This is a genomic window from Butyrivibrio sp. DSM 10294, assembly GCF_028539135.1.
Classification (GTDB): Bacteria; Bacillota; Clostridia; order Lachnospirales; family Lachnospiraceae; genus Butyrivibrio.
Window position 1 is genome coordinate 1 of record NZ_JANSWL010000073.1, and the last position, 57,671, is coordinate 57,671.

The 57,671-nt window shown below is 47.1% G+C and carries 52 protein-coding genes (1 of these 52 running past the window's edge); 36 read left to right on the forward strand and 16 right to left on the reverse strand.

The genetic code is table 11. From position 1 onward, the window contains the following. Positions 1-188: 188 nt before the first annotated feature. Together NXH67_RS08250 and NXH67_RS08255 are read left to right on the forward strand one after the other, a co-directional pair. Positions 189-827, forward strand: coding sequence for a GDSL-type esterase/lipase family protein (locus NXH67_RS08250; protein WP_272797067.1), 639 nt, complete (start codon positions 189-191; stop codon positions 825-827). A gap of 218 nt (positions 828-1,045) precedes the next feature. After that, entirely contained in the window at positions 1,046-1,816 is a 771-nt protein-coding gene (locus NXH67_RS08255; protein ID WP_272797068.1) for a hypothetical protein, read from the forward strand. Positions 1,817-1,863: 47 nt separating this feature from the next. Here the strand turns inward: NXH67_RS08255 and NXH67_RS08260 are convergent, their stop codons facing one another. The 5 genes from NXH67_RS08260 to NXH67_RS08280 all read right to left on the reverse strand — a co-directional run bounded on the left by NXH67_RS08260 (position 1,864) and on the right by NXH67_RS08280 (position 6,235). Further along, a complete protein-coding gene (locus NXH67_RS08260) occupies positions 1,864-2,604 on the reverse strand; it encodes an amino acid ABC transporter ATP-binding protein (protein ID WP_272797069.1) in 741 nt (246 codons plus the stop codon). 4 nt (positions 2,605-2,608) lie between these two features. Beyond that, the gene (locus NXH67_RS08265) at positions 2,609-3,283 is read right to left on the reverse strand and encodes an amino acid ABC transporter permease (RefSeq protein ID WP_272797070.1); all 675 of its coding nucleotides are present in this window, start codon (positions 3,281-3,283) and stop codon (positions 2,609-2,611) included. Next, a complete protein-coding gene (locus NXH67_RS08270) occupies positions 3,264-3,923 on the reverse strand; it encodes an amino acid ABC transporter permease (RefSeq protein ID WP_022777496.1) in 660 nt (219 codons plus the stop codon). The genes NXH67_RS08265 and NXH67_RS08270 overlap by 20 nt, the downstream gene beginning before the upstream one ends. Positions 3,924-3,934: 11 nt before the next feature. After that, the gene (locus NXH67_RS08275; protein ID WP_272797071.1) at positions 3,935-4,822 is read right to left on the reverse strand and encodes a transporter substrate-binding domain-containing protein; all 888 of its coding nucleotides are present in this window, start codon (positions 4,820-4,822) and stop codon (positions 3,935-3,937) included. Between the two features lie 129 nt (positions 4,823-4,951). After that, the gene (locus NXH67_RS08280; RefSeq protein WP_272797072.1) at positions 4,952-6,235 is read right to left on the reverse strand and encodes an O-acetylhomoserine aminocarboxypropyltransferase/cysteine synthase family protein; all 1,284 of its coding nucleotides are present in this window, start codon (positions 6,233-6,235) and stop codon (positions 4,952-4,954) included. Positions 6,236-6,739: 504 nt separating this feature from the next. Between NXH67_RS08280 and NXH67_RS08285 the strand changes: the two genes are divergently transcribed. From NXH67_RS08285 to NXH67_RS08315, 7 genes are all read left to right on the forward strand, one after another. Next, positions 6,740-7,138 (forward strand): RrF2 family transcriptional regulator, encoded by a 399-nt coding sequence (locus NXH67_RS08285; RefSeq protein WP_022777499.1) that lies wholly within the window; start codon positions 6,740-6,742, stop codon positions 7,136-7,138. A gap of 376 nt (positions 7,139-7,514) precedes the next feature. Next, complete coding sequence (locus NXH67_RS08290) at positions 7,515-8,660, forward strand: GGDEF domain-containing protein (protein WP_272797073.1); 1,146 nt, start codon at positions 7,515-7,517, stop codon at positions 8,658-8,660. Positions 8,661-8,678: 18 nt separating this feature from the next. Beyond that, entirely contained in the window at positions 8,679-11,021 is a 2,343-nt protein-coding gene (locus NXH67_RS08295; protein WP_272797074.1) for an EAL domain-containing protein, read from the forward strand. A gap of 84 nt (positions 11,022-11,105) precedes the next feature. Continuing rightward, positions 11,106-12,653, forward strand: coding sequence for a sodium/proline symporter (locus tag NXH67_RS08300; RefSeq protein ID WP_272797075.1), 1,548 nt, complete (start codon positions 11,106-11,108; stop codon positions 12,651-12,653). Positions 12,654-12,749: 96 nt separating this feature from the next. Beyond that, entirely contained in the window at positions 12,750-14,444 is a 1,695-nt protein-coding gene (locus tag NXH67_RS08305) for an NERD domain-containing protein (RefSeq protein ID WP_272797076.1), read from the forward strand. Between the two features lie 3 nt (positions 14,445-14,447). Further along, positions 14,448-16,181, forward strand: coding sequence for an ABC transporter ATP-binding protein (locus NXH67_RS08310; RefSeq protein WP_272797077.1), 1,734 nt, complete (start codon positions 14,448-14,450; stop codon positions 16,179-16,181). A gap of 112 nt (positions 16,182-16,293) precedes the next feature. Continuing rightward, positions 16,294-18,072, forward strand: a complete 1,779-nt coding sequence (locus NXH67_RS08315; protein WP_022777505.1) for an ABC transporter ATP-binding protein — start codon at positions 16,294-16,296, stop codon at positions 18,070-18,072. Between the two features lie 108 nt (positions 18,073-18,180). On the opposite strand, the gene NXH67_RS08320 is transcribed toward NXH67_RS08315, so the two are convergent. The 5 genes from NXH67_RS08320 to NXH67_RS08340 all read right to left on the reverse strand — a co-directional run bounded on the left by NXH67_RS08320 (position 18,181) and on the right by NXH67_RS08340 (position 23,855). Then, the gene (locus NXH67_RS08320; RefSeq protein ID WP_272797078.1) at positions 18,181-19,647 is read right to left on the reverse strand and encodes a DUF4153 domain-containing protein; all 1,467 of its coding nucleotides are present in this window, start codon (positions 19,645-19,647) and stop codon (positions 18,181-18,183) included. Positions 19,648-19,657: 10 nt separating this feature from the next. Then, positions 19,658-19,867, reverse strand: coding sequence for a helix-turn-helix domain-containing protein (locus NXH67_RS08325; protein ID WP_022777507.1), 210 nt, complete (start codon positions 19,865-19,867; stop codon positions 19,658-19,660). A 10-nt stretch (positions 19,868-19,877) separates the two neighbouring features. Beyond that, on the reverse strand, positions 19,878-20,345 hold the full coding sequence (locus NXH67_RS08330) for a DUF2975 domain-containing protein (protein WP_022777508.1): 468 nt from the start codon (positions 20,343-20,345) through the stop codon (positions 19,878-19,880). Between the two features lie 134 nt (positions 20,346-20,479). Beyond that, positions 20,480-22,165: a GGDEF domain-containing protein gene (locus NXH67_RS08335; protein WP_272797079.1), complete on the reverse strand. Its 1,686-nt coding sequence runs from the start codon at positions 22,163-22,165 to the stop codon at positions 20,480-20,482. Next, positions 22,158-23,855, reverse strand: coding sequence for a GGDEF domain-containing protein (locus NXH67_RS08340; RefSeq protein ID WP_272797080.1), 1,698 nt, complete (start codon positions 23,853-23,855; stop codon positions 22,158-22,160). Before NXH67_RS08340 ends, NXH67_RS08335 begins: the two co-directional genes overlap by 8 nt. Positions 23,856-24,049: 194 nt before the next feature. On the opposite strand from NXH67_RS08340, the gene NXH67_RS08345 reads away from it, so the two are divergent. From NXH67_RS08345 to NXH67_RS08375, 7 genes are all read left to right on the forward strand, one after another. Next, positions 24,050-24,430: a DUF2752 domain-containing protein gene (locus NXH67_RS08345; protein WP_022777511.1), complete on the forward strand. Its 381-nt coding sequence runs from the start codon at positions 24,050-24,052 to the stop codon at positions 24,428-24,430. 25 nt (positions 24,431-24,455) lie between these two features. After that, on the forward strand, positions 24,456-26,057 hold the full coding sequence (locus NXH67_RS08350) for a hypothetical protein (protein WP_272797081.1): 1,602 nt from the start codon (positions 24,456-24,458) through the stop codon (positions 26,055-26,057). Positions 26,058-26,293: 236 nt separating this feature from the next. After that, positions 26,294-27,082 (forward strand): transporter substrate-binding domain-containing protein, encoded by a 789-nt coding sequence (locus NXH67_RS08355; RefSeq protein ID WP_022777513.1) that lies wholly within the window; start codon positions 26,294-26,296, stop codon positions 27,080-27,082. A gap of 13 nt (positions 27,083-27,095) precedes the next feature. After that, positions 27,096-27,752, forward strand: a complete 657-nt coding sequence (locus tag NXH67_RS08360; protein ID WP_022777514.1) for an amino acid ABC transporter permease — start codon at positions 27,096-27,098, stop codon at positions 27,750-27,752. Between the two features lie 13 nt (positions 27,753-27,765). Further along, the gene (locus NXH67_RS08365) at positions 27,766-28,521 is read left to right on the forward strand and encodes an amino acid ABC transporter ATP-binding protein (protein WP_022777515.1); all 756 of its coding nucleotides are present in this window, start codon (positions 27,766-27,768) and stop codon (positions 28,519-28,521) included. A gap of 143 nt (positions 28,522-28,664) precedes the next feature. After that, positions 28,665-32,924 carry a hypothetical protein gene (locus tag NXH67_RS08370; RefSeq protein ID WP_272797082.1) on the forward strand — a complete coding sequence of 1,420 codons (4,260 nt, stop codon included), beginning with the start codon at positions 28,665-28,667 and terminating at the stop codon, positions 32,922-32,924. A gap of 153 nt (positions 32,925-33,077) precedes the next feature. Beyond that, positions 33,078-33,776, forward strand: a complete 699-nt coding sequence (locus tag NXH67_RS08375) for an MgtC/SapB family protein (RefSeq protein WP_022777517.1) — start codon at positions 33,078-33,080, stop codon at positions 33,774-33,776. Here the strand turns inward: NXH67_RS08375 and dtd are convergent. Next, entirely contained in the window at positions 33,773-34,207 is a 435-nt protein-coding gene (gene dtd / locus NXH67_RS08380; protein ID WP_272797083.1) for a D-aminoacyl-tRNA deacylase, read from the reverse strand. The two genes, NXH67_RS08375 and dtd, sit on opposite strands and share 4 nt — an antisense overlap. Continuing rightward, positions 34,208-35,176, reverse strand: a complete 969-nt coding sequence (locus tag NXH67_RS08385) for a hypothetical protein (protein ID WP_272797084.1) — start codon at positions 35,174-35,176, stop codon at positions 34,208-34,210. It lies immediately after the preceding gene. Between the two features lie 186 nt (positions 35,177-35,362). Between NXH67_RS08385 and NXH67_RS08390 the strand changes: the two genes are divergently transcribed. The 8 genes from NXH67_RS08390 to NXH67_RS08425 all read left to right on the forward strand — a co-directional run bounded on the left by NXH67_RS08390 (position 35,363) and on the right by NXH67_RS08425 (position 42,286). Continuing rightward, positions 35,363-36,067, forward strand: coding sequence for a hypothetical protein (locus NXH67_RS08390; protein ID WP_272797085.1), 705 nt, complete (start codon positions 35,363-35,365; stop codon positions 36,065-36,067). A gap of 185 nt (positions 36,068-36,252) precedes the next feature. Next, positions 36,253-38,460: a glycoside hydrolase family 3 N-terminal domain-containing protein gene (locus tag NXH67_RS08395; RefSeq protein WP_272797086.1), complete on the forward strand. Its 2,208-nt coding sequence runs from the start codon at positions 36,253-36,255 to the stop codon at positions 38,458-38,460. A gap of 131 nt (positions 38,461-38,591) precedes the next feature. After that, positions 38,592-39,389, forward strand: a complete 798-nt coding sequence (locus tag NXH67_RS08400; RefSeq protein WP_272797087.1) for an AIM24 family protein — start codon at positions 38,592-38,594, stop codon at positions 39,387-39,389. A 150-nt stretch (positions 39,390-39,539) separates the two neighbouring features. Continuing rightward, on the forward strand, positions 39,540-40,079 hold the full coding sequence (locus NXH67_RS08405; RefSeq protein ID WP_272797088.1) for a MotA/TolQ/ExbB proton channel family protein: 540 nt from the start codon (positions 39,540-39,542) through the stop codon (positions 40,077-40,079). 38 nt (positions 40,080-40,117) lie between these two features. Further along, positions 40,118-40,642, forward strand: a complete 525-nt coding sequence (locus NXH67_RS08410) for a hypothetical protein (RefSeq protein ID WP_272797089.1) — start codon at positions 40,118-40,120, stop codon at positions 40,640-40,642. 2 nt (positions 40,643-40,644) lie between these two features. Beyond that, positions 40,645-41,148, forward strand: coding sequence for a hypothetical protein (locus tag NXH67_RS08415; protein WP_272797090.1), 504 nt, complete (start codon positions 40,645-40,647; stop codon positions 41,146-41,148). Next, positions 41,148-41,645, forward strand: a complete 498-nt coding sequence (locus NXH67_RS08420; protein ID WP_272797091.1) for a hypothetical protein — start codon at positions 41,148-41,150, stop codon at positions 41,643-41,645. Before NXH67_RS08415 ends, NXH67_RS08420 begins: the two co-directional genes overlap by 1 nt. 2 nt (positions 41,646-41,647) lie before the next feature. Next, positions 41,648-42,286, forward strand: a complete 639-nt coding sequence (locus tag NXH67_RS08425; protein WP_272797092.1) for a hypothetical protein — start codon at positions 41,648-41,650, stop codon at positions 42,284-42,286. A gap of 86 nt (positions 42,287-42,372) precedes the next feature. On the opposite strand, the gene NXH67_RS08430 is transcribed toward NXH67_RS08425, so the two are convergent. Next, positions 42,373-44,379, reverse strand: a complete 2,007-nt coding sequence (locus NXH67_RS08430; protein ID WP_272797093.1) for a right-handed parallel beta-helix repeat-containing protein — start codon at positions 44,377-44,379, stop codon at positions 42,373-42,375. Between the two features lie 223 nt (positions 44,380-44,602). Here NXH67_RS08430 and NXH67_RS08435 point away from each other — a divergent pair, with 223 nt between their 5' ends. The 6 genes from NXH67_RS08435 (at position 44,603) to NXH67_RS08460 (ending at position 52,291) form a co-directional block, all read left to right on the forward strand. Further along, entirely contained in the window at positions 44,603-45,670 is a 1,068-nt protein-coding gene (locus NXH67_RS08435; protein WP_272797094.1) for a LacI family DNA-binding transcriptional regulator, read from the forward strand. A 25-nt stretch (positions 45,671-45,695) separates the two neighbouring features. Next, positions 45,696-46,604 (forward strand): ABC transporter permease subunit, encoded by a 909-nt coding sequence (locus NXH67_RS08440; RefSeq protein ID WP_022777530.1) that lies wholly within the window; start codon positions 45,696-45,698, stop codon positions 46,602-46,604. A gap of 48 nt (positions 46,605-46,652) precedes the next feature. Next, positions 46,653-47,579, forward strand: coding sequence for a carbohydrate ABC transporter permease (locus NXH67_RS08445; protein ID WP_272797095.1), 927 nt, complete (start codon positions 46,653-46,655; stop codon positions 47,577-47,579). Positions 47,580-47,733: 154 nt separating this feature from the next. After that, positions 47,734-49,521 (forward strand): sugar ABC transporter substrate-binding protein, encoded by a 1,788-nt coding sequence (locus tag NXH67_RS08450; protein WP_272797096.1) that lies wholly within the window; start codon positions 47,734-47,736, stop codon positions 49,519-49,521. Between the two features lie 252 nt (positions 49,522-49,773). Continuing rightward, positions 49,774-50,073, forward strand: coding sequence for an ATP-dependent Clp protease adaptor ClpS (locus NXH67_RS08455; protein ID WP_022777533.1), 300 nt, complete (start codon positions 49,774-49,776; stop codon positions 50,071-50,073). Position 50,074: 1 nt separating this feature from the next. Further along, a complete protein-coding gene (locus NXH67_RS08460; protein ID WP_022777534.1) occupies positions 50,075-52,291 on the forward strand; it encodes an AAA family ATPase in 2,217 nt (738 codons plus the stop codon). A gap of 38 nt (positions 52,292-52,329) precedes the next feature. Here NXH67_RS08460 and NXH67_RS08465 read toward each other — a convergent pair whose 3' ends face one another. Next, positions 52,330-52,494, reverse strand: a complete 165-nt coding sequence (locus NXH67_RS08465) for a hypothetical protein (protein ID WP_022777535.1) — start codon at positions 52,492-52,494, stop codon at positions 52,330-52,332. 127 nt (positions 52,495-52,621) lie between these two features. On the opposite strand from NXH67_RS08465, the gene NXH67_RS08470 reads away from it, so the two are divergent. The 4 genes from NXH67_RS08470 to NXH67_RS08485 all read left to right on the forward strand — a co-directional run bounded on the left by NXH67_RS08470 (position 52,622) and on the right by NXH67_RS08485 (position 55,511). Further along, positions 52,622-53,659, forward strand: a complete 1,038-nt coding sequence (locus tag NXH67_RS08470; RefSeq protein WP_272797097.1) for a M42 family metallopeptidase — start codon at positions 52,622-52,624, stop codon at positions 53,657-53,659. 137 nt (positions 53,660-53,796) lie between these two features. Then, on the forward strand, positions 53,797-54,012 hold the full coding sequence (locus tag NXH67_RS08475) for a hypothetical protein (protein ID WP_022777537.1): 216 nt from the start codon (positions 53,797-53,799) through the stop codon (positions 54,010-54,012). 130 nt (positions 54,013-54,142) lie between these two features. Continuing rightward, complete coding sequence (locus NXH67_RS08480) at positions 54,143-54,853, forward strand: mechanosensitive ion channel family protein (protein ID WP_196804938.1); 711 nt, start codon at positions 54,143-54,145, stop codon at positions 54,851-54,853. A 43-nt stretch (positions 54,854-54,896) separates the two neighbouring features. Further along, entirely contained in the window at positions 54,897-55,511 is a 615-nt protein-coding gene (locus NXH67_RS08485; protein ID WP_022777539.1) for a thymidine kinase, read from the forward strand. Positions 55,512-55,589: 78 nt separating this feature from the next. Here the strand turns inward: NXH67_RS08485 and NXH67_RS08490 are convergent, their stop codons facing one another. After that, positions 55,590-55,802: a hypothetical protein gene (locus tag NXH67_RS08490; RefSeq protein WP_272797098.1), complete on the reverse strand. Its 213-nt coding sequence runs from the start codon at positions 55,800-55,802 to the stop codon at positions 55,590-55,592. 262 nt (positions 55,803-56,064) lie between these two features. Next, entirely contained in the window at positions 56,065-56,514 is a 450-nt protein-coding gene (locus NXH67_RS08495) for an Hsp20/alpha crystallin family protein (RefSeq protein WP_272797099.1), read from the reverse strand. A gap of 479 nt (positions 56,515-56,993) precedes the next feature. Here NXH67_RS08495 and NXH67_RS08500 point away from each other — a divergent pair, with 479 nt between their 5' ends. Further along, positions 56,994-57,251 carry a hypothetical protein gene (locus NXH67_RS08500; protein WP_022777541.1) on the forward strand — a complete coding sequence of 86 codons (258 nt, stop codon included), beginning with the start codon at positions 56,994-56,996 and terminating at the stop codon, positions 57,249-57,251. 382 nt (positions 57,252-57,633) lie between these two features. Next, positions 57,634-57,671, forward strand: the 5' portion of a protein-coding gene (locus NXH67_RS08505) for a hypothetical protein (protein WP_272797100.1). 1,018 nt of this gene lie beyond the right edge of the window; the window shows 38 of its 1,056 coding nt (coding positions 1-38); its start codon is at positions 57,634-57,636; the stop codon falls past the right edge of the window.

A 57,671-nucleotide genomic window follows, 5' to 3' on the forward strand; every position in this document is an offset into this window, starting at 1 on the left:
CCAAACAAATATGAGGAATTAGCAATTTACGCAGTAAATTAGCGGTTTCCGAATATTTGTAGAATTGCGAGAATGACGATAGTCATGGAGCAATTCGTATATCATATGGTGTCAAAAGATACTTTTGACACCTACATCATAGAAAAAGAAAACTTCGGAAACTCAAGAACTGCGGAAAAGAGGCGCTTATGAGGCAGATTTTAGCTTATGGAGATTCAAATACATGGGGACTTATCCCGGGATCATCCCCCTATGAGAGATATCCCTGGGAAGTAAGGTGGACCAGCCTTCTTCAGGAGAAGCTTGCTGAGGACAGAATCATAGAGGAAGGGCTCTGCGGTCGTACCACAGTGTTCGAGGATGAGCTTAGACCCGGAAGAAAGGGCGTGGGATCCCTTCCGATGATACTGGAGAGCCATTATCCCGTGGACTACGTCATTCTGATGCTTGGCACCAACGACTGCAAGAGCTACTACAATGTGTCCGCCGGAACCATCGGCAAGGGCATTGAGAGATGCCTTGATGTGATCATGGATCATGTAGAACCCGAGAATATACTTCTCATTTCGCCCATAGCCCTCGGAGATGATGTGTGGAGAGACGACAAGGACCCGGAGTTCAGTACCCGGTCTGTGGCTGTAAGTAAGCAGTTAAAAGAGGTCTACAGGGCGATTGCTGATAGGAGAGGGGTGAACTTCCTGGCGGCTTCGGATTATGTGAAGGCCAGCGGTGTGGACTGCGAGCATATGGATGAGAAGGGGCATAGGGTGTTCGCAGATGTGGTGTATAGGAGGATAAGGGCTGTCGAGGAAGGGCAGATAGCATGAAAAGAATGAAATTTATCAAATAATATAGGTTGAGATAATGAAAATCAGCTTAGCTGAATTTCATTCCGCGAAGCGGTATTTCATTTAGCTTAGCTGATTTTCATTATCTTATCATTTACTCCATCCTATTTCTCTCAAACAGCTAAATATTTTCCCTCCATTCTATATTATGCTATATTCATCCCTGACATTTATCAGTTAAATAAAGGAGAAACGCTATGAAAAAAGTAAAACTTTTATCTATAGGACTTTCCCTGTCACTTCTCATGACGGGTTGTGGGTTGAATATCGGCGACAGACAGGAGACATTGCCACCGACATCCGGTGAGAGCAGCGAGAATACAAATATTCAGCTGCCGATTCCGAATCAAAGTAATGAACAGAATCAGGCATCTGCACAAGAGACCAATAAATTCAATGGTCCCGAAATTAAAGCATATAAGAAATTTCTGAAGGAGAGGATGGAGGCCAAAACCCAGGTTTGCTACGTCTCTCTTCTCCATCTTGATGAAGATGATGTCTATGAACTTGCAGTCCTTGAATATGAGGGACTTAATTATAACATTTATCTTTATTCTTACGATAACGGCGAGGTCGTATCCCTTGAAACTTCCGGATTTCCGTTCTATGGCGGCTCAGGAGATTTTTATTACGTCGACAAAGGAAACCGCTTTTACTATGAATATGTAAATGGCGGCGGAGATACGGCTGATATTACAGAATTTGTATTTGCCATGGAAGATGGCAAACCGGTTCTTAAGAATACGCTGACTAAGAGCACTCTGTATGAAACTGAAGAAACTACTTATTTCATTGATAAGGAGAAAGTAACAGAAGAGGAGTATGATACCTTCAACAAACAGTTCCAGCAGGAACAAGGCTATTCAGATTCATTTACCTGCGTTATGGTAGATGCTTGTACTCCGATCATAAATGATGATGATCTTGAGGACGCTATGAAAATAGACTATATAAGCGCCTATGAGTGAGGCGGCTGTGAAGTGAAATAAAATAGGGGCCGGAGGCCCCATAGCTGTTATTCATATGCAAATGTCTTCAGGAATCGCCTGGCCCTTTCTGTTGACGGATTTTCGAAGAAACCTCTGACATCAGAGGTTTCTTCTACTATTTCCCCTTCATCAAAAAACACTATTCTATCGGCCACTGCTTTTGCAAAAGCCATCTCATGAGTCACGATGATCATCGTGGAGCCGCTCCTTGCCAGATCCAGCATGGTCTGCAGAACTTCGTGCACCATTTCAGGATCAAGAGCTGCTGTAACTTCATCAAACAACAGAACTTCAGGATGCATCAAAAGAGCACGAACGATTGCCACACGCTGTTTCTGTCCGCCTGAGAGCTGCCTTGGGTAGTAGTCTTTTTTATCCGCAAGACCGACCTTATCAAGGAGAACCAGAGCTTCTCTTATGGCGTCGTCCTTGTATCTCTTCTGGACCTTAACGGGCGCCAGTATCACGTTCTCAAGAACTGTCTTGTGAGGGAACAGCTCGTAGGACTGAAATACCATTCCAATCTTCTGACGGATCTTGGTGATATCCTTTTTGTCAGGTTCGACGGGAAGACCGTCTACGGTTATGACGCCGCCCTGGATCTCCTCAAGGCCGTTGAGACATCTAAGGAAGGTGCTCTTTCCGCAGCCGGAGGGGCCGATGACCACTACGACTTCGCCTCTTTTCACCGACAGATCGATGCTCTTTAGGACCACATTTCTTCCGTATTCCTTGTGCAGGTGCTTAACTCTTACCAGATCACCCATTTTTTTACGCCCACCTTTTCTCTAATTTATTGGCAAGTCTGCTGACGGGCCAGCAAACGATGAAGTATAGCAGAAATACCACGGCGAAGACGCCAAAAGCCGCATTGGGAGAGGCTTTCCTGTTGGCCTCAATTATCTGCTGGGAGACCTTAAGGACCTCCACGATTCCGATCATCATTACCAGGGACGTGGTCTTGATCATACGCGTCACCAGGTTGATTGACAGCGGCAGGAGCCTTCTTATGGTCTGTGGAAAAATAATGTAAAAATGCACCTGAAACTTGTTCATCCCAAGTGCATAAGCCGAGTCATATTGAATTCTTGGTATGCTTTTGATGGAGCCTCTTACCAGATCGCCCATTTCCGCAGTGCCCCAGAATACAAATACGATTATGGCTGACAGCTCCGCGGAGATGTTGATACCGAAGACTCTTGTGGTGCCGAAGTAAACGATAAACAGAAGTACCATCTGCGGCATTATCCTGACGATTTCCAGGTAAATGCGAAGTATCAGGCGAATGAGCCTTGCTTTTGAGGTCATCAGGACTCCAATGATAAGTCCCAGGATAATGCTGATGGCAACTGAGATAAGGCTTATTTCCACGGAGACCCACAGTCCCTTGAGGAGCCTTAGCATATTTGTTCCTTTGAAAAGAACATCAATCCCCAAACTCTGCATAACGAACTCTCCTCTCAACTACCGATCCCAGCAGTGATACGGGGAGCAGCATTATCAGATAATAAACTACAAGTAGGAAGAGACACTCAATTGTCTTGGCATACATTCCGATCAGGTCCTTGGCTGTAAACATCAGGTCCATAAGACTTATTGTGGAAAAAACCGAGGTCTCTTTTAACATAAAGATCACATTGGCCATGATTCCGGGAACACTTCTTGAGATTCCCTGGGGTAAGATGATACTCCCGAAAACCTGTGACTTTGTCATTCCCAGTGAAAGAGCGCTTTCGCTCTGGATCTTGTCAATGGATTCAAGGCCGCTTCTTAGGGTCTCTATCATGTAGGCTCCGCCGATAAGGCTAAGGCCCAGGGTTCCGCAGGCTTCTGCAGAGATTCTTATTCCGAGCTTTGGGAGAGCGAAGTAGATAAAAAAGAGCTGAACCAGGAGCGGTGTGTTTCTGAACAGTTCTATGTAGACTGTAAGTACTTTTTTGACAACGGGCACTTTGAAATAGAGGGCTGCCGCTCCCGACAGCCCTATGGCAAAAGCTGTCAGGATGCCCAGCAGGCCTATTTTAAAAGTTAATAGGAGTGCATCGTTATATAGTGGGATGTAGGATCTGATTATTTCAATATCCATTGCCGGTCCTTTTACTGAACCTTGCCGCCTTCAACTACAAGAGTGTTCTCGTAGTCAGCGCCGTAGGTATCAAGAAGAGTTGCTTCATAGTCAGCGTGGAAGAAGTTCTCTTCGCCGATGGCTACGATCTCGTCGTTGAGCCAGTTCAGCAGGGATTCGTTGCCTTTGGTTACGGCAGGTGCGATGGTGTCCGCATCTCCCAGGGAAGGAATGCCTACGGTGAAGCCTTCGTTCTCGATTGCGAAAGCGATAACTTCGGTGTTGTCATTGGCCCAGGCGATGGCATTGCCGTTTTCAAAGGCTGTCTTGGCCTCTGCGTAGGCATCGTACTTCTGGAGCTTGATGTCAGGGTAGTTCTTCTCAAGGTAGGTTTCGGCTGTTGTGCCGGAGATAACTATGATCTGGTCCTGTGCCTGAACGTCCTCAAGGCTTGTAAGTACTGCGTCGGAAGGAGATACAACGCCGAGAGCAACGTTCATGTAAGGAAGTGCGAAGTCAACCTCCTGGGCACGCTCATCGGTAACGGTGAAGTTGGCAAGAATTATATCCACCTTACCTGTCTGGAGGTACTCAATTCTGTTGGCTGCTTCTGTGGAAACATAGTTGATCTTAACCCCGAGGTCTGCTCCGATCCTTTCTGCAAAGTATACGTCGTAGCCTGCGTAGTTGCCGTTTTCATCCACATATCCGAAGGGACTCTTGTCGGAGAAAACACCGATATTGATGGTGCCGCTCTCCTTGATCTCGTCAACGGTTCTGTAAACAACTAAGGATCCGGGAGAGGCTGCCTTGGCAACCTCTGCTTCATCGATAGATGCTGTATTTGTACTTCCGCAGCCGGTGAGAGCTGCGGCGCCGAGTACTGTTGATAATGCGATTGTTAATAGATTTTTTTTCATATTCTTTCTCCTCTCATTAAGGGGGCAGTCCCCATCAACAAACTGTGACCAACACAGTCCGTCGATAGTTATTGAGGCTCACAATTTGTTAATTGGGACAGCCCCCTGCTTATCTCGCCTCTACTATTCTTACTTGGCGGCAGCAAAGCCTTTCTCAAGGTCTGCAATGATGTCATCGATGTGCTCTGTGCCGATGGAAAGTCTGATGGTGCTCTGTGTTATGCCCTGATCAGCCAGCTCCTCATCGTTAAGCTGTGAGTGAGTTGTTGTTGCAGGGTGGATAACAAGGCTCTTAACATCAGCTACATTTGCAAGGAGAGAGAAGATCTCCAGGTTATCGATGAACTTCCAGGCTGCTTCTTTGCCACCCTTGATCTCAAAGGTGAAGATGGAAGCGCCGCCATTCGGGAAGTACTTCTCATAAAGTGCGTGATCAGGGTGATCCTTAAGTGAAGGATGATTAACCTTCTCAACCTGAGGGTGACTTGCCAGGAACTCAACTACCTTCCTGGTGTTCTCAGCGTGTCTGTCGAGACGAAGTGAAAGTGTTTCAACACCCTGAAGAAGAAGGAATGCGTTGAAAGGTGAGATTGTAGCGCCTGTGTCACGAAGAAGGATGGCTCTGATGTAGGTTACGAAGGCAGCAGGTCCAACAACGTCGTAGAAGGATACACCGTGGTAGCTGGGGTTGGGAGCAGCGATCTGAGGATAGTTGCCGCTTTCCTTCCAGTTGAACTTACCTGACTCAACGATGATTCCGCCGAGGGTTGTTCCGTGTCCGCCGATGAACTTGGTTGCTGAGTGAACAACGATGTCAGCGCCGTGCTCGATAGGTCTGATAAGATAAGGTGTTCCGAAGGTGTTATCGATTACAAGAGGAAGACCGTGCTTGTGAGCGATCTCTGCGATTGCGTCGATGTCCGGGATGTCACTGTTGGGATTGCCAAGAGTCTCAAGGTAGATGGCTCTTGTATTTTCCTTGATGGCTCCCTCAACTTCTGCGAGGTTATGTGCATCTACAAAAGTAGTTGTTATACCGTACTGAGGAAGTGTGTGGGCCAGAAGGTTGTAGCTGCCGCCGTAGATGGTCTTCTGAGCTACAATGTGGCCACCGTTTGCAGCAAGTGCCTGGATGGTATAGGTGATGGCTGCTGCTCCGGATGCAACTGCAAGAGCTGCGCTGCCGCCTTCAAGAGCTGCGATTCTCTTCTCGAGAACGTCCTGTGTTGAATTGGTAAGTCTTCCGTAGATATTTCCTGCATCTGCCAGGCCGAATCTGTCGGCTGCGTGCTGTGAGTTTCTGAATACATATGAAGTTGTCTGGTAGATCGGAACCGCTCTTGCGTCTGTTGCGGGATCCGGCTGTTCCTGTCCTACGTGTAACTGAAGTGTCTCAAATCTGTAATTGCTCATACCTTTAATCTCCTCTTAACTTTTAATATTTTTGTTTGTGTTGTTATTGTTTGTGATTTCGTTTTTGCTTCAAATGGTAATAATAAAGCCCGGAGGCTTAACGTTCTCCCGGGCAATGGCTTTTGATCAAGGATGCATCACATCAATGCAAACCTATCATTTATATTGGTGTGCACATCGACTAAGCACCACACCAGCCATCTTACATGCCCGGGAGTCCTGCATTCGACAACACATCATGTTTTCTTTTACAAATGATAAGTTAAACATTTTTGTTTCCTCCTTGTTTTTATCTTGGATTGATATTACAATACATTTACCTAGTATGTCAATATGTTATACGATAACCAAATTTTAATTCCTGCGATAAATTTTGGTTAAGGATTCTTAAAGACTTCATATGTTATATTAAGAAGAGATATGTTTAAGATGATGCATTCTAATTAAGAGATGAACTTATAAAGAGATGTACTAAGAAATAGAGATATTAAGGAGGAAGCAACTATGTTTTCCACAAAAGGACGTTACGCCTTAAGAGTAATGATAGATCTGGCGGAGCAAAAGAGCGATGACTTCATTCCTCTTAAAGATATAGCGGAGAGGCAGGAGATATCCAAGAAGTATCTCGAGATCATAGCAAAGGAGATGGTGGCCGGAGGCCTTATCACCGGCGCCAGCGGCAAGCACGGCGGCTACAAGCTCTGCAAGGAGCCTTCGGAGTACAGCGTCGGCGAGATAATAGAGCTCATGGAAGGCACCTTTGCCCCGGTAGCCTGCCTCGAGGCAGGCGCCCCGGAGTGCGCCAAGGCCTCCTACTGCCGTACCCTCCCCATGTGGACCGAGTTCTACGAACTCGAGAAGAACTTCTTCTACGGGAAGAAACTTAGTGAATTAATCGACTAAGGGGCCGACTAAGGGGCCAGTCCCCATCAACAAACTGTGAACAAAATTGGGGTCAGACCCCATTCACAGAATGTTCACAATTGCTTAAGTGAAGATTTAGGTTGCGGGAATATCATAATATCATCAGGAAGCGAACAACACTACCTGATAACCCCACACAACGTTTTCATTTCATTACAAAAACGCTACCGGTCCCACATCCGGTAGCCCTCCCCGCAATCCCGATCCTGATTTAAATGGGAATTTACCATAGATTTACCTCCTTGCTCATATAGCGAGGAGGTATTTTTTTGCCTTATCACAGCGGCAAAACAAAATAAACGAAATAATACATTTCTGTGTTCAATATAATATTCCTATGGTTTATAATTAAACCATGCAACCTAATGAATACGCAGTTTTATATTTGGAAATAAACATTTTTTCTCTGATCCTCATTGGAATAATCCTGCACAAAACAACCGGATTATCCAAGATGGTGGCCCAGAGAAATTTTGCGCTGTCCATAATTAGTGAGATGGTCTTTTTCATTTCCGACACGCTGACGGTCCTTATTGCCAACGGTCTGATTCCGGGAAATGGTGTGGCGATCATTGCTTTCAAGACCATCTACTTTTTTTCCACAGCCACCATGTGCTTCTTCTGGTTTCTGTATTTTGAGTACCTCAGGGAGACTTCCATTGTTAAGAAAAAGAGGCGTATCAGCTTCGTCTCCTCAGTGATATGGCTCATGACCCTACTCCTTATCGGCAACCTCTTCGGCAAATATCTGTTTTACATCGACGAAACGGGAGTATATCACAGAGGCCCGTACTTCATACTGACCTACGTACTTTCTTACCTATATATAATCGTGGCATGCACCAGAATCATCATCGACATTGTCAGGAAGAACAGCAAAATAGACAGAGATTACCTGATACTGCTGGCTCTTTTTCCCATAGCACCGGGACTTGCCGGCATCATTCAGTTTATTTATCCCAAACTACCCGTGGTCTGCGTCGCCATGTCGCTGACCACACTTATGCTGTACCTTAACTGGATCGACCAGCTGATTTCCGTGGATCCTCTTACGGGCCTTAGCAACAGAAAGCAACTGATCCACACCTTTGATCAATGGAAAAGGAATAAAGGCAGCACCGACAGGCTGTTCCTGCTCCTGGTGGATGCCAACAGATTCAAGTATATAAACGACACCTACGGCCACCTGGAGGGAGACAACGCCCTCAAAGTCATCGCCAAAGCCCTGCGACTTAGCTGCAAGAGCCTCTCCCGAAGGGCCATCATCGCCAGATACGGCGGCGACGAGTTCGTTATCCTGGCCACCATGGACAGCCCGCAGGATATAGAGAGGCTGAAGACCCGCACAAACAACATTCTCGCAAGACTTGTCAAGGAGGAAGAGCTTGCCTTTGACCTCACCGTCAGCATCGGAACCGCAGGACTTGCCGAGAACGACACCCTTAAAGACCTGATTTCCAAAGCAGACAGAGCCATGTACGAAGACAAAAAAGCAAACTAAAGAACGGAGCATACTCAAATGGTTGTATATCTTACCAGCAATTTCATAGCCCCCGGCGACAACCGCAGCCTTTTTGCCGATCTGAGAAAAGAATGGAAGGAACCTGCCAAGGTTCTTTATGTGCCCTGCAATCCCAAGGAGAAAAAGGAGAATGAGCAGCAAAAGGACACTGTTCTTGATGTCTTCAAAAATGCAGGACTTGAGGTAAAGGAGCTGACCATGCTGGGTGAGACAGGCTCCGGCCCGGTAAAAGACCTGGTGGAGGATGCCAACGTCATATATCTTGCCGGTGGACATGCGCCCTCTCAGCTTGCTTTTATGAAAAATGTGGGTCTGGACAAGGTGATATCTACCTTTAACGGAGTGGTCATATGCTCCGGAGCAGGCTCCATGAATGCTGCCTACAACGTATATCTCATGCCTGATAAGACGGGAGAAGCCGCAGATCCCAATTTCGTGCGCTTCCTCGACGGCCTCGATCTTACAAATATTCAGATGATCCCCCACAGGGAGGATACGCTGAAAAGGACACTGGACGGCAAGAATATTATAGAGGACGTCGTAATGCCCGACAGCTACGGAAGGCGGTTCTATCTGGTTTCCGACGGCAGCTTTTTTAAGGTAAAAAACGGAAAGACCACCTTCAAGGGTAAAGGTGAGATCATAGAAGACGGAACCATCAGGCCTTTGAAGCAGGGGACCATTGTGCCCTTCATGGGCTACTTTGAGCAGACCGTGGTCAAGACCATGCTTGCTGACGGCTACGATATGGTTTTTTCCGTAAATAAGAAAACCGAAGTCTGTGAGGTTTATTACCTCCATGAGAATCTCAAGGAACTTTTTGAGAGCAGCAAGCTCAAATATCCCGATATCTGCTTCAAACTCTCTCAATTGGTGGTGGAAGAGGAGCAGGAGTCTTTTCTTGACCAGCTAAGAGCATCGGTGATCCTTAAAGAACTCAAGGAAAAAGGAGACTATGTAAGGACCGTTCATGTTGATACGGAGAACGGGCGTCGCGCCAAGAATATCAGAGTTTGGGAGGTCCCGGGATACCCCGACTGGTTCCTTGTGGTTTACATTGATATAACCACATTCCTTGACCACGACTGGATGACGGATGAGTATGCAAGAACGGGATTTCTGGAGAGGGCTGCGCTGTTTATTTCCGAGCTTCCCGAGGATGAGAACTATTCCCTTGTTTATACCAATGTTAAGGGCTTCAAGGCAGTAAACGAGCTCTTTGGCAACTGGAACGGCGATATGGTTATTTTCCAGACCAGGGACGTTCTGCGCAAGTACTTAAAGCCCGTGCTGCTGGGAAGGCTTGAGAGTGATCACTTCGTTCTGATAACCTCGGACGATAATCTGACGGACCGAAATCTCAGGGAGATGTGCAGCCAGGTCTACAGGAATCAGTCAAAGGAGTACAGCTACGAGATCCGCTGCGGTATCTATTCCATTAAAAACAGAAATGCCGACGCAAGGCAGCTCCTGGCGGGAGCCAAGCTGGTGGAGAAGACCATCGGCGATGGCACAGCCAAGGGGAATCGTCTCTATGCCTATTATGACGACACCATGAAGGAGAGCTACGTAAGACAGAGGTTTCTTTTGTCCGACTTTGAGAGAGCTCTTAACGAGAACGAGTTCCTGCCCTACTACCAGCCGATAGTTGATGCCAGAACCGGCGACGTTGTCAGCGCCGAGCTCCTTATCAGATGGCGTCACAAGGACCTTGGAATGGTATCTCCCGGCCAGTTCATTCCGGTGATCGAGTCCGAGGGCATGATCTCACATCTTGACAGTTTCATGCTGGACAAGGTGATTGATTTTCTGGAAAAAAGAGCTGCGATGGGCAAGAGGAGCGTCCCCTGCGCCATCAACCTGTCAAGAGTTGACTTCTACGATCTGTCCTTCATCGAGGGTATCTACGAAAGGGTCAAAAAGAAGGGGATCGATCTGTCCATGATCAGGTTCGAAGTAACAGAGTCTGCCTATGCGGACCTTGAGAGCAGAGCCATGGAATTTCTTAATAAACTCAAAGAAGAAGGCGTCATGATACTTCTGGACGATTTCGGAAGCGGCATGAGCTCACTTTCCATGTTGGAGAGCTTCGATTTTGACATAATCAAACTGGATCTTGGCTTCATCAGAAAAATCGGCATCAACGACAAGGCGGAAGCCATAATTGCTTCCACCATCAGACTTGCGCACCTCATCGGAGCCAAGGTAACCGCCGAGGGCGTGGAGACTGAGGAGCAGCTTAAGTTCCTTAAGTATGCGGACTGCGACTATATACAGGGGTATCTGTTCCATAAGCCTATGCCGGAGGAGGAATTTATCGCAATACTGGACGGAGAGTGAATTTCATTCTTCCCTTTATCCCTTTACTGTGCTACTATGAAAAAGTATTAACGAAAAAAAGTGTTGTTGAAGGGAGAAGAGAGTATGACTACAGCGCAGATCGGTATTGTTATTTCAATTCTTGTGTATCTTGCAATGATGCTCCTTGTGGGTTTTGTTAGCTCCAGGGAGACCAACGATGTTAAGGATTTCTATCTGGGTGGACGAAAGCTGGGACCTTTCGTAACCGCCATGAGTGCAGAGGCTTCGGATATGAGTTCCTACCTTCTTATGGGACTTCCGGGCGTCGCCTATTTTTCCGGTATCGCAGATGCGGGCTGGACAGCGGTAGGTCTTATCGTCGGAACTTATCTTAACTGGCTATTTACGGCAAAAAGGCTTCGTAACTACACGGAGAAGCTCGATGCCATCACAATTCCCGACTATTTCAAAAAGCGTTTTCGCGATACAAACAATGTGATTCTTGCCATCGGAGCGATTTTCATCATTGTTTTCTTTGTTCCTTATACCGCATCGGGATTCTCAGCCTGCGGTAAACTTTTCTCATCTTTATTTGGTGTAAATTATCAGCTGGCTATGATCGTTTCAGCCATCATCATCGTGGGCTATACCACAACCGGCGGATTCCTGGCAGCTTCCAAGACTGACTTTATCCAGTCAATTGTAATGACTGCTGCATTGTTTTTTGTCATCGGATACGGAATCGTGACTGCAGGAGGCCTTGATCAGGTTATCGCCAATGCGGGTCAGCTTGAAGGGTTCCTGAGCCTCAATGCAACTTATGACAATGTTTCACTAAGCGGCGCACCCTACGGCCTTTTTAATAAGATAACAATGTTCGCATGGGGCCTTGGATATTTCGGAATGCCTCATATTCTCCTTAGATTTATGGCTATCAGAAAGCCCGGAGAGCTCAAGCTCTCAAGAAGAATTGCCTCCGTATGGGTTGTCTTCTCCCTTGCGATCGCAGTATTCCTGGGCGTTGTGGGAAGAGCAATGACACAGGGCGATGTTCTTGAGAGTCTTATTGATGATCCCACCAGTTCCTCCAAGGCAGAGACACTTATCGTTGTAATCGCTCAGAAGATAAGTGAGAACGGTTTCTTCTTCGCTCTTTTGGCAGGAATTGTTCTTGCAGGCATTCTGGCTTCCACAATGTCAACCGCGGATTCACAGCTTATCGCTGCTTCTTCATCGGTTTCTGAGAACCTTATTCAGGAGACCTTTGGAATCAAGCTGTCTGAGACTGCTGCAATGCTCACAGCAAGAGCTACTCTTATCGCAGTTGCGGTATTCGGTGTTATCATCGCCTGGAACCCCAACAGCTCGGTATTCGGAATCGTATCCTTTGCCTGGGCCGGATTCGGTGCGGTATTCGGACCTGTTATGATACTGTCTCTGTACTGGAAGAGAGTTAACAGATACGGTGCGATCGCAGGAATGATCTCCGGCGGCGCTACAGTATTTATCTGGAAGTACCTGGTAAGGCCCATGGGCGGCAACTGGAATCTGTATGAGCTGGCGCCTGCCTTCCTTGTGGCAATCGTCTTTATTGTGGTTGTGAGCCTTGCTACTCCCGCTCCCGATAAGGAGATCGAGAACGAATTTGAACAGGTTTCCAAGATGTCTTAAAAGGCGTATAAATGCCATAGGTCCTCTTGCCATACTTCCCCTCGCTGTTGTAAGATAAAGAGACTTGAGAGGGGAAGTATGTTGGAGGATTAGAATATGTTCTGTATTCATTGCGGCACCGATGTCGGTGATACCGCCAAGTTTTGTCGTAAATGCGGCAAGCCCGTTTCCAGACCGGGAGCTGCAGGTAATACTTCAAATGGGGCTTCCGTGCCCGGTTCCGCCGCAGGTGCTTCTGCTGCGATCAATCAGCAAAAATACCAGCAGCTACGAATGATGGCTCAGTCATCAGCTCAGAGACTGGCAGTATGTCCGGGCTACTACTGCTTTAAATGCGGCTGCTATGTTGAGCGCGCAAGAGCTGCTCATTACGGTGACATCAAGTGCCACCAGTGCGGCGCACCCATCATCAATCCCAATATGCTGTCTCATGCCGGCACAACCCTTCTTAAATACGGGTTTATCGGCTCTTTGGTAGTGGCTGCTTCAGAGGCTGCCGATTATACCAATCCCGAGAATTATATCTTAAATTATTACAAATCCATTTATTACGAGCAGAATAAGTATCCCTTTGAGACTGTTGCCACAGACAAGGGCAAAATGGGAGAGTATCTTGTAGATGTTGGCTATCAGCAGTTCAAGCGCATTTACCCGCAGTTCAAGACCTATATCTTCTACAATCTGCTGGTACCTGAGCCGAACGGTTCTTTCCAGGAAATAGACGCCGTCATCGTTTTCGGAGCCTTCGTATTCGTTATCGAGGCCAAGAACAGAGGCGGATATTTTGCCAAATGCAACCTTTCCGATAAATACTGGTCTTTCCGCCCCTTCGGTGGTCAGACGCAGAATATCTACAATCCGTTCCTTCAGAACAACGAGCATATAGCGGCTCTCCAGCATTATCTGGATCAGCAGGAGGGCATGGATTTTTCACCTGTATTTGCCAACTACGTCACGCTGGCAGGTAATGCCAATCTTGACTGGAATCAGGAGGGAGATACCATTGATCAGCTCCTTATAGGGGACTGGAGAATCACCAATGTTGGTGGTCTTGGAGCAGCCCTTACCATGGAGTTTGCAGGCTTTGCAGAGGATATGCGTACCCAGAGTGACGATGAGCCCAATTGCTATGACGATAAATATGCTCAGCAAACAATCAAGGCTCTTATGCCTCTTATCAACATGAGCGAAGACGTCAAGAAAGCCAAGATGAGGGACCGAATGGACTCTGACGGTGATTTTGGTAAGAGAGCCTATCAGTATTTCTATATAGAAGTGGAGGAGTGTATGCCCTACCTGTTCAGGACCAACTGGATCCATGAGCAGGTAATCGGCCCCGGTTCAATCAGATGGAAACCCGGCTACGATCAGGTTGAGATCGTAGATAACAGGACTCTTCGCTGGAGGGAGCATAAGACTCAGAAGGTCAGATGGTACAAAATAGAATCCTACACTGAGCTGCTCGAAGCATATGAATGCGTTAAACAGTGCGAGACCTATGATTATCCCGGCAAATATGACGATAACAGCGGCAGTAACAATCGTGGCAGTCAGGGCGGTAGTAGCCGGCGCGGCAGTGGTAACAGTGGCAGCGGGGGCACCTCCACAGGTGATCCTATCAAGGAAGCTGTGAATATGTTCTTTAGCGGCTGCGATGATATCACATCCCTCAACAGCAGGTACAGGAGCCTTTGCAAGGTATTTCATCCCGACGGAGGAAACGGTGATGAGGAGACCTTCAAGAAAATGCAGGCCGCATACGAGAGTTTGAAAGAAAAAATGAGCGCATAAATTATGAAACTGATTTTTCAATCCATGGGGAAGTACAAGTGGGCCATATTCCTGGCTATCTTCATCAAGCTGATAGGCACCATGACAGAGCTTACTCTTCCCTACATTCTTGAATATATGATTGACCACGTGGTTCCCGCAGGAAACATGAGAGATGTTCTCCTGTGGGGACTTTTGATGTTTGTGGCCGCAATTGCCTGCCGCCAGTTCAACGTTATGGCCAACAGGCGTGCCATCAACAACGCCCACAAGGTCAGCTTCGATGTGAGGCAGGCTCTTTTCAAAAAGACTGCGAATCTGTCCGGAGACAAATTCGACTCCTTCGGCCTTCCCAGCCTTATCAGCCGTATGACCAGCGACAGTTACAACGTACAGGCCGCGGTGGCTCAGCTTCAGAGTCTCTGTGTCAGAGCGCCTATGATGCTCTTTGGCGGTGTGGTAATGACCCTGCTTATGGACTGGGCACTGGCCATGATCCTTATTGTCATGTTGCCTTTTCTCATCTGCGTAGTATTCTTCGTATCTTCCAAGGGTATTCCGCTGTACACAGGCGTTCAGAAGAAACTTGACAGCGTCGTTCGTATCATGCGTGAGAATATCACCGGCATTCGTGTGGTCAAGGCCTTAAGTAAGGGCGAGTTTGAAAAAAGACGTTTCGCCGCCGCCAACGAGGATATGGCGAGAACAGACATGAGAGCCGGAACCATTATGGCTATACCAGGGCCTTTCATGCAGCTGTGCCTTAACATAGGTCTTACAATGGTTGTCATCTTTGGCGCCATCCGCGTAAATAGGGGGCAGATGCAGCCCGGCGTGATCCTTGCTTTTTTGACCTATTTCAACATGATCAACATGGGTGTCATGGGGCTTAACCGTATCTTCATGAGCATGAGTAAGGCCAGCGCCAGTGCCGACCGTATAGATGAGGTGATAAGCACCGATGATGGCTGGGAGATCTACCTTGGAGGTGAGAACGGTGGAGGACATATCAGGTTCAATAATGTCAGCTTCTCCTACGGCAGCGAGAGCAGAACTGACGCGGACTTTGCGGGAGGCAAAAGAGAACTGGCCCTTGAGAATATCAGTTTTTCCCTAAATAAAGGTGAGAGCCTCGGAATCATAGGCCCCACGGGCTGCGGCAAAACCACCATAGTGAATCTTCTGATGCGTTTCTACAACCCTGATTCCGGCTCCATAACCATCGATGACAGGGATATCAGAAGCTATGAAAAGGATGAGCTGAGGCGCAAGTTCGGTGTGGTTTTCCAGAACGACATGGTCTTCAACGATTCCATCAAAAACAACATCGATTTCGGAAGAGGTATCTCTCAGGCGGATCTCGACAGCGCTGCGGAAGATGCCGTAGCTTCAGAATACATCGACAGCCTGGACGGCAAAATGGAGTACATGGCAGCCATCAAGGGCGCCAACCTCTCAGGAGGACAGAAGCAGAGACTTCTGGTGGCGAGAGCTCTTGCGGCAGCCCCTGAGATCCTTATTCTGGATGACAGCTCCTCAGCTCTTGATTACAAGACGGATTCTCAGATGAGGAGCGCCATCAGAAAGAACCATTCTGACAGTACCCTGATCATGATCGCCCAGAGAGTCAGCAGTATCATGGGCATGGATCATATCATGGTGATGGACAACGGAACCTGCATCGGCTACGGAACCCATGAGGAGCTGATGGAGAATTGCCCGGCCTACAGAGAAACTTTTGAAATGCAGACTACATGATGAGTTATGGCGGTTGTTAGTTTGTTGGGACGGGTATAGGTGAATGGCTACGTGAGTTATAGAAATAACGACCCACCAAAAAAACAACCGCACATACACAAGGAGGAACAACATGCCCGGTCCGGGAGATAGAGGAAAAGCCAAAGAAAAACCCAAGCACGCCAAAAAGACCATGCTGCGTCTTCTCAAATATCTGATGGAGTACGCATGGGTAGTACTACTCATGCTCCTGTGCGCCTTCGCCAGCAATATCGGTAACCTTCTCGGCCCGGATTTTGCCGGCAAGGCCATTAATGCAGCAAGTCAGGGCGCTGGAAAAGTTGATATAAACGAAGTTATCCGCTACGGAATCTTCATGCTGATCGCCTATGTCAGCGGCAACATCCTTAGCTTTTTTGTAAATATAGGAATGATGAGGGTTGGCAGAAAAGTTGCAAGGAACATGAGACGCGACGTCTTTAACAAGCTCATGGAGATGCCGGTGGGTTATTTCGACAGGCACCTTGCGGGAGACATCATCAGCCGTGTATCCTACGACATCGACGTTGTATCCACCAGCCTTTCTTCGGATGTGGTGCAGATTCTGACCAGTTTCGTTACGGTTGTGGGAAGCTTTGTGATGATGTGTATCATATCGCCGCCGCTGGTTCTGTGCATGGTGTTCACGATTCCTGTGTCGATTCTTTTCACCAGATACATGAGTAAGCGCACGAGACCACTGTACAGGCTCAGGAGCCTTGCTTACGGCGAGATGAACGGCTTTGCGGAGGAGATGTTCACGGGGCAAAAGACTATTCTTGCCTACGCCCACGAGGATTATGTCTGTGACAGATTCGAGGAGATCAACCGAAACGCAGCAGAGGCCTACAGAGATGCCGACAGCCTTGGAATGACCATGGGACCCACCATCGGAATGATAAGTAACATCGGACTTGCAGCCATCGGTCTTGGCGGCGCTATGCTGTACATGAACGGAGTTGTTGGAATCGGCCAGATATCCAGCTTCATACTCTACAGCAGAAAGTTCTCGGGCCCCATCAATGAGATCTCTAATATCGTCAACGAGATTTTCAGCGCCCTGGCTGCTGCGGAGCGTGTGTTCCAGCTCCTGGATGAAGCTGAGGAAGTCAAGGATATCGAAGGCGCCGGAGAATTGGCAAGAGCCCTTGGCACAGTGGAAGCTAGGGACGTTGACTTTGGATATCTCAAGAACAAGATCGTACTAAGGAACTTCAATATGAAGGCAGAGCCCGGGCAGACCATAGCAATCGTAGGTCACACCGGAGCCGGCAAGACCACTATCATCAACCTTCTCATGCGTTTCTACGATGTCAACGAAGGTGCGATCTTTGTGGATGAAAAAGAGGTCAAGGCCTACACGCTGCAGAGCCTTAGAAAGAATTATTCCATGGTTCTCCAGGATACCTGGGTGTTCAACGGAACTATTTTTGACAATATTGCCTATGGCAAAGAAAACGCCACCATGGAGGAGGTTGTGGAAGCAGCCAAGTCTGCCCACATCCACAACTATATCATGCGCCTTCCAAAGGGCTACAACACCGTTATCAGCGAGGATGGCGGCAACATCAGTAAAGGCCAGAAGCAGCTCATTACCATTGCCAGGGCCATGCTCTATGACACCAGCATGCTGATCCTTGATGAAGCCACCAGCAATGTCGACACCGCCACAGAGCGCAAGGTCCAGAAGGCCATGAGGAGCCTGATGGCTGGCAAGACCAGCTTTATCATTGCTCACAGACTCTCTACAATAAGAAACGCCGACAACATACTTGTTGTCGACGCCGGAAATGTGGTTGAACAGGGTGACCACGATTATTTGATGAACAAGAAGGGCGCGTATTATGCGCTGTATCGTAGCCAGTTTGAGTGATGGGGATGACACGGGGACGGTTGCGAGTCAATGGGGACGGTTCTCGCTGACTCACGGAGCGAGTCAGCAAGAACCGTCCCCATTAACTCACACCGTCCCCTTGACTCCTTAGAACTTCGCCAACATCACCGCAGAGAACGAAATTGCCCCAAGCAGCAGTCCGATCTGTGCTGCCGGAATCTTCTTGTACAGTCTTACAATCATCAGAACGCACCACACAATGATGTTTCCTTCAACCCAGGTTGACAGCACTCTCTTGGCTGTGAAGCCGTAGCTTCCCATATAAACCACGCAGAGGTTGTATAGTCCAAGAAGGGCGAAACCAAGTGCGAATACGAACAGAACAGTAGCGATGATCCTTGTTCCCTTTTTCTCCCAAAGAGCATCTCTTGAGAAAATGCAGGAGCCGAACATGATCGCAAAGTTAAGAAGTATAACTCTGATAAGACTCCAGAAGCTTGCCACAGCTCTTGTTGAAGCTTCGTGGGCGGTTGCTGCGAAGAGCCCCTGATTGTTTATGAAGTCATACAGCGCTGTTCCGAAGAACACCAGGTACAAAAAGCTGATGCTGCCGATGATGATGTATGCTGAATAGTCGGGCAGCTGATGAAGTCCCTTGGTGCAGCTGTTGAAGAATGCCTCAGGAATCTCGGGCTTCTTACTCTTAAGTGCGCCTGCCACAAGGCCGAAGAGGAAGCATCCAAAGGGCAGTGAAATAATCAGGGTGAAAAGGTTGTCGCCAAACCGGTTCCAGAAACCCTCTCCGAATATTTTGGAGAATGTATCGGAGATGCTATCGCTCAATCCCTCAAAGGTTTCGGATACCTCAGCCAGCTGTGTAAAAGCAAATATACATACAATAAGTGCGATAAAGAGGCTGAGAAGAACGGTAATGACGCCTCTTGCGGTAATCTTGAATTTCGGAGCCTTGATCTCTTTTTCTTCGGGATCTTCCTTCATGTCCCCTCTTCTGAAGATGGTCTCAAGTCTTAATGCGAAGTTGCCGAAGGGAACAACAATAAAGCCCTGAAGACAATCAATAGGAAACAAGATACCGCTCCTGCCGGCAGACAGTACGCCGCAGCGGGCAAGTACATAGTAAATGATGGTCGCATGCCACATGAATACCTGGAAAGTACATGCCACCCAGTCCTCACGAAATCCCCAGAGACAGAGGGCAACGCTCTGAACAAGAACGCAGACCATAAAAATGACCGCCTCCATGACTGAACGGTTCTTTTCCCTCAGGTACTCATAGGTGGTGCCTGTAAAGTGGGCAAAGGCTTCGCAGCCGATCACAAAAACTATACCGAAGATCAGATAGGGAAGTCCCTTATTGTTTGTAAATACTGTGGGATCCCAGCCAATGGTACCAAAAACATATTTGAAATAAAAGAAACCGATGATATAGCTGATTACTGCAGCGATTCTGAAAATATTTTTATTCGGAACGTACACCTTGGGTGCTGTCTGAGCGTAGTATGCTGCAAATGCGTTAGTATTCTGCTTGTTTTCATTTCCCGCATCAGCCTCATATGTTGTCTGCTGTGGCTGATTATTCTCGTAATTATCCATACTTTTTTCCTCACTCTTCATCCGGAACGTATTCCAGAATATCTCCCGGCTGGCAGCCCAGTTCCTTGCAGATCGCGTTCAGCGTCGAGAAACGGATTGCCTTAGCCTTATTTGTTTTTAATATAGAAAGATTGGCGGGGGTGATATCCACCTTCTCTGCCAGGTCGCCGGAGCCGATCTTCCTCATTGCCATTACCACGTCTAAGTTAACTCTGATCATTGCCCCCTCCTTATACCGTATAATCCAGTTCGTCCTTCATCTCCACGGCCTTGCCGAAGGCGTTCTTCACAACGCAGATGATAGGGATGATAAAAGAGGCTGTGGCTGTAACGATAAGCAGCATAAGGGTGCAGCAGATGCCGATGATACCTGTGATGACGGTGGCTGCAAATACGATTCTTGCCAGATTGCTGAGGGCCTTGACATTCTCAGGAACAAATACATTCCCCATCTCGATTCTGGAGATCAGCCCATAGAGCAGAAAAAGGAAGGCAAAAAGAATCGCCGCACATATATACCCGCCTATAAGCAGCATCAGGTATCTGGGTGTGCCCGTGATAAACGGAGAAGCCTTGGCCATAATGACCTTCACCAGAAACGGCCCCGTAACACACATGGCTACAGCAATTGCAGCCACCAGAAAAATAGCTAACTTACTCAGTTTAATGCTAAATGCTTCTGAACTACTGTTATTCATTTTTTTCATCTCTTTCTTTAGTTTTCCGGAAAAATTTGATCCGATAGTGGATCATAAGAGAAGTTTAGAACAGTGAATTTCGTTTGTCAACAAAAATATATCGAAAAACGATATTTAATTATTGAATACCAAGATTAAGCATTATGTCTTGCTCTGACTTTCATAGCTGACTTATTGGCATACATTCTTTGGTCAGCCAAAAGATAAACGTCATGATAATCAGCGCCGGCGGCTTCATGTCTGTAGGCATATCCCAGAGCGGCGCTTCTTTTTATTCTTTTATCCGCAGCATTATAAAGCTCAAGTTCTCTGCTGAGCTTGGTTGCCACATCTTCTGCTTTGTTGAGACTGTTACCCGTAAGTATCATTACGAATTCATCGCCGCCGATCCTTGCAATGAAGCTGTCTTCGGGGGCACTTTTTCTAAGGGCCTTGCTAAACTCCAGAAGATACCTGTCTCCTATAAGGTGACCGGATCTGTCGTTGACGGATTTAAGGCCGTTTAAGTCTATGCTGAGAATGCAGTAGTTCTTGTCAGACTTATCCAGATCTGTCAGGTACTGCTCGAACTTGGATCTGTTGGGAAGTCCGGTAAGACCGTCGGCATAGGCAAGATGGGCAAGGGAGGCGTTCTCTTTTTTCCTTGCGTAAGAATCTGAAATATAGATGTAGTAGTTGATGAGGGCCGCAAAGACCATGCAGAGCGCGCCAATGGGAACCGCCACCTTGGACAGCAGAATCTGTTCATATACTCCGACTACTTCAAGGTAGTAGAAGAATACGTTGATAACAAAGGAAATTGTGAGCACGATCATTCCAGCAAGCTGTATGGCCTGGGAATTGGTTATTTTCCCGGTCTTTATATCACGTATCAGCATGGAGATCATGAAGCATGCCAATACCAGCGCATTGAACTGGTAGATTCCCAGGTATTCGTTCATATGATCCAGATTAAGAGCGTGGATGAGGATAGGGGCAAGAGCCACCACTGTACTGGTGGAGGCAAAGACTATGAAGGGCTTGTAATGCAGATAGTCCTGCATGCTGCCGATTACCATGTACATAATGGGAACCGCAAGATATAGGGATATGTACTCCAGCTCGGTCTCGTGGCCGTGGGTGTTTACAAAAAGGCTAAGGAGCCTGAACTGGGTTAGGAACCATATTCCCAGTGTGACAAACAAAAGAGATGAGAAGGTCTGCATCTTGATCTCAGGGAGAGTACTTCTAAATCCCAGGGTTATGGCAAAGAACATAAGGCCGAAGATGATGAGAAATGCCGATGCCATAAATACGAAGAAGTCCCTATAGGCCAGGTATTTGATGACATTTCGATAATCTCCGAGGACCGGAGCTTCATAGTAGCTGTAGGCGCCGTCCTCATTGACCTTCAGTTCTATCTCGAGGCGCACTTTGCCTGTTGAAGAGGGCAGGGTGATGAAATGATTCTCGCATCCGATATAACGATTTTTATCAAGATAGTCATAGTAACGGTTTGATATCTCCTGACCGCCGAACCGAAGCCTCCAGGCACTGAATCTGGTTTCGAAGAAGATTGTTGGAGAGTCCATGCCTTCCAGGGCGTCAAGATCTTTGGCAAGAAGAAGGGTATCTCCTTTGTGGGTTCCATGACCAATAAGCCTTCTGAGGGCAGAAAGCTTGATGTTCTCGTAAACTGTGTCATTGTAGATAACTTCCCAGCCCTCGTTCAGAATCTCTATGGATTCTTCCGCCGAAGGTTTGAAGAAGGCGGTCCAGATCACTATCTGACACAGAAACAATATGAAGGCGAATGCAAGACATAACAGGTTTTTACGCATGGTGCTTCTCCTTCATCTCATACATTCTCGAGTCAGCCAGAATAAAAATGGATTCAAAACCTCCGGTCCTGTCTTCTTCGCTGTAGGCGTAGCCGCAGGAGGCTGACAACTTGAATTCCTGAGAACTTTGGTTATATTCATCTATAAGCTCTTGTAAAAAATTAATGCAATCATCGCAGATATTAGCATCAGGATTTTCAATGGAAACAAGGAACTCATCGCCTCCAACCCTTCCTATTACCGCAGCATTTGGGAAGGCTTTGACAAGAAGCTCAGAGAAGTCCTTTATCATCTTGTCTCCTGCGATGTGTCCGTAGGTGTCGTTAACATATTTGAGCCGGTCAAGGTCAATACTTACTATGGCGTAGGGCACCCGGACCGATGCAAAGTACTGCATACATTTGGCTCTGTTCACAAGGCCCGTCAGGGTGTCTGTAAAGGCGAGGCCCTCCAATTGTTCCTGCACATATTTGGAGTTGGTACTGTCTATTCCGTGCAGGAAATAGTAGATAAACAGGCAGAATACAAAGTACAGCATTCCCAGAGTCAGATAATTGATGCTTGTATAGGCATTGACAGTGGTGCTGACATAACGGTTGTAATGATATCTTCCGATTTCCAGAAGACCAAAGAATATCAGGATTATGAAGCCCAGCATCATATAGCTGTCGGCGTCAACTCCGGTGTAGGTGTCCGAGGCAAGCTTTTTTTTGTGCTCGCTGTTAAGTCCCATAAGAAGCGGCGGGAGCATGATAAGTATCTCCAGTGTCGATACTGCCTGGAAGGGAACCATGAAATGATTGATGGGGGCGACCTTCAGGTGATTGATCAGAAGTATCGCGATTGGAAACAGCGTGTTCAGATTAAGGCACAGAAGCTGGCGTCTTGGCGCAACCGTAGGATGCGTCGAGTAGAACAGCACGCTGATGGCAAGGGGAATCATGTATAGAGCCATGTATTCCATAATATTGTAAAAATAATCCTTGTCTCCCAGAAGATAGAATATGTCGTTGTAAGTAAAGGTGTACAATCCCAGAAGCATCGCTATGGCGGAGCTAAAGAACATGGAGGGAGTTGACCTTTTCGTCAAAATAAGGTATACGGCCAGCGAGAACAGGATCCAGGAGTATATTACAAGGAATCCGCCCACGAACAGAGGGAGCCTGTGGATCTCCATGAATTCTTTCATGATCCCGTGCATGGTGCCATAGTAGGGAATCTCTATCTGGGTAAAAGCATCTTCATCGCATACTGTGAGAACTATCTTAAGCTTGTGATCGCTGGTGGTGTCCTTTAGATGTATGAAATGATAGTTCTTTGGTACGATAAGTCCACTGTCATAGTACTCCCGGCCGGATTCGTAGACTTTTTCCTCGTCTATATAGACCTCGACAACGGCCATTTTGCTGATGACAAGGAGTGTGGGAGATATAAGAGCTTTCTTGGACAGGGTGTTTGTGAGGATTATAGTCTCACCCCTATAGGTGTGGTTAATCCTTAGTTTGGACAGGGTGACATCGTCCGTGGTGTATTCGCCATCAGAAAAAGACCAGCCCTTGTCCAGCCGGTTTAATTGGAATCTGCGGGATTCCGTCATTATTCTGCTTCCGAAAGTAACCATCATAAGGGTAATAATGAATAATACAATCGGGAGCATAAAGAATCTGCGATTTACATTCCTTTTATTCATAGGTCACCACAAACGATATATTGATACATATTATATTATATACCATTTTATGACTATGATACAGATTCTTGTGTTATCTGCTCTGCTCAATTTTTTACCATTTTTTTAATAATTCACATAATGGTCAAATTTTCAGCGGTTTTATATGATAAAATAACGGGGTTGACAGTTTTTTAACGAAGGAGGAATACGCCATGGATAAGCGTAAAAGGCTCACTTTAGTGGCAAGAACCATAGTGCCGCTATTGATACTTTTTATCATTTATGTCGTGGTGTTTACCGGCTTCGGGATAGGACTGCCATGTATCTTCAGAACAATTACCGGTCTTAAATGTCCGGGATGCGGCATGAGTCATGCTTTGGCGGCAATGGTCCATGGGGACTTTGGGGAGGCTGCCGGGGAGAATGTTTTGTCGGTATCTCTTTTGCCGGTGCTTGTTGTCTTTTTTATATTTCGTTTTATCAGATATATAAATAAGGGAAAAGAAGATTTCAGGATATGGGAAATTGTGTTTCTTGTAGCCTGTCTGCTGGTCTGCGTAGCATTTTTTGTTCTGCGTAATGACCTTATCTAAAAAAGTATATTGGAGGAAATGTAAAATGTTTTGTTGTCACTGTGGTAAAGAAATAGAAAATGACAGCAGGTTCTGCCCACATTGCGGCGGCGAACAGCCACCGGTACCGGGAGAAGGACCTAAGTCCGGAGACTTTTTTGATGCGTCCGGAGACGGCACAAAGGCCGAGAATATCATAGAGAATGCGGGAGAGACCATCGGAAACGGCATAGACAGTGCCATCAACGATCTCAAGAATTCCGACGGTGCCAAGGCTCTTAAGAACGGCGTTAACGAGGCCGGCAAGAAGGCTGAGGATATCGTCAAGAACTGGAGAGATTATCTTACTGTGGAGAACATGGAGCTTGCGGCACCTGTACTCCTTCTTATGCCCCTTGTCATGGGAATCGTCAAGACGGTTCTGATCAGGGTGTTCGGAATTTTATTCCTGATTCCATTAATCGGAACATTGCTTAGATTTGTTCTGGGACTTGTTAAATTGGTATTTGTTGTTGCTTCAGGTGCCGGCATCGGTGCTGTGGGATATATTCTGTACAAAAAGCCCGAGAAGAGAAGCCTTTACAGTTTCGTGTCTCTTGGAGCTGCTGTATTTGGATTTTTGTCATGCCTGGGCATGTTCTTTTACTGGAAACATGTTAATCTTCCCTTTGGGCTGCTGGCTCTTGTATGGGGCGCAGAGTCAATCGCGAGAGTATGCATTCAGAAAAAGGGCATGGAGTCTGAGCCTAACGTTCAGGAAGATATTGAAGCTTACAAGAACTTCTGCAATGACCTTAGAACCAAGATGAAACAGGCTGAGGGAAATAAGGCAGCCGGTGCTGCTGCGGCAGCGGGTGTTGCCGGTGCGGCAACTGTAGCTGGTGCGGCAAGTGCGGTTGATGGTGCAATGGGAGCTGATGAGACAATTAAAGGATTTGATCCCGATGCTGCAGGTAGTGCAGCCGGTGGTGTAACAGGTGATTCTGTGAACGGATATGTTCCTGCTCCTGTGGTTCCTACTCAGGGCGGCGAGTCCTACTTTGACGGAAGCGGTATCGAACTCTTCGGAATTCTGCTTCTTACATTTATTCTCAGCGGTATCACCTGCGGTCTTGCAACACCCTGGATGCTCTGCAAGATCTTCAAGTGGAGAAAGACCCACACAGTTATCGATGGCAGAAGACTTGATTTCAACGGAACCGGCGGCAACCTCTTCGGACACTGGATCCTCTGGGAGATCCTCACAGCTGTTACCTGCGGTATCTATGGTTTCTTCATGTATGTGGCTGTAAGAAAGTGGGAGATGAAGCACACCTTCTATCAGGATCAGCCTGAAATGCAGGGAAGCTTCGACGGCAACAGCTTCCAGTATCTGGGCTACGGACTTCTTCAGGGACTTCTTGTTATGCTGACCTGCGGTATTGCAGCACCCTGGACCATCACAATGATCGAGAAGTGGCAGATGAAGCACTCTGTTGTAGCCAATGACAGAATGAGATACGACGGAACAGGTCTTGGACTTCTCGGACAGTACCTGATCTTTGCGATATTAAGTGCTATTACCTGCGGCATTTACCTGCCTTGGGGAATTGTAAGACTTGATAAGTATCTTTTCTCGCATGTACATGTTGATGAGACATTAATGTGATGATATGGGTGTCAAAAGTCAAAAATGCGTACATGCATGCATGTTAAGCATTTTGACTTTATGACCCGAACAAATATAATGGAACCCCGCTCCGCGCGACCAGATCGTTACCGGAGCGGGGTTTTTTGCGAAAAAAATAAAAATAAACACTTTAGTATGCTAATGCGGTATACAATTACCATGATGCTATGTTAAAATATATCAATCATATTAAAATCGCACAGGAGGAAAGTATTATGAAAAAGAAGATTATTGCGGCATTTTCTGCCATGGTGATGGCGTTATCGCTGATGGGCTGCGGCAGTGCAGGAGCAGCTAAGACAGATGTTGAGTATATCAAGGACAAGGGAACACTTCTTGTTGGTATCACTGATTTCGCACCTATGGATTACAAGGATGACTCCGGCAACTGGATCGGTTTTGACGCCGATCTTGCCAAAAAGGTTGGAGAGTCCCTTGGAGTTAAGGTTGAATTCGTAGAGATAGACTGGGACAACAAGGTTCTTGAGCTTAACAACAAATCAATCGACGTTGTATGGAATGGAATGACTCTTACATCCGAAGTTACGAGCGCTATGGAGTGCTCCAAGCCTTATCTTAACAATGCACAGGTAGTAGTTGTTCCTTCATCTGTTGCAGCTACAGTAACAACCGTTGACGAAGCCAAGGCTCTTAGCTTTGCTGTTGAGACAGGTTCTGCAGGCGAGCAGGCTGCCAAGGATAGCGACTTTAACTATATCGGTGTAACATCTCAGGCTGACGCAGTTATGGAGGTTCAGGCAGGAACTTCAGGAGCCTGCATCATCGACCTTCTTATGGCAGGAGCCATGATCGGTGAGGGAACCAGCTATCCCGACCTTACACACACAGTTGAGCTTACCACTGAGGAGTACGGCATCGGCTGCAGAAAAGGCTCTGACCTTGCAGCATATATCAACGATCAGCTCAAGGCTTTTTACGACGACGGAAGTCTCATGCAGATTGCTCAGCAGTATGGCGTCCAGGACGCAGTAATTTCCCAGTAAAAGAGGCTTATTTATGTTTTGGACCGTAACCTTATCACTACTTGAGGGCTTCCTCTCCACAATTAAATTATTTGCGCTGACACTTTTGTTCTCACTTCCTTTGGGGCTTCTTATCTGTTTTGGCTCCATGGGAAGGCTGCGCATTTTAAGAGCAGTTCTTCGTTTTATCATATGGATTATCAGAGGTACGCCGCTGATGTTACAGCTCCTTGTTATCTACTATGGCCCGGGTATCTTTTTTGGCATCAATGTCTGGGGAACCTCTGGGCAGGGAAGATTCATGGCGGCGCTGATCGCTTTTGTCATCAATTATGCTTGTTATTTCAGTGAGATATACAGAGGCGGCGTGCAGTCCATTCCCGTGGGCCAGTACGAAGCTGCACAGGTTCTTGGAATGACCAGATGGCAGACCTTCAAGAAGGTAATCCTTCTCCAGCTCATCAAGCGCATCGTTCCGCCAATTTCCAATGAAGTCATCACTTTGGTCAAGGATACCTCCCTTGCCAGAGTTATCGCAGTATACGAGATCATCTGGAACGGTCAGGCCTTTATCAAAAGTAGCGGAATCATCTGGCCGCTTTTTTACACAGGCGCGTTCTACCTGATCTTCAGCGGACTGCTTACACTGCTATTTAGATATATAGAGGACAAATTGTCATATTTCAGATAAAAAAGGAAGTTTTATGCCAATACTTGAAGTTAACAACCTGAAAAAGAAATTCGAAAATACTGAGATCCTCAAGGGAATATCCTTCAGCATGGAGGAGGGGCAGACCATTTCTGTGATCGGCTCCTCGGGAAGCGGTAAGACCACTATGCTAAGATGCCTTAACCTGCTGGAGTTTGCTGATGAGGGCACCATTACCGTCAATGGAGAGAAGCTGTTTGACGCATCGGAGAAGCTGGGAAACCCTGATGAACTCAGGGAGAAGCGCCTCCATTTTGGAATGGTATTCCAGCAGTTCAATCTTTTCCCGCAGTACACAGCTCTTGAGAACGTAACTCTTGCGCCAAGCCTTAGGGGCGATGGCAGGAGCAGCGAAGAGATCCTTAATATGGGCAAGGAGCTCCTTGACCAGATGGGGCTCTCAGACAGAATGAACAACTATCCCCATCAGCTCTCCGGCGGTCAGCAGCAGCGTGTTGCGATTGCGAGAGCACTGGCTCTTAAGCCTGATATTCTCTGCTTCGACGAGCCCACCTCGGCTCTGGATCCGGAGCTCACCGGCGAAGTTCTTCGCGTTATCAGGGAACTTGCCAACAAGCATATGACCATGATCATTGTAACCCATGAGATGGCCTTCGCCAGGGATGTAGCTGACGAAGTTATTTTTATGGACTCCGGAATTATTCTTGAGAAAGGCCCTGCGGCGGACGTCATCAATAATCCTGCCAAGGAACGCACAAGGCAGTTCCTGTCTTCTTTGAGTTCTCACTAAAGAAATAAAATCATAATTAAAATCATCTAAAACAAAAATAAATTTCAATATGATGATTCATATGATTTTCTCCTTGCTATTATGTCAAAGTCGCCAAAGGATAGGTGACTGATATGAATAAGTTAATAATAGGGAGAGAGAGTATGAAAAACACAATTGACAAGCAGATAATCAAAGCGCTGACTATCGGTATCAGTGCCAGCATGAGCCTTCAGTCTATGACTGTTCAGGCAGCTGACATCGATATCCCTTCAGACCCTTCAGCACAGACACCGGGTGCTGTACAGGAGAATGGCGATGCTAATGCGTCATCTTCTAAGGGGATGAACAGCGCTGTTTCTGATGCTATAGACGAGGCAAAAGAGGCTGTCAGCGGTGCCATGGATGATGCTGCTCCGGCTGCATCTACAGATCCCGCTGAGCCTGAACAGCCCGCAGATCCTGCTGAGCCTGCAGACCCTTCAGAGCCTTCGCAGCCCGCAGATCCCGCTGAGCCTTCGCAGCCTGCAGATCCTACAGAACCTGCCACAGATGCTCCTGCTGAGTCAGTTGAAAAGAGTGAAATAGATAAGAATCTTGAGAGTGCGAAAAAGGCTATCGACAACATCGACAAAGATGTAGATAACCTTGATTGCCTCAACAATGCAGCTGCCGGAGCAGTATCAGATTACAGAGAGACTGTAAGCGACGAAGCTGTTAAGATGGCTGAGAATTATTCTCAGGCAGCAGTAAGAGAAGCAGAAGAAGCTGCTAAGGCAGCAGATAATGCCAAGCTTGATGCTGAGCAGACTGCCGAGAACAGCACAGCTGTCAAGGACGCAGCAGACAAGGTATACAATTCCAAGAAGGCCGCTGAGAAGGCCAAGGAAGATGCCCAGTCTCTTGTGGATGATGCCAATAAGGCAGCAGAGGATGCCAGAAACAGGGCAGAGGCAGCAAACACAGCAGTTCAGAATGCTAAGGCTGATGCCGATGCAGCAGGCAAAGAAGTAGAGGATGCCAAGAAAGCTTATGACAAGGCAGAGGCTGCAGTTACCGCTGCAGAGAGCGCTCTTTTGGAGATCCTCAGAAAGAATGGCATCACAGATCCTGATGGAAACTACAGCGGTGATGTTAAGGAAGCCATCGACAACGCCAAGGCAGCAGTTGACGGCGCTAAGAAGGCACTTGATATTGCTGATACTAACCTTTCTCAGGCTACCAAGAACAAAGAGGATGCTGATAAGGAAGTTTCTGCAAAGGAGACAGCTCTTACAGATGCAACAGATGCAGCACAGAAGGCTGCAGATAATCTTGAGGAGAAGCAGAATAACTCTCAGAAAATTCAGGATAACATCGATAAGTACACTCAGGATATTGAGGATGCTAACTCTGAGATAGAGGAATGCAGTCAGAACCTTGAGACTGCCAAGGCTGAGGACAAGGCAGCCAAGGAAGCGCTTGAGGATGCCAAAGAGACCAAGGAAAGTGCAGAAAAAGCTGTAGAGAGCGCAGAGGCAGCACTTGAGAAGGCTCAGGAAAAATATGATAAAGCTTATGAAGAAAAGAGAAAGCAGGAGGAGAGGAAAGCTAAGAATCGAATAGCGCGTGAAGCAGCAGAGCTTGACAAGACAGCAAAAGAGAAAGATAAAAAAGCTGCTGAGGATGCTTACCAGGAAGCATTGAAAAAAGTAGAGGCTGCGCAGAAGGCTCTTGAAGATGCACAGAAGGCTAAGGATGAGGCTGACGGTAAGCTTGATGCTGCCAATAAGGCCAAGGAGCAGGCTGTAGACGATGAGAAGACTGCAGCAGAAGCAGCTCAGAAGACAGAGCAGGCCAAGGAAGACGCAGAGTCCAAACTTAAGACTGCTAAGAGTGAAAAAGAGGCTGCTGAGAAAGCTCTCGAAGAAGTAATCGGCGAAGTGGCTGATGAGAAAGAGGCTGCTGAAGTAATCAAGAAAGCTCAGGAGACCCTTGAAGATGCACAAGCCAATATTGCAAAGGCTGATCAGGAAAAGGCTGCTGCTGAGGCTGCTAAGAAAGCTGCCGACGATATCGCAGAGACCGAAAAGGGTAATATGGATCAGGCAGACAAGGATATTGCGACTGCTAATAACGAGAAGACTGAGCTTGAAGGACAGAAGACTAAGGCTGAGGAGGATAAGGCTCAGGCAGAGGAAGATATTGAGACTGCAAAGTCAGATATTAAGACGGCTGAGGACAACATAAAAGATATCGAGGATGCCATCGATGTTGTTGATGGTTGGATGAAGAATCTGGAGAAGAATAGTAAGACCAGAGGAAAGCTTGGCGATAATGAGAAAATTGCGAAAGATCTGATTAAGCTTCTTGTATACCAGAAGCATCCCGAATATGATCCCAAAGATATAAGCGTTGATGGATTAGTTGAGGTACCATTTGCTGACTGGGATAGTAACTACATGATAGTAAGATATGAAGGCAAGGAAATTGGAAGATACAATTTTGAATGTCTTAATGATCGTAATGAACATCAGATTGCTCCTCGTTATCTACTAAATAATAACAGAATTACAAAGATCAGAATTATCGATAAGCGTGACACTGAAAATCCGATTATTGAAGCTGATTGTAGAGACTGTGAGAGCAAAATAAAGGATGCAAAATCCGCAGAGAAATCTACCCAGGAAACGGCTAAGCAGACAGCTGAGACAACCAAAGGACAGCTCGAGACAAAGGTAACCGAACTTGGCACCACAATCTCCAATCTCACTACCAAAGTTGGTGAAAAGGAAACTGAGATAACAAATGCCAAGGAAAGAAAAGGAAAGAGCGAAGAGGCATACAATAAGGCTATATCCGATTCTGAAGCTGCAGCCGGCAAAGCTGAAAAAGCTCAGGAGAAGATAGATAGTGAGCAGGAAAGAATCGATGCTGCCAAGCCTATTGTAGATAACGCCAATGCTTCACAGGAGAAGACAGCTGCCTATGAAGGCGCTCAGCAAACTGCAGAGCAGGCAGCAGATGCCGCAAGACAGGCCGCTTCAAACAAGGAAGAGGCAGAAAACAAAGTTAAACAGGCAACTTCAGATGTAACGAAAGCTGAAGGAGTAGTTGCAGATAAGCAGTCTGACCTTGAAGACGCTCAGGAAGCATATGATCAGGCATTTTCCAAAGCAGAGGAGCTTCGTAAGAAGATGGAGGATGCTCAGGCTGCTTATAAAGAAGCAGAGGAGGCATTCAATAAGGCCAAAGAAGTCGAGGATAAGGAAAAAGCTAGCTGGCGTATCGGAGCCAACTTCAATGAAGCTAACAGAAATCTAAAATCCGCTAAAGATGCTAAGGAAAAGGCTGATAAGGCTCTTGAAGAAGCAACCAATGCATATAATGAAGCAAGTGGAACAGCTAATGAGAAGAGTGAAGCTCTGACTAAGGCAGAAGAGGCAGCAAACACAGCCAATCAGAAGCTTGCAGATGCAAAGCAGAATCTTGCTGACGAAGAAGAGAAAGCCAAGACAGCCGCTGATGAGCTGACACAGGCAGATAAGGACAATGTAGATGCGCAGAAGGCCCTTGAGGATGCAAAGAAAGATCTTGCCAGCGCTAAGGACAATCAGAAGACCGCAGAATCAGAGCTGACAAATGCTACTAAAGCCAGAGAGGCAGCTAAGCAGAAACTCGATTCTGTATCAGAGGCAGAGAAGAAAGTTGAGGAGATGGCTGCAAAGCTTAATGAACTCAAAGCTGCAGCAGGCGCCAGCAAGGAAGACATCAAGAAGCTCGAGGCAGAGTACGAGAAGGCTCTCGCAGCATACGAGGATGCCAAGAAGGCAGCTGCCGAAGCTAATACAGAAGCAGATAAAGCTACCGATTATGCTAAGGAAGCAGAGGACGCTTTTTACGATGAGAACAGCTTCAGAGTTAAGAAGCCCACACCTACTGAGGACGAGACTCCAGGCAACGGCGGGGATAACGGCTCTGACAACGGAAATAACGACGATTCCGACAACGGAAACGGCTCAGGTAACACAGGCAAGAAGCCTGAGGAGAAGCTGATCCCTGTATCAGACAGAGATGTTAACCCTTCAGATCTTCCCGAGGTTCTCGGTGCCAAGAGACCTGTCGCTACCAAGAACAATGCGCCTTCCAAGGAAGAGCCTGCAGAGAAAGTAGCAGTAACCACAGCTGAATACAACATGGGTGAAATCGCAGAGACCATCAATGTTCCCGGCGAAAAGAACGCAGAGACCAAGGACGATTCCGCCAAGGTAGTTGTTTCCAACGAGGCAGAGTCAGCAACAATCTCAGCTGACAAGCTCATTCCTCCTGTACCTACAAGGAAGGGCTTCCCATGGCCATGGCTCCTTCTCGGTGCCGGCGTAGCAGGCATCACCACAGAGGAAGTCATTAGAAGAAAGAACAAAAAAGATAAAAAGAATAAATAATCAATTGGTGCCTGTCACTTCACTTTGATGAAGTGACAGGCACTTTCGTTTAGTAAAGTGACAGGCACTTTCGCTGACTAAAGCAATGGCTTTCACAATAGGGTTATGTTCGGTATAATGTAAGTAACATCAATACTTTTTGGGGAGAAATATATGAATGCCAAAATAATTCTGGAATTTCTGGAGAGTTCCAATGATATAGCTGTGGCCATCAGACTCATCATTGCCACCTTATTCGGAAGCCTTATAGGCTGGGAAAGAGTTGTAAAAAGACATAATGCCGGAATCAAGACCTTTGCCCTGGTGAGCCTTGGGTCTGCGGTTGCCACGTCGCTTAATATTTATCTTGCGATGTTACCGGGGCTCAGCGCTGATGTAAGCCGTATTCCTGCGGGAGTTGTGAGCGGCATCGGTTTCCTTGGCGCGGGTACCATTCTGGTAACAGGAAGGCAGCAGATCAAGGGCCTTACCACCGCGGCGTCCCTGTGGGTAACCTCCTGCATGGGAATGGCCATCGGAGGCGGGTATCTGATCATCGGTATTGTCTGCTTCCTTCTTGTAATGATTGCCAACCTTGTTCTTGTGAGACTTAGCAAAAGAGTTGAGAATTCCAGCAAATACATCAGTGTTTACATTGAGGTCAATAAGAGCGGCGGAGTAAAGAAGCTCTCCAAGTGGATTGCAGAGCAGAACTATACCATCGCCAGCATGACCAAGAGCAAAGAAAAAACGCTACAATCCAGCGATGTAGCGCTTATGCTTGATGTGGATTTTGATACCATGAGATCCCACCCGGAATTTCTTCACAACCTGAACCAATTAGAATTTGTTAACTATGTAGAGGAAATTTAAATATCCAGCACAATCGTCACCGGCCCATCGTTCACCGACTCAACCTTCATATCGGCGCCGAATACTCCGGTGCCAACCCGGAAGCCTCTGTCGCGGCACTCTTTTACCACCAGCTCGTACAGAGGCTCTGATATTTCCGGCCTTGCCGCGTCGGTAAAGCCCGGCCTTCTTGAACTGCAGTCCGCATAGAGCGTGAACTGGCTCACGATAAGGAGCTCAGCCCCTGCATCTTTGGGATTTATGTTCATCTTACCGTTTTCATCTTCAAATATTCTGAGACCGCAGATCTTGTCTGCGATTTTTTTTGCCTGTGCTTCGGTGTCGTTTACGTGAACACCAAGGAGCACCAGGAATCCCTTGCCGATTTCGGATACTTTTTTGCCATCTATTGTTACGGATGCGGATAATACGCGGGTTAATACTGCTCTCATTTAGTCCTCCCTGTAATCATCGTCATAATCTGCATATGCATCATCTGATTCATCAAAGTCGTAATCGTAGTCTTCGCTGCGCCTGTCTTCATATTGAACCTTGCGGCGATCTCTGGCGCTTTTATCATTTCGACGTTTCCTCGAAGCTTTTATGCTTTTTTCCTCCTTGGGAAGTTTCACAATCAGCTCAAGGATATGGCTGTGCTTTACAATAAATACCGCCAGCAGCAGGAACAGATGCGTATAGAAGATGCCAACAATATAATAATTTCTCTCCAATAAATATCCGGCCTTGAATCCGAAGAAACATAGCAGCCCCGACAGCGCCATGCCCAGCACCAGAAGCGGCAGCTTAAAGAACATGTTTTTCAAAGCTCCGATAAAATCCCTGAAGGAAGCATCGAAGTAAACAAAACGTCCCACCATCAGTCCCAGATAATACATCATAACCGGGCTGTACTCGCTCTCATCGCCGATGACGTTCAGAGTCAGCAGAATGATGATGACGTAGAACATAGCCAGCATGCGGACTGTGGCCTTATCCTCACGGGGAATCTTTTTGAGCGGAATAATGAGTTTGTCCAGGATTGTATTAAGAACGCAGGAAGTACAGATCAGGATCAGCAGTACAAAGTCCTTCCAGTTGTCCATAAGATTAATGAAATCCTTGAAATAGTCGTAGCTGTAACCCGAAGTGTGGGCCAGAGTGTACACGTGATTGATGATGACATAGGCACAGGCAAAAGACATAACCGACGTGGCCGAGATTATCATCTCATAGAACAGTTCGATGTAATTGTGAAAAAGAGTATTTTCCCCTATCCTTTGGTTTTTCTTCTCTGAAGCAGCCATTTTTGCCCATAAAAAGATCAGAAGTGTGCACAGGGCAAGACCTCCCAGGGCGGTCAGCAAAAACAGGCCCTTCTTAACCCAGGTAAAATCGGGATTCATATAAGCATCTACAGACATTTTCCCCTCCAAACAGTGATTTTTTCATACTTTTTTTATAAATGCCCTCAAAAAGTATAGCACAATCCTTGATTTGCGATAAATCCGCACCTTGGGAATTTTATAAAATGTTTATGTTTGGGGTACTTTATAGCCTTTATAATTAAATAAGACAGCGCAGTTAAACGTTAAAGGAAGGGGAGACATATGAGAACGAGACTGGGTTTGATATTGAGCACGACAATGATCATTGGTTTGCTGACAGCCTGCGGATCTGCGGTTGAAGGCGATGCTTCGGTTCTGGGCGTAAGCAGAATGCCTCTCGAAGAGCTTGAACCTGCTGCGGAAGCTGTACAGGAGCTTGATGAGTTCGCGGAAGAGGACGATTTTGGATACGGTCCTTCGGATTTCGTTCAGGAGCAGTCGGGTAAGACAGAGTTTGACAGCTTTGACGATGTGATTGCCAATCTTATGCAGGGACAGGGTTATGCCTATGTTCAGCTTCAGGGGGAAGACGATCAGCTTCTGGCTGTGACGGATCTTGTTTTTCTTGCTGATGACAGTGCCAGTGAGGCCTGCATTTACGGCATCAGGGATGGCAAGGCGGTAAATATAGGAAATGTATTCGGCAACGGTTCGGCATTTCCGCTTCGTTACAAGGATGGCATCATCTACGGCGGCGACAATCACAGATATGAGACTTATTTTGTCTCCGAGGACTGGCAGAGCCTTATGATGAAGGATTACATATCCGACGGAGTGGTTGAGGGAAGCGGCCAGTTTGTGGGCTTTACCAGACAGACCAGCAATTATGAGGATACCGTGGACTTTGAAGGAAGCGAGGAAGAGTTTAATGCTCTTATGGCAGATAGAGAGGAAGTTCCGCTTCTTAAGTTCACAATGATAGAGTAAAAAATATGATTATACAGGTGATCCGGTTTGACGACCGGGTCACTTTTTTGTTGCACAAAACTACAAAAAATGATAATTAAAAAATCATTAATATCATAGATTTATCACCTCAAAACCTATAAAATAAAAAGATGCAGTGGAAACGAAAATGATTTTTTAATATAAAAAGGGAGTTCACAACCATTATGAAAGAAACTGATTTGAAGGCATTATTAAATGATATGTCCATGGAGGAGAAGATCATGCAGCTGGTGCAGCTTCCGGGCTGGGTTTTCCAGGACGATGCAGCAATCACCGGACTTGCCGATGCCACAGGCTCCGAGAGAGTCAAGGTGCTGGCAGGCAGCACGCTGGGACTGTGGGGCGCAGACAAGATCAAAGCTCTTCAGGATGCATACATGAAGAACCATCCCCATCACATTCCCATGCTGTTCATGCTGGATGTTATCCACGGACACAAGACTGTTATGCCCGCTCCTATAGCTCAGGGCGCAACCTTTGATCCCGAGACGGTTAAAAAAGGTGCTGAAGTCCAGGCCAGGGAAGCATCTGCAGACGGTGTTCACGTTACTTTTTCGCCCATGGCAGACCTTGTAAGAGACGCCAGATGGGGTCGTGTTCTTGAGTCCACAGGCGAGGACAAGTACCTCAATAGCCGTTTGGTTGCAGCGATGGTTGAAGGCTATCAGGGCGAAGATCCCAAGGATCCCGATCATGTAGCAGCCTGTGTTAAGCACTTTGCAGCTTATGGCGGAGCAGAGGCAGGCCGTGATTATACCAATGTTGAGCTCTCCGAGCACACCTTGAGAGAGCAGTATCTGCCTGCATATAGAGCAGGTATCGATGCAGGTGCCAAGCTCGTCATGACCTCTTTTAACACCCTGAACGGACTTCCTTCCTCAGCCAACAAGTGGCTTATGAGAGATATTTTGAGAGACGATATGAAGTTTGAAGGCGTTCTTATTTCTGACTGGGCAGCCATTGCAGAGATTAAGAACTGGGGCCTTACAGAGGATCTCAAGGAGGCTTCAAGACTTGCAATGGAGGCAGGCGTTGACATCGACATGTGCACCGACTGCTACCAGAACAATCTTGAGGAGCTGGTAAAAGAGGGTAAGCTTAAGGCAGAACTTCTTGACGAAGCAGTAATGAGAGTCCTCAAGCTCAAGAATGATCTGGGACTTTTCGAGGATCCTTATCACGGAGCCGGTGCGGATAAATTTGAAAAAGTTGCTCTTTGTCAGGAACACAGAGATATAGCAAGAGACGCAGCAAGGAAGTCCTTCGTTCTTTTGGAGAACAAGGATAAGGCGCTTCCTCTTACAGCAAAGAAGCTTGCTTTCATCGGACCATATGTAACCTGCAACCAGCTTCACAGCACCTGGGCTATCTCCTGTGATCAGGATCATGCCATCAGCCTTCAGGAAGCTGCAACCGATTTTTACAAAGGGAGCGATACGGAGTGCAGATTTGCAGTTGGCTGCGAGATGGTTGATGACGGAACCGAGCTCTCAAGGGAGGTCTACAAGTCAGAGCTTACAGATGCAGACAGAGAGAAAATGCTGAAGGAAGCCCTGGAAGCCGCAGAGTGGGCAGATGAGGTTATTCTTTGCATTGGCGAGGATATCTGTCAGTCCGGCGAGTCCACCAGCCGCGTCAGCATCACTGTTCCAAGACCTCAGCTGGCTCTTTTTGACGAGGTGGTAAAAAAGGCTAAGAAGACGGTTACTCTTATTTTCAACGGAAGACCTGTTGAACTGGATGCAATCTCCAAGGCTACCGATGCGCTTATGGTCTGCTGGAGACCCGGAACCGAGGGCGCCCGCGCCATTATGGATGTTATCAGCGGCAAGGTATCCCCTCAGGGCAAGCTCCCCATGAGCTTCCCTTACACAGCGGCTCAGGCTCCCGTTCACTATGACAGCTACAACACAGGAAGGCCCAAGCCAAAGGATGCACCTTCACTGTTTACTTCAAGATTCCTGGATTGCCCCAATGAGCCAAGATACAGCTTTGGATATGGTCTTACTTATTCCAAGGTTGTTGTCTCCGATGTCACACTTTCAGCGGATACGCTTAAGAAGGATGATACCAAGGGCATTAAGGCCAAGGTTACGGTTATGAATGTGGGCGAGATGTCTGTAAATGAGACTCTGCAGCTCTACATTAGAGACCTGGCCGGCAGCCGCGTTCGTCCGGTAAAAGAGCTCAAAGGCTTCAAGAAGGTGGGCGTTAACCCCGGAGAGAGCAAGGATGTGTACTTTACGATCACCGAGGATATGCTCCGCTTCTGGACAATTAATAACCGCTTCGAGAGCGAACCCGGCAGATTCCGGGTATTTGTTGGAACCTGCTCCTGCACAGAGAATAGTGCGGAGTTCGTGCTGGAGTGATGCTATAGGGGCCAGTCCCCATTAACAAACTGTCATCTGTTCACAATTTGTTGATGGGGACTGGCCCCTTTATCGCGGTGGGGACGGGCACTTGTGGTATAATGTTACATAGTAAAAGTTGGGGAGGGGCTATGATCACTACTAATCTGTTCAATTCTTCGGATGCCAAGAAAATCACCCTAAACAAAGGAATATTTACCGTAGTTGAGTACGAAAGGGACCTCTCCGTTGATCCTGAAATGGCGGAGATGGCTTATTTTGCTGCAATGATGGATGTCAGAAAGAGACAGCTCATTGCCAAGATAGAACCGGGCCTTGGCGCCATTACCCAGAAGGGGATCATGCAGCTGATGCTTGGCGACCTTCAGGCAAGGACTGATATCTCCGGTCTTGGCAACCTTATGAAAAAATACATCGGAAGCAAGGTAACAGGCGAATCCGCCATCAAACCGCTCTACACCGGAGAGGGTACGCTGGTGTTAGAGCCTACCTTCAAATACATCATTCTTGAGGACCTTGATGAATGGGAGGGCAAGCTCACCATCGAGGATGGCATGTTTCTTGCCTGCGAGGATAGCGTTCAGATGAAGGTCGTGGCCAGAACCACGGTATCCTCTGCAGTTCTCGGCGGGGAAGGTCTTTTTAACACCAGCATCTACGGCACCGGTGTTGTAGCCCTTGAGAGCCCCGTGCCCAGGAGCGAGCTGATAGAAGTCAATCTAGATAATGATGTTCTCAAGATAGATGGCAATATGGCCATCGCCTGGTCGACAGATCTGAAATTCACAGTTGAAAGGACTACGCCTACTCTTGTTGGTTCAATGGCTGCAGGTGAAGGTCTTGTGAATGTATACAGGGGCACCGGAAGGGTGCTTATTGCTCCGGTCCAGAATAACAGAGGCATAGCAAATCCTAAGGATAAGAAATGATGGAGTTAGTCAAGGGGACGGATGCGAGTCAACGGGGACGGTTCTTTGTGACTCGCTTCGTGAGTCACAAAGAACCGTCCCCGTTGACTCACAACCGTCCCTACCAGGCACTACTTGGCTAAATGAAAAGAATAGGAGGCAAGAAACAGTATGGGAGTATTAGAAGTTATAAGAAATATGGGATTAGGTGAGAAGGTGATTGATCTAATTATTCTTGGATTTGGTCTGTTTGTTCTTATCAAACTGATATTGATAAATAAAAAGATGAAGGAAATAAAGGAAGAATCTGACTCTGCATACAATACTACAAGCAGTAAGGCATTAAGGAATGCCAGAGGAAATCTTGAAAAAAATACTAAAGAAGAGTTCAACAGGCAAGCCCACGAGCCTATTCGTAAAAGGTTTAATGCTGCCAACATCAAGTACATCAAGTATGTCAGCCTTATTTCTGTCCTTCCGCTTATGGGACTCCTTGGTACAGTATGGGGCCTTATGCCGGGACTTATGCAGGTTCAGAACGGTGATTTTGATGCTTTGTACGGATCTCTTTCAACAGCACTAAGTTCTACACTTGTAGGCCTGGTGTGGGCTATCATTTTAAAGATCTATGCCGCAGCCAGACCTGACCAGGTGGTTAACGGTATCGAGACTGATTTTGACGAGATCGACAGACTATATGAGATGCAGTAAATAAATCTTCGAATAATAATTTTTTTACGGTAAAAAAAATGAGACGAAACAGAAAAATCAAAAAAGGGTTGGACATTGATCTCACCCCATTACTGGACGTTATTTTCATAGTGCTGATGGTGGTTATGTGCAGACTCTCCCTAGTCACCAATGAGGAGCGGGAGAAGACTGTTGAGGCGGAGAATGCCGCTGAGGAAGCCCTGGCTAATTACGAAGTGGCCACCACCCAGCTTGAAAACTACGAGAACGAGAATCAGCTGGTGGCTTTCATAACCCTGAACGCCATGTATGAAAAAAATGACCCCAGGACCAGACACATAAGGCTCGCCTACAACGACGAGACCCTCATTGAGGACATTGTGATAACTCCCGAGACCCAGGAACAGGCCTATGGGCAGTTCGTGGAGGAGATTACTTCTTTTGTTCAGTCAAAAGAGGGCTCTCCCGTGCTTCTTAGCATCGATGACAGCCGCATTTTGTACAGGGATTATCTTCGCCTGGAACAGGAGATCGAATCCCTTAGGGCAACCTATAACAATCTGTTTCTGATAAGGCAGGAGTGAATATGAAACTTGTAATATTGGGGCTCGTCCTGCTGGCATTGTGCTGGCTGTTGTGGCAGCTTTTGTTCAAAAAGGATAGCTCTTTCAGGAAAAATGTGACGGTTAAGACTTTCAGGATAGTTGTGCTGGGGGTCATCGCGGTTATTGTTTTGTTTGCTTTCCTGACAAGGCAGCAGCTGGCGATAATGATCAATTCCAGTGCGCAGATGCCTTTTTTGAAGGAAGCTAAATACGATGAGCAGGAGATGAAAGTACCTGAGGAAGGGGAGGAAGCCTTTGAGGAAGCCCTGGTGATAGAGATCTCCACCACAGAGATAATCATGGATGGGATCACCTACGACAGCTTCGAGGAGGCTCAGAACCCCATCAGAGAGAAGGCCTGGAATTACAAGCGGGCCCAGCTGATAGACAACTACGCAGCCGCCGAAACTTATCTGGAGGTGAAGAGTCTTCTTGTGAGCTACGGTATTGAAGAAGGAAACATTCAGGAGAATCAGAATTTTTAATGAATCTTAAGGATAAAAAGAGATTAGGAAGAATATTGATAATCATGCTGATCACTGTGCAGCCGCTTCTTATAGGTGCCAAGTTTTTTGACCTGAAGCTAAGAAATGTGAACAGGCCCCTTGTGGATATGACCAAGCTTGTGAACGGCAACAGTATTACAGCCCAGGCGCAGGAGCTAAGTGAGTCCAAAGATGATAAGAGTAAGCCGCCCCAGAAGACCGCTGATGATAAGACAAATCCGGCTAAAGACGACAGTGCAAGGGCAGATGCTGAAGATAAGACGACTAATGTTGGCATAAAGGTTTCCGGTGAGAACATCTATGTGAACAGCAGACTTGTGACTCTTGATGGTTTTGAGAAGGCTTTTGAAGGAGTCTACAAAAAGGGAGCTGGCGTGACGCTGACAGATGACTATGCTGACTACAAGGTTATGATGAGGGTTACGGAATACCTGGATGGCAAGGGCATTTTTTACAGCATCAAGGAGACGAGATGAGAATGAAGATCAGTGGAAAAAGAATAATGGGAATACTGCTGTTACTGTGTCTCACCATCCCTCTGGTTGGAGCCGGCAGTGCTAAGGGTAGCGTTAAGCTTGACCTTGATGAATATCACAAAAGCGGCAATGCAGCAGTGTCCGCCACCGGTACAGCAAAGAGCATGCACGATGGCAAAATCACCTATGTCATTCCCGATTCAATGGAAAAAATTGATGCTAAGGATATTTTTAACGAACATATATATAACGAGGGCGATGGAGAGCTGTACCTTGTAAATGACGCAATCTTCGGCATCTTCTACTTTGACAGCGATTACTTCGTTGAGGAATTCGATGAAAAGGACGAGACCCGTGCTATCGAGCGCGCCATCATCTCCAACATCTGCCCTGACGAAGAGAAGAACCTTCGCTGGAACAGCCTGACCCTCAAGCACTACACCTATCCCACCAGCCAGAGCACCTCTCGCTCAGGACTTAAGTTTGATCACTATGTCGGCAAATATCAGAACTTCCGCACCGAATTTGCCTTTACTCCCGCCGGCAACGGCCTCTGCGTCATCCTCTTCATCTACAACCACGACGCCACCTCCGCCACGCCTCCCATCTCCGTAATTGAAAGCATTAAAATTGGGGTCTGACCCCAATTTTTTTTGCGGCAGGCCCCAAACCCAGTATTCATCTATGTTTCTTCAAAACCTAATTGTGTCTAAACTGTGAATTGGGGTCAGACCCCAATTTTTTTCCAAACAAGCTGCTCCTTGGAGAAGAGGGCGGTAAGCGGGCCGGGGATGGCTTCAGATCCGCGGTGTGCGCCGAGGAGATCACGGTCGAAGACGATGTCTGTTCCGTCGGGATTCTCGAAGCGCTGCTCCGGCTCGAAGGCTCTGCCCAGCATCTCGGTGGAGATGATGCCGCAGGTGAAGTCGCCCAGTTCCTTGGCAAGGTTGGTCTTCAGATAGTAGTCGCCGTTTTTCTCGGTGATGGCTACGGCGATCTTGCCGGTCTTGTTCACCAGCTTGTTCTTTTCCTTCTTGTATACGGTTGCGCCATTAAAGTAAGCATTGCCCTCAATCCATACAGGAAGATGGCCAAAGTGCGCCTCAGCCAGGGCTCCCATATCCGGCTTCTTGCTGAAATCAAACTGCTGATTCCACTCTGCCTGAGTCGGGAAGATGTCAAAAGGCTTGGTTCCAACAACTTCATAATCAGAATCCGCAGCTGTCTTTTTCTTGTCATGGATCTTGTGCTGCTGGACAAAAATGTTGTTGTAGATTCTGTCATCGCCGTGAAGGATAGTCATAAAGCCCGCAACCTCTGTCCTGTGGCGGATGTGATAAGGTGTGTATCTGGGCTCTCTCTGCCCGTTCACGATGCTGTCTACACCTGAGTTGATCAGCGAGAAGCTGCCCAGCACCAGGTTGTGGATAACTGCGATTCCTTCGCTGGGAATCGTGATTGCAACCGGTGACAGCAGAATATTGTTATCAATAAGTGTGGGACCATGACCTACCTCAATAAATACGTCAGTGCTGAACATTCCGCCGGGGAGCTGCTCAACCCCCTCGGGCCTGTTGTTGTCATGCATAACATTCTGAGTAACTCTCGCTCCCTGAGCCTCCCAGTCCAGCCACACACCCATGATATTGTCATGAATATGATTTCTTCTGATAGTTACGTCAATTCCCGCATGGAGCTTGATCCCGGCGGTCTCAGCGCCGCCCAGCTGAGCGGAGGTACAGTTGTGGTGAATATCGCAGTCTTCAATTGTTGAAAAAACAGCTCCCATTCTGCCTACAATACCCGTCTGCTCATTGTGATGCACGTGACATCTTCTGATGATATGATGACCGATGCGCTCCTTGAGCCAGCCATGGAACTGTCCCCTGCACACCGCATCTCTCTCCATCTGCGTGGGGCTCTTCACCTGTTTTACGGTAAAATACATATCGTTCTCAGGGTCCTTATACTTACCCAGCGAAATGCCGCAGCATCTGCTTCCGTAGACCTCACAGTCCTCGATGATCCAGCCCTTACTCCAGTGAGGCCCGATCATTCCGTCCTGATAGGCAGCAGGCGGCGCCCAGGTGGTAGCAGCTTTGTTGATGTTAAAACCGCTGACAGTTATATAGTTGATGAAGTTCTCAGTGGGCATAAAACAGTTCCGTCTCACCGTGAATTCCACATTTTCCTTGTTGGGATCGAGCTTGCCGAAGTTACCGTAGATAACGGTGGTATCGCCCTTTTGCTCTGTAAACCACAGATACCCCGCAGCTTCCTTGTCCCAGGCATAAATGTCCGGCTTACCCTTCTGACACTCCTCCAGAGTTGCCGTCTCATACATCTGATTATCATTCAAAAAAACACATCCCGTATGCCGCTTTGTAGAAGCGAAGTACCAGTCTCCGTAAACCGCAGTAGTATAGGGATTGTAATTTCCAAAAATTCCGTTATTTACCGTGAACTTCCACACATTTCCCTTAACCTTCTCCCAGCCGGTAGCCTTCTCTGCGCCTGTAATCACAGCTCCCAAAGGCTTCTCCGAGCGGTAAACGATAGGATGTTCCTTGGTTCCTGCATTCCTCGGAACCACGTGCTCTCTGTAAATACCGGGCTTAACCACAATCTCATCCCCGACCACCGCAATCCTTGCGGCGTCATTTATGTTCTTAAAAGGTCTGCTCTCACTTCCGTCACCATCGCGGAAGGAGCTTGCGTCAACGTAGTAGATCATAGAGCCTCCTTTCGGCTAACCTGCTGATAAACCCACAAAAAGTTTAACGATAAACATGTTATATGTAACAATACTATGGGTGCAGCCTACAAAAGTCAAGATAAACATGCACAACCAAATCGTCAAAACTTACAGTTTTATGTGCAGATTAACAAAAAACATATTGACAGTAATCCACCTAAGCGCAATAATAAACTCAAGTTTAACGATTAACAAAACATTTATGCGAGGAAACGAGATGGTGACGCTCAAAGAGGTCGCTGATATCTGCAATGTCTCGGCTACCACTGTTTCGAACGTAATTAACGGCAAGGCCAAGACCAGCGAGGAAACCAAAAACAGAATATTGCAGGTCATCAAGGAGACCGGTTACAAGCCTAATTACATGGCCAAGGGACTGCGCAACAAGAAGACCAGAACCATCGCCATTATTGCAGAGGACATTGAGCAGTTCACTTCTCCCACCATAATCGAGAGCATCATGGCCCGCTGCGAGGAGGACGGCTACAGAGCCATAGTCCACAACCTGCGTCTCTACGACAGGTGGAAGGACACCTGGTACGGCCAGGAAGAGGAGTATCACTCGGTTCTCGATCCCGTTGTGCAGGATGTTTTGTCAGAGCAGGTGGACGGAGTCATATACCTGGCGGGGCATTCCAGAATCATCGGTTCCTTCAACGATGATTTTCAGCTTCCCGTGGTCATGTGCTACGCATACTCCAATTCAGCCAGAGTCCCTTCCGTTGTCATCGACGACGAGAAGAGCGCCTACGAGATGACCACCTATCTCATCGGTCTGGGGCACCGTCGGATAGGCTTCGTAGGGGGCCGCATGGAGAACATCCACACTGCCAAGCGTCTCATGGGCTATCAACGAGCTCTTTTTGAAAACGGACTGCTGTACGATCCGGAGCTTGTTTACTACGGCGACTGGACAAGAGAGTCAGGCTACGAAGGAGCCAGAGCCATAGTTCCACGGGATGTCACCGCAATCTTTGGCATCTCCGACAAGATGACCGGCGGAATCTACGATTATCTTGAGGAGCAGGGAATTGTCATAGGACGGGACATATCCGTTGCAGGTTTTGACAATGAGATAATATCCGAGTTTTTCAGGCCGCAGCTCACCACCACGGCGCTGCCCCTTACCGAGATCGGCCGCATCTCAGCCGAGCTCATGTTAAAAAAGCTGGAAGGTTCTCATGGGGATGAGGAACCCTCCAAGGATCCTGTCGTTATCAAGGTTCCATGCAAGCTTGTTAAAAGGAAATCTGTAATAAAAAAGCAATAAACGGGGAAAACAGGAGGAGTAACCGGTGTCTAAGAAAAAAGCTTATTCATTCAAGCTGTTTCTGCTTGTATTACCATTTATCATTTTGGTTCTACTGTTCAGCTATTATCCGCTATACGGCTGGCTGTACGCATTCTACGATTACAAACCGCCCAAAACATTGGCAAACAGTGCTTTTGTAGGCTTTAAGTGGTTTGCATCTCTGGTCAGCAGTGAGACCAAGATCAAACAGATCGGTCAGGTTCTCAAGAACACCTTCGCCATGAGCGGAATCACAATCGGAACCAGCTGGCTTCCCATGCTATTCGCAGTATTTCTCAATGAGATCAAAGGCGTCAAGTTCAGGAAGTTTGTCCAGACAGTAACCACACTTCCCAACTTCGTCAGCTGGGTTATGGTTTACTCCATCGCCTTTGCACTTTTTAACAGCACAGGTATGATGAACTCCCTTCTTATGAAGTACGGTGTCATCACCCAGCCCATTCTTTTCCTGCAGTCCTCTGAGCACGTATGGTTTGTACAGTGGCTCTGGCTCACCTGGAAAAACCTTGGATGGGCAGCCATCATGTATATCGCAGCAATTGCCAGCATCGACGGAGAGATGATCGAGGCAGCCAGGGTTGATGGTGCCACAAGAATGCAGATAATAAGACACATTACCATACCAAGTCTTTTGCCCACATATTTCGTTCTCCTGGTACTTAATGTCGCTAACTTCCTCAACAACGGAATGGAGCAGTATTACGTATTCCAGAACGCATTTAACAAGGAATACATCCAGGTTCTTGACCTCTACGTATTCAACCTGGCCATGGGCGCCGGCGGCTATTCCGTATCAGTTGCCATCAGTATGCTGAAGAGCCTTGTCAGCGTGGTACTTTTGGTCATTGTAAACGGAACGTCCAAGGCAATCAGAGGTGAGAGCATCCTTTGATACAGGGGCGTAATAAGTAGATCATTTAGTAAAAGTCGGGAGTAGGTTATGAGTCGAGAAAAAGAGAACAAGAGCAAGATAAAAGTAAGCGCGGGAGACAGGACAATGGAGATAATCTGCTACATTATCTTTTCCATTGCAGCATTCCTTTGTCTGTACCCTTTCTATTACATATTGATCAACACCATCAGTGCCAATGATATCAGCGCCAGAGGCGACGTGCTGTTCTGGCCGCAGCAGATACATTTTCACAATTATGCATCAGCCTTCAGGATCGACGGACTTCTGAATGCTTTCAAGATCTCACTGATGAGGACTACGATCGGAACTGCCCTGACAGTCTTCGCATCAGCCTTCCTGGGATTTATGTTTACTCAGGAAAAAATGTGGCTCAGGAAGCTCTGGTACAGACTGATCGTAGCAACCATGTACTTCAACGCAGGTATTATCCCATGGTTCCTGGTTATGAAGCAGATGCACCTCACCAACAATTTCTGGGGATATATACTTCCCGCTGTTGTATCACCCTTTAACCTGATCCTCACCAAGACCTTTGTTGAGTCGGTGCCAAAGGAGCTTCAGGAAGCAGCAGAGATTGACGGTGCAGGGATCCTCACCATATTCTTCAGGGTCATCATTCCGGTAATCAAGCCCATTATGGCAACCGTAGCTATTTTCTCAGCGGTAAGCCAGTGGAACGCCTTCCAGGATACACTGCTTCTTATGACTGACACCAAGCTGTATCCATTGCAGTTCGTGCTCTATCAGTATCTGAACCAGGCCAGCTCACTTGCATCCCTGGCCCAGAGTAGCAGCAGTACCCAGTCACTGGCAGCTGCAGCAGCAACAACACAGACCACCACCAGTGTTCGTATGACCATTACGGTTATCGTAGTTCTGCCTATCATGCTGGTGTACCCGATTTTCCAGAAGTACTTCGTAAAGGGTATCATGATCGGTGCGGTGAAGGGCTGAGAGCACTTGGTGAGGTCTTTTCGAGCCTAGTGCGAACGTGTTCTGGCGAGCGTAAGCGAGAACAGAACTTCCTTGTGAAATATGGAAGGTATTCAAAAATGTGCATGCTCCCTTAAAGGGGCGGAAATAGAGGTTAAAAAAAGGAGGAAATGAAATGAAGTTTAAGAAAATGGCATCTCTTGCACTTGCCGGCATTATGACTGCTTCCATGATAGCAGGCTGCGGCAGCGATGCAGGAACAGGTAACTCAGGGACAACCGGTGGAAACACTACAGAAACACAGACAGCTACACAGACAGCGGACACAGGAACAGAGACCGCTGCAGCAACAGAAGCTCCCACAGCAAGTCACGACGAGACATACACAGTTGACTTTTACGACGTAGCAGCTAACTTCCAGGGCGTTCAGTCCGGATGGTACGGCAAGATCGTTAAGGACAAGTTCAACATGGATCTTAACATTATCGCTCCTCAGGTAGCCGGTGACGGACAGACTCTTTATCAGACACGCTGCGCAGCAGGCGCTCTCGGTGACCTCATCATCCTCGATAACGCAGATGCTCAGGAGTGCGTAGAGTCAGGACTTATCCATGACCTTACAGACGTACTTGCCAACTATCCAAACCTTATGAAATATGAGAAGCAGATCAAAGAGTTCAACTCAATGATGGGTGACGGCACCAAGATCTATGCTATTCCTCTTGAGATGAACAATAACGGACCTACAGATTACAGACAGCTTCATGTTTACACCTATCCTCGTATCGGCTGGGATATGTACAACGAGGTTGGAGCTCCCGAACTTAAGAACACAGATGACCTTCTTGCATGCCTCAAGGCTATCCAGGATGCTCATCCCACAAACGACAAGGGCGACCCGGCTTATGCTATCAGCATGTGGAAGGACTGGGACAGCTATTTCATGGAGAACGTAGCTCAGCTCACCAAGTGGTACGGCCAGGAAGTTAACGGCTCCGTTATGATCGGAACAGACAACTCCATCGCACCTCTTACAGACAAGGCAGGCGCATATTACAAGATGCTCAAGTTCTTCTATCAGGCTAACCAGATGGGCCTTGTAGATCCCGACTCAGCTACACAGGATTGGAACTCAATCGTTTCCAAGATGCAGGACAAGAGAATCTATCTCTACTGGTACAGCTGGCAGTACGGATTCTGGAACACACCTGCAAGGGGTGAAGAGGGCGTTAACTACATCGAGATCCCTGTTGCAGATACCAATCTTTACCAGCCTTCCGACACATACTTCGGCGATGGTCGTGTACTTTGCGTAGGTTCACAGGTTAGCGATGAGAACTTTGCAAGACTTATGGAGTTCCTTGACTGGTACGCTTCTCCTGAGGGAGTTCAGATCCAGCATGGCGGCACAGAGGGACTTATCTACACAGTAGAAAACGGCAAGTATGTCCTTACAGAAGACGGCTTCAACAGATTCTCAGCAGAAGTAGCAGTTCCTGAGGATCAGGGCGGCGGCAACTGGAACGATGGTAACAACCAGATCAACCAGTGGATCGTAGCAAGCTGCGATGTTAACCCTGACACAAATGAGCCTTATGGAACTGATATGTGGTCTTCAACCATCGAGAAGAACCAGACCAAGACAACTAAGGAATGGTCAGAGAAGTTCGGCGCAGCAGACGACGTTGAGTACCTTAAGAAGAACAACATGATGACAGTAGTTCCCAGTATCAACATCGCTCTTGCAATCGACACAACAGACATCAGCCTTATCCGCAGCCAGTGCGGTGACGTTATCAAGGATGCTTCCTGGAGAATGGTATTTGCCAAGGATGACGCAGACTTCGAGGCACAGTGGGATGCTATGGCAGAGCAGCTCAACGGACTTGGCTGGGAAGATCTTGTTAATTTCGATACAGAGAAGTATGGCCCTATGATCGAGGCTAGAAAAGCAGCTCAGTAAGGTTAATCCTCTTAAATAACCTTTCTATTCATCAACCACCTAAATTATGGGAATACCCGCAGCTTACTCCAAGTTGCGGGTGTTTCTATGTTCGGGGATTGTGAGTCAATGGGGACGGTTCTTGCTGACTCACGGAGCGAGTCAGCAAGAACCGTCCCCATTGACTCACAACCGTCCCCTTGTCATCTCCTATCCCTTTAAATCATGGTATAATTGACACTATAGATAAAATCTCCCGGAGGAAGTTAAACTATGGCGACGAAAGGTCAGACCAGATCCCGCACCAGCAGTAGGATCAAGGAGCCAAAGCAGTTTAATGTGATAATGCATAACGACGATTTTACCACCATGGACTTCGTGGTGGAGGTGCTGATGGATATTTTTCACAAGGACAAGGTGAGCGCCCAGGCCATAATGCTTAATGTCCACAACAAGGGTCACGCAGCGGTGGGCAAATACCCCTATGACATTGCGGTCAGCAGGGTTGCGCTGGCACTTGAGAGAGCCAAACAACAGGGGTTTCCCTTTAGAATGACGGTAGAAGAGGCATAATATGGATCTTTCACAGGACGTAAGAATACTATTTGAAAAAGCAATAAGCTATGCCCACGACAATGGGTTTGAGTTCGTAACTCCAGAGACCATACTCCTTTTTATCCTGGATAATGAGGAGTTCAAGGTGGCTTTCGAGGAGTGCGGCGGCGATACGGCGGTGCTTAAGGATGCGCTTGAAGGCTACCTTGAGAGCTACGTGGAGAGGGTTCCCGGGGGCAATCCCCAACTGTCTGTCGGAACCAACAAAATGCTGAGCTTTGCCACCAACAGCGCCTACAGCAGCGGCAACAGCGAGGTTTGCATCAGGCACCTGATCCATGCCATGTGGAACCTGGAGGACTGTTATGCGGCCTACTACATGGAGCTGCAGGAGATAACGGAGCCACAGCTCTTGGAGCAGCTCACCGTATCCGATGACTACAACAGGGCCTATGGTAGGGAGGAGTCGGAGGAAGCCGTTAATGAGAAGGATGACTATGCCAACAGATGGAAGCTCTATGCTCCCTGCCTCAACGACACGCTGACGGACGTCAATCCCCTGATCGGAAGAGAGATTGAGCTGGAGCGCACCATTCAGATCCTTTGCAGAAAGGACAAGAACAACCCCCTGCATATCGGAGAGACCGGCGTTGGTAAGACCGCCATAACCTATGGTCTGGTACAGCTTCTTAACGAGGGCAAGGTCCCCGAGGCCATTAAGGGTGCCAGAGTATTTGCTCTCGACCTTGGCGGAATGTTGGCCGGAACCCAGTACAGAGGCGACTTCGAGAAGCGCTTCAAAAAAGTTCTTGCTGAGATCGGCAAGGAAGATAAGCCTATTATTTATATAGATGAGATTCACAATCTCTCCGGGGCAGGTGCTGTGGGAGAGGGCTCTTTTGATGCTTCTAACATGCTCAAGCCCTATCTGTCTGACGGACGCATCCGTTTCATCGGAGCTACCACCTTCGAGGAATATAAGAAATATTTTGAGAAAAACAAGTCCCTTACAAGGCGCTTCCAGAACGTGGAGATCAAGGAACCTACAGAGCAGGAAACAGTTGCCATTTTGAAGGGTCTTAAGAGTAAATACGAGAAGTATCACGGAGTAAAATATGCAAGCGGTCTTATGGAATATGCAGTTTCCATGAGTGCAAAATATATTAATGAAAGATTTCTGCCTGACAAGGCAATTGATATCATAGACGAAGCCGGATCCTACAGAAAACTCCATCCGCTGAAGCAGAAGGTTCAGACTGTGGATAAGGATGTTGTTAACGAGATCCTCACCAAGATCTGCCGCGTTCCCATCGAGACCGTGGAGACGGATGACACAGCAGGCCTGGCAACCCTGGAGCAGAGGCTTAAGGGCAAAGTATTCGGCCAGGACGAGGCAATCAGTCAGGTTACCAATGCGGTTAAGTTCTCCAAGGCAGGCCTCATCGAGGAAAACAAACCTCTGGCAAGTCTTCTTTTTGTCGGACCCACAGGCGTTGGTAAGACCGAGATTGCCAAGACCCTTGCCCAGGAACTTGGTGTGAAGCTGATCAGATTCGATATGAGTGAATACGGTGAGAAGCACTCCGTCGCCAAGCTTATTGGCTCTCCCGCAGGATATGTGGGCTACGAAGAGGGCGGTATTTTGACGGAAGCCATCAGGAAGACGCCTTCCGCAGTGCTGCTTCTTGATGAGATTGAGAAGGCCCATGCGGATATTTACAACGTTCTTTTGCAGGTGATGGACTATGCCACCCTCACCGATAATCAGGGCCGCAAAGCCGATTTCAGAAATGTAATAATCATCATGACTTCCAATGCGGGAGCCAATCGCCTTGGCAAGAGCGGTATCGGTTTTTACAGCGAGAGTCAGGATTCGTCGACGCTGATGGATGCGGTGAAGCACACCTTCCAACCTGAGTTTAGGAACCGCCTTAACAAAGTGGTGGTGTTCAACAGCATGGACGATGACATGGCAAGTCTTGTGGTGGGCAAAAAACTTGGTGAACTTAAGGCTCAGCTTGCGGCCAAGAAAATTTCTTTTTCCGCTGATAAAAAAGCTAAGGAGCTGGTAAAAAAGAAGGGCGTAAGCCAGGAGTTCGGCGCAAGAGAGATAGACAGAGTTGTGAGAAATGAGATCAAGCCTCTGTTTGTGGATGAGATGCTGTTCGGAAAGCTTAAGGACGGCGGGAAATTGTCGCTGACGGTTAAGGACGGGGAATTTGTGATCAAGGTATAAGATTTCCTGAAAAAGGGCAGAAAAAAAGGCGGTGTAGCTTATTCACCAACCGCCGCTACAAGGGGCAACTGAGTTTCAACTGTGAAAGCCTCTGTTGCAACCTTGCCTTCGGGATCTGAAGTACGTTCCTGACTTCCTCCCCCCCACGCTGCAAAAGCGATCATGAAGATCACCATTGCAAAGATCACAAGATTTTGTTTCATAATTTCTCTCCCTCAATAGAAATCACAAACATCACATGGACTATATTAACACAGTAGCGTTGAAATAATAATTAAAAAACTATTAAATAAACTGAATTAAAATTTTTATAGAAAGAAGGAAACGATAATGAGTTACGAAATTAACGAGAAAAGATTTTTGAAGGAGCTTGAAGCTGAGATGGCTATTGACTCTGTTACGGGGCAGTACCATGAGCTTCAGGATTATCTTCTTAAGGAAATAGAAGGACTTGGCTTTAAGACCTGGACTTTGCATAAGGGCGGCATCATGGTTGAAGCAGGCGGTGAGGGCAACCCTCTTTTGGTGACAGCTCACGGCGATACGATCGGACTCATGGTTCGCCACATCAATTCAGACGGAACTATCAAGGTGTATAAGGTTGGCGGACTGTACGCTTTCCACACAGAGCGTGAGAATGTGCGCATTCACACCCGCTCAGGCAAGGTCATCACAGGCTGTGTTCAGAGAAAGAATGCTTCGGTTCATGTAACTGAGGATGAGCTTAGGAAAGAGGTTCCGGATTTTGACACCAATTCTTTTGTAGTATTGGATGAAGATGTAAATAGCGCTGAGGACGTAAGGGCTCTTGGAATTGAGGTTGGCGACTATGTTGCCTTAGAGCCCAGGTTCACAGTGGCTAATGGATATATCAAGTCACATTTCATTGATGACAAGGCTCTTGTGGCAGTTCTTATGGAGCTTCTTCATGACATCAAGGACGGTAAGGTCAAACTGGGAAGAAAAGTATATATCTACATTTCCTTCTATGAAGAGATCGGACACGGCGGATCCACAGTGCCCGAGGATGTTAAGGATTACCTTGCCGTTGACATCGCCTGCATCGGACCCGAGCAGACCAGCAGCGAGAAGAAGGTTACCATTTTCTGTCAGGACAGCCGCTTTCCTTACAATATCGATATGAGAAACGAGCTGGAGGACGCCGCAGCCAAGGCAGGTGCTGACTATGTTCGCGACAGCTTCACACCCCACTACGGAACAGATGCTGATCCGGCACTGGTAGCAGGCTTCGATATCCGTCATGGTGCCATCGGCCCCGGCACAAGAGCAAGCCACGGATATGAGAGAACACATATTGATGCGCTGAATAATACTTATAAGGTTCTTGCGCAGTATGTAGCTAAGTAAGTTAGTAGGGGCGGATATACAGCAAAAGGTGAGAATTCAGGTCCGGGACCATGGAGATTATGGCGAAAATCTTGGCGTTATGCTATACTTTGATATGGCTTGCGCCAAGTTTTTTTGTGTTAAAAAAGGAGTTTTTTATGGAAGAGCAGAAGCTTGAATACGAGGGCTATGAGGGCACCGTTTGTTATGATAAGAGCTGCGATTATTACACCGGGGAGGTTGTGATCGACGGCCGAATTTATACTTATGAAGGGGATACTCTCGAGGAACTTCGGGAGGATTTTGAGGACATCATCGATTCCATGATCGCCTTTGAGGAAATGGGAGACGATGAAGAGGATGACGAGGACTGATGTCCGAGGCAGAAGTATTATATAGTTTCAGGAGTGAGAGAAGTTGGATAAAAAAGTTTTAGGGGACGCCTTACAGGCATTTCTTAAGTATGTGCTGCCTTTTCTTGTGGCGTATATACTTAATTTATTAATGAATAAGTTTGTTAGCAAGGAGAGGCTTCGCGGTAAGCTTCATCTGATTTTCTTAAAGGGCATTATCATGGCTCTTTTCTGGGTTGTGGCAGCGCTGACAGCCCTTAGCGGAATTCCCGCATTTTCCAAAACCTGGGAGACGGCGATAGCTTCATCGGGAATCGCTGCTGTGGTGCTGGGTCTTGCAGCTCAGTCCACACTGGCAAATGTGTTTTCCGGAATCGCGTTGTCTGCATCAAGGTCAAGGCCTTTTGACATCGGGGACAGGGTTAAGATCGACTCTTTTGACCCGGGATATGTTGAAAATATCACATTGAGACATACGGTTGTAAAGACTTATCAGAACGAGACACTGTACATTCCCAACTCCACTGTGGGAAGTTCGGTTATTGTTAACTATACTCAGGAGAGGTCTTTTTCCTATCCCATCGAGGTATCTGTGGCTTATGGAACAGATATGGAGAAGGCCATGGGAATTATGGCGGAGGCAATTGATTCTCATCCGATGCACTACGGACCACGTCCTACGGTGCTGTGCAGGAGCTGCGATGACAGCGGTGTGACGCTTAGGGCGCTGGTTACCACCAGGGATTACAAGGATAACCCGGTGACCTGCTCAGACTGCAGGGTTGAGGTTATGAAGAGGTTTGCTGAGGCGGGAATCGAGATACCTTATAACAAGCTGGTTGTTTATCAGGGAAGAGAGTGATTTTTTTCGTTAAAAAATAATTATAAATTGGGGGAAGTATGTAATGGGAAAACTGTATTTCAGATACGGAGCAATGGGGAGTTCCAAGACGGCGAATGCGCTGATGGTGCGCTACAATTATCTTGAGAAGGGGCAGAACGCGATCCTTCTTAAGCCCAAGACCGAGGACAGAGACGGCGAGAAAGTGGTTAAGTCCAGGATCGGACTGGGTGCTGAGTGCATTTTTGTGGAGGATTTTCTTGAGGAAGTGGTGAACGAATGGTTTACCAAAAAGTCCGACGGGTGGAAGAAGCTTGACTGCGTTATCGTGGATGAGGCTCAGTTCCTGACAGAGGAGCAGGTGGACCTATTGGCAGAGGTTGTGGATAAGTACGATCTTCCGGTTATCTGCTACGGGCTTCGCACGGATTTTACCAGTCATTTGTTTACGGGCTCCAAGCGTCTTATGGAGATCGCCAACTACATCGAGGAAGTTCCAACGGTGTGCTGGTGCGGCAGAAGAGCCCATTTCAATGCCAGAGTTCATGACGGCAAGATCGTCAGAAGCGGCGAGCAGATCATGATGGGCGGCAACGAGTCTTATGTTTCTGTGTGCAGGAGGCATTTCCTGTCTGGGGAAGTTACCGGCAACAGGGAAAGAGATATTGAAGAAAATTGATGAATTCAAAAAGTGGACCAGGGGACGGTTCCAATGCCATTTAGATAAGGTACCCCCTGGTCCACTATCAATTGTGAACTAATCTTGTCCTAGTAATTCTGTCTCATCATCCATTATAATATCTTTGAAAAGCCTTCCTCCAATCACAGTACTATTAAGAACCTCATCCATATTTGCGTATTCTCCCAGTAGATCATACTCTCTGCTATCATTATTTAGAAATTCTCTTTTTCTGTATAATCCAAATGCCAATTCTCTACCATCAGGAAGAGTATTTTTAGCTTCATACATTGATCCGGAATGAAAACGGTATTCCACACCATCATAGTTAAAATCAAGCCCACAGGCCCAAGGTATCCGGCTGGAAATGTGCAGTTCTTGGTCGAGGATGATGATTTTCAAAACGAAGAAAACAGCAAAGGCCGATTGCTCTGAGCGGAGTCGAAATGAGGTCTTTGCTGTTTTATGAGTCTTAGAAAATCACACCGCAGACGACAACAAGCATTTCCAAACGGATACCTTGGGCCTGGGCGTAATTAAGGGGGATTACACTTTAATCCTTGACTTCAATGCGGATGGGCTCGTCCTTCTGTTCTACGGCTTCTTTCTTGGGAAGGCTGACGGTCAGGACACCGTTCTTGTACTGAGCGATGATATCCTCAGGCTTAAGTCCCTCTACACGGAAGGATCTCTGATAAGAAGAGCTTCTTCTCTCTCTGCGGATGTACTTGCCCTGTTCATCCTTCTCATCCTTGTTCTCATTGTGAGAAGCGCTGATGGTAAGAACGTCATCTTTAAGATCAATCTTGATATCTTCCTTATTGAATCCGGGGAGCTCAGCCTCCAGCTGATATCCGTTCTCCTTCTCAATGACATCGGTCTTCATAAGTCCGGTCATATTGTCAAACTGCCTGTTGCAGTTCCTGTAAGGTCTCTCCTCACCGAACATTCCATTAAAGAAATTGTCCATCTCATCGAATACGTCATTGTTACTCCAAAGCATAGGCATCAACATAAGTCCTCACTCCTTTTCTATAGTAAATTTTGAATAATTAGCACTCTCGTTAGTTGGCTGCTAATTTCTTGTTACAAGTATGTTATAGAACAAGTAGCACAAAATGTCAACACATTAATTTCTAAAGAATTTATAAACTATATTTGAGTTATACAATAAACAGGGGGAGTAAAACAAAAGACGCAGCCGTGTGGGTGGCTGCGTCTTCCGTGCTATGAAAAAGTATCTGTGTGGGATCGAAAGAAATGTGTGGGTGTTCCTCTCGATGTATTTATACTAATTCTGTAACTTAAAAATAACCTTAAAGTTCCTGAGCAAAATGTGTTTTTTCTGTGATTTCCCAAAGGGACCCGCTTGTCAGACAGGTAGTACTGTGATATATTATATGTAGTAATCAAAACTACATGAAATGAATTCGAAAACTATTTTAGTCAATCCGATTTCATATCCATATATAGGAGGGGCCTATGAACAGCAGAGAACTTAAGGAATATTTCAAAGAGCATCTTGTACCATCCAAGCTTTACAAGATCGGTGGACATCACAAGAACAGAATCTGCCTCGACAAGACAGAGAGCGGCTGGCAGGTCTTTTTCCAGGATAAAAAAGAGAAGATTGGAGTAATGAACTTCGTTGACGAAGCCTCCGCCTGCAACTCCATGAAGGACGAGCTTCGCAAGCTCATGGAACAGCTTTACGGAATCACATGGGCTCCTGCTAAGTAATATACGGGCACTAATTTAATACATGTAATTACAGCCGGTTGATTTAGGTCAGCCGGCTTTTTTTGTGATTGCCGCTTAGAGCTTATCGTAATGCTCGGTTTGATGAGCTTTATAAATGTCCACAGCAGACCACCCCTCCACCGTCCCCCTCCCCGCACCTCTCCCGGTTTCCCCGTTCTCCTATCGATAAAAAGTCAGAATATTTAGTCTTTGTCTTCCGGGGTAAAGTACAAAGTCCCCCTGCCGATATAATATGTAGCTAGCGGGATTCACTTCTTTTGTCTCCCAAGCAGGAAAAGTGAACTCCTCCACTAGGATGCGCATGTTATGCCTCATCCCATAGCTTTTCGCGTCCTCTTTTTTACCAAAAAAAGGAGGCTTAATGAGGATTGCACAAAGTAATGTAAATCTTGTATCTTC

What these genes read in the sequence shown, in the direction of transcription:
- NXH67_RS08290 (WP_272797073.1), top strand. Translation starts at nt 7,515, where the DNA reads ATGCAACCTAATGAATACGCAGTTTTATATTTGGAAATAAACATTTTT.
- NXH67_RS08415 (WP_272797090.1), top strand. Translation starts at nt 40,645, where the DNA reads ATGAAACTTGTAATATTGGGGCTCGTCCTGCTGGCATTGTGCTGGCTG.
- NXH67_RS08465 (WP_022777535.1), bottom strand. Translation starts at nt 52,494, where the DNA reads ATGAAACAAAATCTTGTGATCTTTGCAATGGTGATCTTCATGATCGCT.
- NXH67_RS08280 (WP_272797072.1), bottom strand. Translation starts at nt 6,235, where the DNA reads ATGAGCAATTACAGATTTGAGACACTTCAGTTACACGTAGGACAGGAA.
- NXH67_RS08325 (WP_022777507.1), bottom strand. Translation starts at nt 19,867, where the DNA reads ATGATCAGAGTTAACTTAGACGTGGTAATGGCAATGAGGAAGATCGGC.
- NXH67_RS08375 (WP_022777517.1), top strand. Translation starts at nt 33,078, where the DNA reads ATGAATGCCAAAATAATTCTGGAATTTCTGGAGAGTTCCAATGATATA.
- NXH67_RS08250 (WP_272797067.1), top strand. Translation starts at nt 189, where the DNA reads ATGAGGCAGATTTTAGCTTATGGAGATTCAAATACATGGGGACTTATC.
- NXH67_RS08260 (WP_272797069.1), bottom strand. Translation starts at nt 2,604, where the DNA reads ATGGGTGATCTGGTAAGAGTTAAGCACCTGCACAAGGAATACGGAAGA.
- NXH67_RS08450 (WP_272797096.1), top strand. Translation starts at nt 47,734, where the DNA reads ATGAAGTTTAAGAAAATGGCATCTCTTGCACTTGCCGGCATTATGACT.
- NXH67_RS08460 (WP_022777534.1), top strand. Translation starts at nt 50,075, where the DNA reads ATGGATCTTTCACAGGACGTAAGAATACTATTTGAAAAAGCAATAAGC.
- NXH67_RS08355 (WP_022777513.1), top strand. Translation starts at nt 26,294, where the DNA reads ATGAAAAAGAAGATTATTGCGGCATTTTCTGCCATGGTGATGGCGTTA.
- NXH67_RS08490 (WP_272797098.1), bottom strand. Translation starts at nt 55,802, where the DNA reads ATGTATGAAGCTAAAAATACTCTTCCTGATGGTAGAGAATTGGCATTT.
- NXH67_RS08265 (WP_272797070.1), bottom strand. Translation starts at nt 3,283, where the DNA reads ATGCAGAGTTTGGGGATTGATGTTCTTTTCAAAGGAACAAATATGCTA.
- NXH67_RS08445 (WP_272797095.1), top strand. Translation starts at nt 46,653, where the DNA reads ATGAGTCGAGAAAAAGAGAACAAGAGCAAGATAAAAGTAAGCGCGGGA.
- NXH67_RS08310 (WP_272797077.1), top strand. Translation starts at nt 14,448, where the DNA reads ATGAAACTGATTTTTCAATCCATGGGGAAGTACAAGTGGGCCATATTC.
- NXH67_RS08485 (WP_022777539.1), top strand. Translation starts at nt 54,897, where the DNA reads ATGGGAAAACTGTATTTCAGATACGGAGCAATGGGGAGTTCCAAGACG.
- NXH67_RS08420 (WP_272797091.1), top strand. Translation starts at nt 41,148, where the DNA reads ATGAATCTTAAGGATAAAAAGAGATTAGGAAGAATATTGATAATCATG.
- NXH67_RS08300 (WP_272797075.1), top strand. Translation starts at nt 11,106, where the DNA reads ATGACTACAGCGCAGATCGGTATTGTTATTTCAATTCTTGTGTATCTT.
- NXH67_RS08385 (WP_272797084.1), bottom strand. Translation starts at nt 35,176, where the DNA reads ATGTCTGTAGATGCTTATATGAATCCCGATTTTACCTGGGTTAAGAAG.
- NXH67_RS08470 (WP_272797097.1), top strand. Translation starts at nt 52,622, where the DNA reads ATGAGTTACGAAATTAACGAGAAAAGATTTTTGAAGGAGCTTGAAGCT.
- NXH67_RS08365 (WP_022777515.1), top strand. Translation starts at nt 27,766, where the DNA reads ATGCCAATACTTGAAGTTAACAACCTGAAAAAGAAATTCGAAAATACT.
- NXH67_RS08350 (WP_272797081.1), top strand. Translation starts at nt 24,456, where the DNA reads ATGTTTTGTTGTCACTGTGGTAAAGAAATAGAAAATGACAGCAGGTTC.
- NXH67_RS08320 (WP_272797078.1), bottom strand. Translation starts at nt 19,647, where the DNA reads ATGGATAATTACGAGAATAATCAGCCACAGCAGACAACATATGAGGCT.
- NXH67_RS08480 (WP_196804938.1), top strand. Translation starts at nt 54,143, where the DNA reads ATGAATAAGTTTGTTAGCAAGGAGAGGCTTCGCGGTAAGCTTCATCTG.
- NXH67_RS08395 (WP_272797086.1), top strand. Translation starts at nt 36,253, where the DNA reads ATGAAAGAAACTGATTTGAAGGCATTATTAAATGATATGTCCATGGAG.
- NXH67_RS08335 (WP_272797079.1), bottom strand. Translation starts at nt 22,165, where the DNA reads ATGCGTAAAAACCTGTTATGTCTTGCATTCGCCTTCATATTGTTTCTG.
- NXH67_RS08270 (WP_022777496.1), bottom strand. Translation starts at nt 3,923, where the DNA reads ATGGATATTGAAATAATCAGATCCTACATCCCACTATATAACGATGCA.
- NXH67_RS08495 (WP_272797099.1), bottom strand. Translation starts at nt 56,514, where the DNA reads ATGCTTTGGAGTAACAATGACGTATTCGATGAGATGGACAATTTCTTT.
- NXH67_RS08435 (WP_272797094.1), top strand. Translation starts at nt 44,603, where the DNA reads ATGCGAGGAAACGAGATGGTGACGCTCAAAGAGGTCGCTGATATCTGC.
- NXH67_RS08410 (WP_272797089.1), top strand. Translation starts at nt 40,118, where the DNA reads ATGAGACGAAACAGAAAAATCAAAAAAGGGTTGGACATTGATCTCACC.
- dtd (WP_272797083.1), bottom strand. Translation starts at nt 34,207, where the DNA reads ATGAGAGCAGTATTAACCCGCGTATTATCCGCATCCGTAACAATAGAT.
- NXH67_RS08345 (WP_022777511.1), top strand. Translation starts at nt 24,050, where the DNA reads ATGGATAAGCGTAAAAGGCTCACTTTAGTGGCAAGAACCATAGTGCCG.
- NXH67_RS08500 (WP_022777541.1), top strand. Translation starts at nt 56,994, where the DNA reads ATGAACAGCAGAGAACTTAAGGAATATTTCAAAGAGCATCTTGTACCA.
- NXH67_RS08425 (WP_272797092.1), top strand. Translation starts at nt 41,648, where the DNA reads ATGAAGATCAGTGGAAAAAGAATAATGGGAATACTGCTGTTACTGTGT.
- NXH67_RS08405 (WP_272797088.1), top strand. Translation starts at nt 39,540, where the DNA reads ATGGGAGTATTAGAAGTTATAAGAAATATGGGATTAGGTGAGAAGGTG.
- NXH67_RS08285 (WP_022777499.1), top strand. Translation starts at nt 6,740, where the DNA reads ATGTTTTCCACAAAAGGACGTTACGCCTTAAGAGTAATGATAGATCTG.
- NXH67_RS08275 (WP_272797071.1), bottom strand. Translation starts at nt 4,822, where the DNA reads ATGAAAAAAAATCTATTAACAATCGCATTATCAACAGTACTCGGCGCC.
- NXH67_RS08475 (WP_022777537.1), top strand. Translation starts at nt 53,797, where the DNA reads ATGGAAGAGCAGAAGCTTGAATACGAGGGCTATGAGGGCACCGTTTGT.
- NXH67_RS08400 (WP_272797087.1), top strand. Translation starts at nt 38,592, where the DNA reads ATGATCACTACTAATCTGTTCAATTCTTCGGATGCCAAGAAAATCACC.
- NXH67_RS08390 (WP_272797085.1), top strand. Translation starts at nt 35,363, where the DNA reads ATGAGAACGAGACTGGGTTTGATATTGAGCACGACAATGATCATTGGT.
- NXH67_RS08255 (WP_272797068.1), top strand. Translation starts at nt 1,046, where the DNA reads ATGAAAAAAGTAAAACTTTTATCTATAGGACTTTCCCTGTCACTTCTC.
- NXH67_RS08330 (WP_022777508.1), bottom strand. Translation starts at nt 20,345, where the DNA reads ATGAATAACAGTAGTTCAGAAGCATTTAGCATTAAACTGAGTAAGTTA.
- NXH67_RS08295 (WP_272797074.1), top strand. Translation starts at nt 8,679, where the DNA reads ATGGTTGTATATCTTACCAGCAATTTCATAGCCCCCGGCGACAACCGC.
- NXH67_RS08360 (WP_022777514.1), top strand. Translation starts at nt 27,096, where the DNA reads ATGTTTTGGACCGTAACCTTATCACTACTTGAGGGCTTCCTCTCCACA.
- NXH67_RS08455 (WP_022777533.1), top strand. Translation starts at nt 49,774, where the DNA reads ATGGCGACGAAAGGTCAGACCAGATCCCGCACCAGCAGTAGGATCAAG.
- NXH67_RS08315 (WP_022777505.1), top strand. Translation starts at nt 16,294, where the DNA reads ATGCCCGGTCCGGGAGATAGAGGAAAAGCCAAAGAAAAACCCAAGCAC.
- NXH67_RS08340 (WP_272797080.1), bottom strand. Translation starts at nt 23,855, where the DNA reads ATGAATAAAAGGAATGTAAATCGCAGATTCTTTATGCTCCCGATTGTA.
- NXH67_RS08370 (WP_272797082.1), top strand. Translation starts at nt 28,665, where the DNA reads ATGAAAAACACAATTGACAAGCAGATAATCAAAGCGCTGACTATCGGT.
- NXH67_RS08430 (WP_272797093.1), bottom strand. Translation starts at nt 44,379, where the DNA reads ATGATCTACTACGTTGACGCAAGCTCCTTCCGCGATGGTGACGGAAGT.
- NXH67_RS08305 (WP_272797076.1), top strand. Translation starts at nt 12,750, where the DNA reads ATGTTCTGTATTCATTGCGGCACCGATGTCGGTGATACCGCCAAGTTT.